The following is a 56,415-nucleotide window of genomic DNA, read 5'->3' as shown; positions in this document are numbered from 1 at the left end:
AGCACATGACCACCCGTCACGCCGTCGCCCAGATGATCGACCACACCCTGCTCAAGCCCGAGGCCACCCGCGAGCAGGTCGCGGCGCTCGTCGCCGACGCCCGCGAGCTCGGGGTCCTCGCCGTGTGCGTCTCCCCGTCCCAGCTGCCGCTCGAGGGCGCCGAGGGCCTCGTCGTGGCCACTGTCTGCGGCTTCCCCTCCGGTGCCCACCACAGCGAGGTCAAGGCGGCCGAGGCAGCCCGCGCCGTCGCCGACGGCGCGGACGAGGTGGACATGGTCATCAACCTCGGCGAGGCCCTCGCGGGGAACTGGGCCGCCGTCGAGGCGGACATCGCCGCGGTCCGCGCGGCCGTGCCGGCCCCGGCCGTCCTCAAGGTCATCATCGAGTCCGCCGCCCTGGACGACGAGCAGATCATCGCCGCCTGCCGGGCCTCCGAGTCGGCCGGCGCGGACTTCGTCAAGACGTCCACCGGCTTCCACCCCACCGGAGGCGCCAGCGTCCACGCCGTCGAGCTCATGGCCCGCACCGTGGACGGCCGCCTCGGGGTCAAGGCGTCCGGCGGCATCCGCGACGCCGCGGCCGCCCAGGCGATGATCGAGGCCGGCGCCACCCGCCTGGGCCTGTCCGGCTCGGCGTCGGTCCTCGACGGCTTCCAGGACTGACCGCGGCGCGGCACGGCACGGCACCCGCGCCGCGCCGCCCTCCCTTCCGCGAGTACGCACATACGGTCACCCCGAGCGCCTCGTAGGCGCCCGCGGTGACCGTATGTGCGTACTCGGCAAGAGGGGGGCGGGGGTGCGGCGCCGGGGAGGGGCGTGGTGCGTCAGCGGCGGCGGACGGCGGCGAGGAGGCCGGTGCCGGAGGGCAGCAGGGCGGTGGTGAGGCGCTCGTCGGCGCGCACCGTCTTGCCCAGCTCGCGCATCGCGACCGTCGGCTCGTCGCGTCGGGCGGGGTCGGCCACGCGGTCGTGCCACAGGGTGTTGGTCACGGCGAGCACGCCGCCCACGCGCAGCATGCGGGTGGCCTGCTCGACGTAGTCGGCGGCCTCGGCCGGGTCGGCGTCGACGAGCACGAGGTCGTAGGCGTTGTCCGCCATGCGCGGCAGCACGTCCATGGCGCGGCCGGAGATGAGGCGCGTGCGTGCCGACCTCACCCCCGCCGCGGTGAAGGCCTCGCGGGCGGCGCGCTGGTGGTCGGTGTCGACGTCGATGGTCGTGAGGACGCCGTCGGGGCTCATCCCGCCGAGCAGCCACAGGCCGCTCACGCCCGTCCCCGTGCCGATCTCGACGACGGCGCGGGCGCCGACGGCGGCGGCCAGCAGCCGCAGCGCCGCACCGGTCCCCGGGCTCACCGCGGTGGCGCCGAGCTCCTCCGCCCGCCGGCGCGCGCCGGCGGCGACCTCGTCCTCGGGCACGAACTCCTCGGTGTAGGCCCAGCTGAGGGCCTTCTCGGCAGCGATGGTGGTGCCTCCTGGGTGCGCACGGACGAGGGTCGACCTCGATCGTAGCGCCGTGGCACCGGTCCCACTCCCAGGTCCTCCCCAGGTTCTCCTCGTACCCTGGCACCCAGACCGCACGGAAGAGGCCGCCGCATGACCACTCAGGACGAGACCACGTGGAGCGTGCCGTCGTGGGAGGAGGTCGTGCGCGACCACTCCGCGCGGGTCTACCGCCTCGCCTACCGGCTCACCGGCAACAGGGCCGACGCCGAGGACCTCACCCAGGAGACCTTCATCCGGGTGTTCCGCTCGCTCCACTCCTACCAGCCCGGCTCCTTCGAGGGCTGGCTGCACCGCATCACCACCAACCTCTTCCTCGACGGCGCTCGCAAGCGCTCACGCGTGCGGCTCACCCACCTCGGGGAGAACGCCGAGCAGGTCCCCGCGTCCCACGAGCAGCACGACCTGCACCGGCGCTACGAGCACGGGCACGTGGACCCGGACATCCAGGAGGCGCTGGACGAGCTGCCTCCCAAGTACCGCGTCGCCGTCGTCCTGTGCGACGTCGAGGGCCTGTCCTACGAGGAGATCGCCGCGACGCTCGGGATCAAGATGGGCACGGTCCGCTCGCGCATCCACCGCGGCCGCGCCATGCTCCGTGACCGGCTCGGCCACCTGCGCCCGGGCACCGTGGACAGCGAGGTGGTCTCGTGAGCCACCTGGGGTCCAGGGTCGCCCCGCTCGTCGACGGTCAGCTGCCCGCCGCCGAGGCCGAGGAGCTGCTCGCCCACGCCGCGGCCTGCGCGCGCTGCCACTGGCTGCTCGGCCAGGAGCGCGCCTCACGGACGATGCTCAGCCAGGCGTGGGACGTCGAGCCGGGCCCCGAGCTCACCGCGCGCCTGCTCGCGCTGCGGCCGGGCCCGGAGGAGCGCGCGCCCCGCGGGCGGCGCGTCCTGCTCGCCGCGGCGGGTGCCGGCGGGCTGGCCGCGGCCTGCGCCGTCGGTCTCGTCGTCGTCGGGAGCCTGTCCGAGCCGCGGACGGACCCGCACGCCATCCTCGACGTCGTGTCGGGCAACGTCGGGGAGCGCCCCGAGGAGCTCGCCGACGCGAGCGGCGAGGTGAGCGGCGACGTCGTCGCGTGGATGTCCGAGCAGGGGTGGAGCGCGCCCGAGTCGCTGCCCAGCGGGATGCGGGTGGTGGACGTCGCCGTGCACGAGACCGAGGACGGTGAGGTGCTCGAGGTGGAGATCGCCGGCGCCATGGCGCACGTGCGGGTCCTCCAGCAGCGCGGGGTGCTGGCGGGCGAGGCCGCGGACCAGCTGCAGACCGAGCTCGTCGGTCAGCGTGACGCCCTCCTCCTGCGCAGCGGCGTGCACGACCTCGCCCTGCAGAGCGAGGGCTGCGTCGTCGTCGTCCTCGCGGCACCCGACGACGCGTCGGTGAGCGACGCCATCCTCGCCGCCCTGCCCGACGGCGAGTACGACACCTCGGTCGGTGCCCGGTTCGTGCGCGGCTGGGACACCGTGACGGGGTGGGCGCTGGGCTGAGGCGGCCCGCGCCCCGATCTGGGAGGAGACTGTGCCCATGAGCGAGCGACCCGACGAGCACGAGCACGGCTACCCGCCCTCGCCCGCGCCCCGGCCGGAGCCGTACAGCGTGGACGAGGTGCCCCCGCGCGCGGACGACGACGGCGCCCCCGTCACGCAGCCGCTCGCCGGTCCGGCGGCCGGCACGTCCGAGCCCGGCGAGCACGCCCGTGACGAGCGGGACGACGCCTGGTGGCGGCCCGGCTCCCCGGCGCAGCAGCCGCCGTCCCCCGACGCGACCGGGCAGGACGGCCAGCGGCTGCCGTGGTCCTCGCCGGAGGGTGCGTGGCCCCTCACCCGCGGGTCCGGCTACCCGCCCGCGTCCGCCCCGGCGGAGCCCGCCGGCCCCTCGGGCTACGCGTCGGCGTCCTCGGAGCCGGCCGGTGCCGCTCCCGCGCAGCCCTACACGTGGCCCGCACCGGGCTCGTGGCAGGGCGGCGCGCCACCGGAGGCTCCCCGTGGTGACCAGCCGCGCGGACGGCGCCGGCGGGGCGTGGGGGCGGGCGTCGTCGTCCTCCTCGTGCTCGTCGCCCTGCTCGCGGGCATCGTCCTCGGGGCGCTCGGCGCGCGCTGGCTGTGGCCGGCGACGTCCTCGGGGTCCGCGCTGCCCGCGTCGGGCAACCCCGTCTCGACCAGCCGCGCGCCGGAGTCCGTCGCCGGCATCGCCGCCGCCGCGCTGGAGAGCACCGTCTTCATCGAGGTGTTCGGCGGGGACACCGCCTCCAGCGGCAGTGGGATGGTGCTGCGCGAGGACGGCTACGTCGTGACCAACAACCACGTCATCGACGCCGCCGCGGACGGTGGCGGCACCGTCGCCGTCACCCTCGCCGACGGCAGCCAGCTGCCCGCCGAGATCGTGGGCCGCACGGCGGACTACGACCTCGCTGTCCTCAAGGTCGACCGGGACGGCCTGACGCCGCTGCCGCTCGCGGACTCCGACGGCGTCGTCGTCGGGGACCCCGTCGTCGCCGTCGGCGCCCCGCTCGGTCTGGAGGGCACGGTGACGAGCGGGATCATCTCGGCGCTCAACCGCCCCGTCCAGGCCGGCAGCTCCGGGGACGGTGCCTCGTTCATCAACGCGATCCAGACCGACGCCGCCATCAACCCGGGCAACTCGGGCGGACCGCTCATCAACACCGCCGGTGAGGTCATCGGCATCAACACGGCCATCGCCCAGGCGGGCGGGCAGCCGACCGGCAGCATCGGACTGGGCTTCTCCATCCCCTCCAACCAGGTGCGCCGCACCGCCGAGCAGATCATCGAGACCGGCCGCGCCACCTACCCCGTCATCGGGGTCGCCCTCGACACCCGCTACCAGGGCGAGGGCGTGCAGGTGCTCGAGGACGACGCCGGCGCCGCGACGCCCGCCGTCACGCCCGGCGGGCCGGGGGAGATGGCGGGCATCGAGCCCGGCGACGTCATCACGCACTTCGACGGACAGCCGGTGACGACGCCCTCCGAGCTCATCGTCGCGGTCCGCTCCCGCGCGCCGGGCGACACGGTGGTTCTCACCGTGCGACGTGACGGCGGGGAGGAGCGCGAGGTCGAGGTCGTGCTGGACGAGGCGGGGAGCGAGTAGCGGTCGGCCTATCCTGGGGGCGTGCCGATCAACGGGTCCGAGCTAGCGGTCATCGCGCTGCTGGCCGTCATCCTCATCGGCCCCGAACGGCTGCCGCAGTACGCGCAGCAGCTCGCGGGGCTGGTGCGGAACCTGCGCCGGCTCACCACGGACACCACCGAGCGCGTCCGCGCCGAGCTGGGCCCGGAGTTCGAGGACCTCGACCTGCGCTCGCTCGACCCGCGCCAGTACGACCCGCGGCGCATCGTCCGCGACGCCCTGCGTGAGGACGACGACCGCCCGGCCCGGCCCCCGAGGGCGCCCGGTGGCCGCGCCCCCTTCGACGACGAGGCCACGTAGCGCGCCCCAGCGGGCCGCCAGGGCGAGCGGTCGACGGCGTCAGAGCGGGCTGATGCCCAGGGAGCGCCCGGCCAGGCCGCGGGCCCGCTGGCTCAGCCGCTTGGCCACGGTGCGCAGCACGTCGGCGGCGGGGGAGTCGTCGTCCTGGACGAAGGGTCGCCCGGAGTCACCGCCCTCGCGGAGCTTGATCTCCAGCGGCACCTGGCCCAGCAGCGGGACGTCGTAGCCGAGGCCGGCCGAGAGGTTGTCCGCGACCTGCTGGCCGCCGCCGGAGCCGAAGAGCTCCACGCGCTGGCCGTCGGGCTGCTCGAGCCACGACATGTTCTCGATGACGCCGACGACGTGCTGGTTCGTCTGCCCGGCCAGGGAGCCGGCGCGCTCGGCGACCTCCGCGGCCGCGGACTGGGGCGTGGTGACGACGAGCAGCTCGGCGTTCGGCAGGAGCTGGCCCACGGAGATGGCGATGTCACCGGTGCCGGGCGGCAGGTCGAGGAGGAGGACGTCGAGGTCGCCCCAGAAGACGTCGGCGAGGAACTGCTGCAGCGCGCGGTGGAGCATCGGTCCGCGCCACACGATCGGGCGCCCGGGAGGGGCGAACATGCCGATCGAGATGACCTTCACGTCACCGGCGACCGGCGGCAGGATCATGTCGTCGACCTTGGTGGGGCTGTGCTCCACGCCGAGCATGCGGGGGATGGAGAAGCCGTAGATGTCGGCGTCCACGACGCCCACCTTGAGCCCCTCGGCGGCCATCGCCGCGGCGAGGTTCGCCGTCACGGAGGACTTGCCCACCCCACCCTTGCCGGAGGTGACGGCGTAGACGCGGGTGAGGTTGCCCGGCTCGGAGAAGGGGATGGTCGGCTCGGCGACGCCGCCGCGCAGCTGGGAGCGCAGCGACTTGCGCTGCTCCTCGCTCATCACGCCCATGTCGACGCGGACGTCGGCGACGCCCTGCACCCGCTGGGCGGCGGCGGTGACGTCCTTGGTGATCGTCGACCGCAGGGGGCAGCCGGCGGTGGTGAGGTCGATGCCGACGACGACGTCACCGCCGTCGACCTCCACGGACCGCACCATCCCCAGCTCGGTGATGGGGCGACGGATCTCGGGGTCGAGGACCTTCTCCAGCTCGGTGCGGATCGCTTCGACGGTGGGGGCAGACATACCCCCATCGTAGGTGGCTCCCGTGCCCCGTCCCAGCGCCCCGAGATGCCTGTGACCGCAAGCACGACGAGGCCCGCACCGTGGTCGGTGCGGGCCTCGCCGGGCAGCGCGGGTCTAGGAGGTGCGGCGCACCCCCAGGGTGTCGCGGCCGTCACCGTTCCAGTCGCCGACGAAGACCTCGTCGGCGGCCCGGCCGTAGGACTGGACGCGGTCCGCGTCGCCGCCGCTGATCGCGTTCTTCACGTGGTAGACGTTCCCGCGGCGCACCGCGAAGGTGTCCTTGCCGTCGGCGTCCCAGTCGCCGGCGAGGACGACGTCGGTGGCCCGTCCGTAGGTGAGGACCTGCTGCGCGGGTCCGGCGGTGAGGCTGTTGCGGACGTGGTACTCCTTGCCGCGGCGCACCGCGAGGGTGTCCTTGCCGTCCCCGTCCCAGTCGCCCACGACGACCTCGTCACCGGCCCGGCCGTACCGGACGACGACGTCGGCCGCCCCGCCCGTCACCGAGTTCTTCAGGTGGTACTCGTTGCCGCGGCGCACCGCGAGGGTGTCCACGCCGTCCCCGTCCCAGTCGCCGACGAGGACGACGTCGCCGGCGCGGCCGTAGCTGAACACGCGTGCCGCGTCACCGCCGCGCTGGGCGTCGGAGACGTGGAGCTCGCGGCCCCGGCGCAGCGTGATGGTGTCGTTGCTGTCCCCGTCCCAGTCACCGACGAGGACCTCGTCGGTGGCCCGGCCGTAGCGGAAGGCGTAGGTGGCCCAGGGGCCCCAGCCGTCGTTGAGGAAGAAGCCGGTCGTCAGGGCGGGGGTGCCGGGCTCGGTGGGTTCGGTGGGCTCGCCGGGCTCCTCCGGGGCCGTGGCGCAGACGTCACCCTGCGGGCCCGGGTCCGGTGCCATGTCGTGGACGATGCCGTCGCGGTCGACGACGGCGTCGTCCTCACGGACGCTGAGTTGCCCGAAGGTGTCGGCGCTCGAGGCGCCGACGACGGCTGCCGCGGTCACGGTGACGCTGGTCGTGGGGACGGTGGCGGTGCGTCGGTCGCCCTCGAGGGGCACGTCGAAGACGACACAGGTCTGGCCGGCCGGGATGACGACCGGCGCGGCCAGCCGCTGGGCGCCGGTCTCCCCGCCGTTCGCCTCGACGTACGTCCGTACCGCCGTCGCCGACGGGGCGCTGAGCCGCAGCGCGACGGCGGCCGTGCCCGGGCCCGTGCCCTCGTTGACGGTGGCGTCGGCGACGGTGAGGCTCGGGATGTCACCGGTGCCGGGGCTGCCGACCGCGGGGGACGAGAAGGTGAGGTCGGACAGGTACGCGGCGCCCGAGTCGCCGACGCCGGCCAGGCGGACCTGGCGGACGTCGGTGAGCTCGACCCCCTCGAAGGTGCTCAGCGGGATCTCGACCGCCCGCAGGTAGACCTTGCGCAGCGGGCTGGCCTCACCGGGCAGCGGGCTGAGCGCCTCGCTCACCTCGGAGACGAGGGCACTGGCCGAGCGGCCGGCGCCGTCGACGAGGGTGACGGTGAGGTCCTGCGCGCCGGCGAGCGTCGGGGCCGCCCGGAAGGTGAGGTTGCTGAGGTCGGTGACGTCGCGGGCGCCTGCCGGGACGTCGGCCCGCAGGCCCGCGCCCGCCGTGGACCACTCGAGGATCGCCATCTGGCCGGCCGGGGCCGACGGCGCGAAGCGCATCGGCGTCCAGTGCGGCGCCTGGGAGCTGGTCACGTCCGCGATGTCGGCGCACGGGCTGACCTGCTGCGGGTAGGGGCGCTCGCTGAGCGAGGCGCAGTAGGTGAGACGGGCCCCACCGGCGGCGCGGACGCGAGGGCTGTCGGCCGTGAGCGGGGCGACGTCCACACGGGAGGAGCCGGGCTGCTGGGCGACGGTGAAGACCTCGGCGTCGCCGATCGAGGCCGGCAGGGCGCCGGAGCCGTCGAAGAGGGGCAGCAGCTCCTCCTCCCCGCCCATGGTGAGGCGGAACCAGCCGGAGATGTAGGCGTCACCGAGCGCGTACTGCTCGGCGGCGGGCAGGCGGGGCTCCGCGGACGCGCCGCAGACGGTGTTGGTCTGCGAGCGGTCCTGGAACGCCCAGTCGTCGGAGACGGAGTAGGGGTACAGGCCCGGGGTCCAGACGGTGTTGAAGAAGTTGTGGTTGGCGCCCATGACGAGGGCGGTGGCCCGCAGCACGTCGTCGTCGACGGCGTACCGGGAGTCCTCGAAGAAGTGCTGCCCCTGGAGGTTGACGACGTCACCGTCGCAGTACGGGAGCACGGTGTAGGTCGGGACACCCGGCAGGCTGAGGCGGCCGAAGTCGACCGGTGCCAGCGGCAGCACGGACTCGATGCCGTAGGGCTCGGTGCGCTCGGCGTTCATGAGGGCGGCACGGACGACGCCGTCACCGCCGCGCGAGTGGCCCATGAGTCCCACGCGGTCGAGGTCGAGGCGGCCGCGGAGCACCGGGTCGAGCTCGGGCGCCGTGCCGGCGTTGGCCTCGGCGAGGAGGTCGAGGTGGGACAGCACCAGGCCGCCACGGGCCGTGGCGCCGTAGTCGATGGCGAGCTGGTTGTCGTTGGAGTTGATCGCGTTGGCCGAGACCGAGACGACGACGTAGCCGAGCGAGGCGAGGGTCTCGGCGGGGGCGTCGTAGCCGAGGTAGCTGGGGATCTCCACCTGGTCGGGCCCGCACGGGTAGCGGTTCGGGTTGGGCGTGCCCTGGGAGCAGGAACCGTGGCGCCCGTGCTGGAAGACGACGACGGGGCGCTCGCCCTGCGCCTCGACCGGGTAGTAGACGGCGGCTCGCATCTCGCCCTTGATCCCGCCGATCTCGACGAGGTCGACGGCCTGGGTGCCCAGGTCGTAGTCGGCGCGCCCGACGGTGTAGTCGCCGTCCTGCGCGGGGTCGACGTCGAGCACCTCGCGGTCGCCCGGCTCGGGGTCCACGGCCTGCGGACCGGTGGTCCGGCTGCCCGAGGAGCGCAGCGCCTGGTCCTCCTCCCCCCACGAGAGGGTGATCTCCTCGGCGTCCAGCACCGCGTCGTCGGTCGTGACGGCGCTGAGGGACAGCCCGTCGAGCGACTCGCGGGCCAGGCCGAGTGGCTCACCGTCGGCCACGAGCTGGGGGACGGCCGCCCGGACGGGCAGCGGCTCGTCGAGCTCGAGGGTGACGACGTAGCCGCCGGGCGCCTGCTCGACGCTCCAGCCTTCGCCGTCGACGACGACCGGGGAGTCGGGGGCGGCCTGCCCGGCCGAGGCCGAGGTGAGGACGAGAGCGGTGGCGAGCAGGGCGGCGGCGCAGCCGCGCCCTGCTCGGGAAGGTCCGTGCATCAGGGGTTCCTCCTGGTTCGGGGGGACAACCCTTGGGACGCTATTGACCTGCCTGTTACGCCGACGTTTCCCGCGTTTCCGCCGCGTGACGACCTCAGCGGGCGGTGTCGCGCTCCTCGTCCTCGTCGCGGAGCTCCTCGAGCACGCTGCGCAGCTCGGAGCGCACGAAGTCGCGGGTGGCGACGTCGCCGAGCGCCAGCCGCAGGGCGGCGAGCTCCCGGGCGAGGTACTCGGTGTCGGCGAGGTTGCGCTCGGCCCGCTGCCGGTCCTGCTCGGCGGTCACCCGGTCACGGTCGTCCTGCCGGTTCTGGGCCAGCAGGATGAGCGGCGCCGCGTACGAGGCCTGGAGGGAGAGCATGAGGGTGAGCGCCGTGAAGCCGAGCGCCGCGGAGTCGAAGCGCAGCGGCTCTGGACCCCACGTGTTCCACGCCAGCCACACGATGACGAAGGCCGAGAGGTAGACGAGGAAGCGCGGCGTGCCGGTGAAGCGGGCGATGGCCTCGGCGGTGCTGCCGACGGCGTCGGAGTCGACCCGGGGCCGGCGCAGCCAGCGTCGGCGGGTGGGCAGTGGCGTGTCGAGCCGCTCAGCCATGGGCACTCCTCGTCATCGCGGTGTCGGTCGCCTCGGTGTCGGCGTCGCGCCAGTCGTCGGGCAGCAGGTGGTCCAGGACGTCGTCGACGCTGATCGCGCCCAGCAGGCGGCGCTCCTCGTCGACGACGGGCAGCGCGGTGAGGTTGTAGGTCGCCAGCAGGCGGGTGATCTTGCCGATGTCCGCGTGCGGTCCGACGGTCTCGATGTCGGAGTCGAGCATCGAGCCGAGCTGGGCGCTGGGCGGCTCGCGCAAGGCACGCTGGATGTGGACGACGCCGAGCAGCCGCCCCGACGGCGTCTCCAGCGGTGGGCGCACGACGAAGACCATCGTGGCCAGCGCCGGGGTCACGTCCGGGCGTCGGGCGCTGGCGAGGGCGGCGGCGACGGTCGCCTCCGGGGGCAGGATGATCGGCTCGGTCGTCATGAGGCCACCGGCGGCGCGCTCCTCGTAGGCGATGAGGCGGCGCACGTCCTCGGCCTCCTCCGGCTCCATGAGGTCGAGGAGGGAGCGGGCGACGTCGGGCGGGAGCTCGTTGACGAGGTCGGCGGCGTCGTCGGGCTGCATGACGTCCAGGACGTCGGCGGCGCGGTTGGCGTCCAGCCCCGAGACGATGGCCACGCGGTCGTCCTCGCTCAGCTCCTCCAGGACGTCGGCGAGGCGGTCGTCGGACAGCTCGGCGGCGACCTCGATCTGCCGGTTCGGCGGGAGGTCGTGCAGGACGTCGGCGACGTCGGCGGGCTTGAGGTCCTCCATCGTGGACAGCAGCGTCGTGGCGGGCTGGGGGCCTGCGTCGCCGGAGATGTCGACGACGTCGTCGACGTCCACGATGAGCTGCTCCCCGCGGCGGCGTCGCAGCCCGCGGCTCGCCCCGCTGCGTTCGACGAAGAGCTGGGTGACGAGCCAGTCGCGGTTGCGCTGCTGCTCGATCGCGACGTCGGTGACGACGGCGGTCCCGCTGCCGTCGGCCATCGTCACCCGCCGGTCGACGAGCTGGCCGACGACGAGCGTCTCGCTGGCCCGCTGGGAGAAGCGGCGGATGTTGAGCAGTCCGGTCGTGATGACGGCCCCGGTGCTGATGCTCACGACCCGGCTCAGCGGGAGGAACACCCGGCGCTTGCCGGGCACCTCGACGACGAGGCCCACCGCCCGGGGCAGCGAGCTGGTGCGGATGAGCACGACGACGTCGTGCACCTTGCCGACCGGGTCGCCGAGCGGGTCGAAGACGGAGGTCCCCGCCAGCCTGCCGACGAAGACCCGGGTGGGCGCGCTCCTGCTCACGGGTGTACTCACAGTCGCCAGCCTAGGAGTATCGGCGTCCGTCCGCCCCGCCCGCCCTCCCCGCAACGTCGCACGTGGGTCGTGCGACGGCCCGCGGGCGTGGGGCGTCGCACGACCCACCAGTGGCGACGATGTGGGGGAGGCCTCGGTGCGATGGGCGGCGGCTTGTAGCGGAGCGGCGGCACAGGGGAGACAATCGGCCTATGGCCTTCTCCAGCAGCAGGGGTGGCGTGCCCCCGACGCCGACCCTCCCCACCGGCGTCCAGATCGCCTCCTTCGACACGTACCTCGAGGCGCAGCGTGCCGTCGACCTCCTCTCCGACAAGGAGTTCGAGGTGCAGCACACGACGATCGTCGGGACGGACCTGCGCATGGTGGAGCGCATCACCGGACGGCTCTCCTACCCCCGCGTCGCGCTCGCGGGTGCGATGTCGGGAGCATGGTTCGGTCTGTTCGTCGGCCTTCTCTTCGGGCTGCTGTCCGAGGGCAACACGCTGGTGATGCTGCTGCCCGCGCTCGTCATCGGCGCGGCCTTCGGCATCCTCTTCGCCCTCGTCTCCTACGCCTTCACCGGCGGCAAGCGCGACTTCACCTCCTCCAGCCAGGTCGTCGCCAGCCGCTACGCGCTGCTGTGCGAGCAGAGCCGGGTGGGCGAGGCGATGCGCCTCCTGGGTGAGGCCGGCATCCGCACCCGCGTGGGCGCCGACCCGGTCCAGCAGCAGCCGGTGCCGCCGGCGCCCGCCCCGGGCCCCTACGGCGCCCAGGGGACCCCGCAGCCCGGTCCGGCCGGGGCGCCGCCCGCCGAGGCGCCGCCCCAGCCGCCGGCGCGCAGCTTCACGCCGCTCGAGGACGCGCACGGCAACCCGCGCTACGGGCAGCGGCGGCCCGCGGCGCCGGCGGACGGCGAGGAGCCGCGTTCGTGAGGGTCCCCCCGATCCTCCTGTCCACCTCCTCCTGCTACCCCAGCAGCACGGAGTCCTGCTTCGCCGACGCGGCACGGCTGGGCTACGACGGCGTGGAGGTCATGGTCTGGAAGTGGCCCGAGACCCGTGACGCGCGCCGGCTCGGCGAGCTGGCCGAGACCTACGGCGTGCCCGTCCTGTCGATCCACTCGCCCACGCTGCTGCTCACCCAGCGCGTGTGGGGCACCGACCCCTGGGGCAAGATCGACCGCTCCGTCGAGCTCGCCGAGGCCGTCGGCGCGGAGGCCGTCGTCGTCCACCCGCCCTTCCGCTGGCAGCGCGACTACGCGGCCGGTTTCGTCGAGGGCATCGCCCGGCGCCAGGCCGCGACCGAGGTCAAGCTCGCCGTCGAGAACATGTTCCCGTGGAAGGCGCGGGCCAAGGACGGCTCGCGGACCAAGGAGCGGCACGCCTACCTGCCGCACTGGGACCCCGTCGACCTGGGCTACGAGCACGTCACCCTCGACCTGTCCCACGCGGGCGTGGCGGGGCAGGACTCCCTCGAGGTGGCGCGACGGCTCGGGGGCCGCCTGGCGCACCTCCACCTCACCGACTCCACCGGGTCCAACCGGGACGAGCACCTGGCACCCGGCCGGGGCAGCCAGCCCTGCGAGGAGGTGCTGCGGGCGCTGCCGGAGCTCGGCTTCACCGGCTCCGTCGCCGTCGAGGTCACCACGCGCAAGATGAGGCCGGCCGAACGGGAGGCGGCGCTCGCGGAGTCCCTCGCCTTCGCGCGGGAGCACCTGCCCAGCCTCACCTGACACCTCCGGGTGCGGCCGAGCAGGCCCCGACCTACCGTCGAGGCCCCGACACGGACCGACACCGGAGGTGTGCAATGGCCGAGGACCTCGTCTCCGACCAGCTGTGGGAGGACTTCCACACCGTGGTCAACATGACCTCGCGCGAGCTCCAGGAGTGGCTCGCCACCGCCGACTCCGGCGACGGCGTCGACGCCCTGCCCGACCAGGCCGGCAGCGACCGCTCCCGTCAGGTGCTCGGCGTCCTCGCCAAGCGGCGCACGGACCTCACCCCCGACGACGTCACGCTCATGGAGGGCGTCGTCGCCGAGATCACCGAGCTGCGCGGCGACGACGCCGAGACGAGGGCCGGCGACGCCGCGTGGCGCCACCGGCTCATGTCCCTGGGCCACGACCCGCTCAAGCCGGCCGGGTAGTCAGCCCTGCCCGGCCCGGACGTCCGGGCCGGGCAGGGCCTGCGTCAGCGGGAGCGGTCGGCGGGCCCTGCCGCGGCGCGACCGGTGTCCCGCACGCCGCGGGTGACGAAGTACAGCACGACGCCGAGGACGACCATCCCGGCGCCGAGCAGCCACACCTGCAGGGACTGCTGGCTCAGCAGCACCGCGCACGTGATGAGCGCGAGGACCGGCAGCGCCCGGGGCGTGCGGAAGTGGTCGTGGTCGACGGTGTCCTTGCGCAGGACGAGCACCGCGAGGTTGGTGCTGACGAAGACGACGAGCAGGAGGAGCACGACCGTCTCGGCGAGCATCGCCAGGTCCCCGACGATGGTGAGAGCGGCGGCGACCACCGTCGTCACGACGATCGCCAGCCACGGCGTGCGACGGTTGGGCAGCACCTTGGTGAGCACCGAGGGCAGCAGCCCCTCGTCGGCCATGCCGTAGACGAGCCGGCTCGACATGATCATCGTCAGCAGCGCCCCGTTGGCGACGGCGACGAGGGCGATGGCCGAGAACGCCCAGTCGGGGAAGCCGAGGCCCGTGGCGGCGACGACGTCGAGCAGCGGGCTGGAGGAGCCGGACAGGTCCTCCGGCGGCATGATGAGCGCCGAGCCGATGCCGATGAGGGCGTAGACGACGCCCGCGACGCCGAGGGCGCCGAACAGGGCCCGGGGGTAGACGCGGCTGACGTCCTGCACCTCCTCGGCGACGTTGGCCGAGACCTCGAAGCCGACGAAGGAGTAGAAGGCGAGGAGCGCACCGGCGAGGATGGCGGTGGCCGCCCCGGTGCCGGGTGGCAGCTCGGTCAGGCGGCCGGCGTCACCCTGCCCGCCGCCCACCGCGACCGCGACCGCGACGATGACGAGGACGAGGCCGGACACCTCGATGACCGTCATGGCGACGTTCGAGCGCACCGACTCCTTGATGCCCCGCGCGTTGAGCAGGGCGAGGAGGACGAGGAACACCGGTGCGGCGAGCCGGGTGGGGACGTCGACGAAGGTGGCGAGGTAGTCACCGGCGAACGCGATGGACAGTCCCGCGGCGCTCGTCACGCCCGCGGCCAGCATGGAGAAGCCGACGACGAAGGAGACGATCGGCCGCTTGAACGCGCGCTGGGCGAAGATCGCCGCGCCGCCGGCCTTGGGGTACTTCGTGACGAGCTCGGCGTAGCTGGCGGCGGTGAGGAGCGCCATGAACAGGGCCACCATGAGCGGTGCCCACATCATGCCGCCGGACTCGGCCGCCAGCTCCCCCACGAGCGCGTAGATCCCCGCGCCGAGGACGTCACCGAGGATGAAGAGGAAGAGGAGCCAGGGGGTGATGCGGCGCGCGAGACGGGTGGTGTCCGCGGGAGGGGAGTCGACGGTCATCGCCACAGGATCGAGCCGGTGGGAGCACTCGGCAAGCGGGGCGTGTGCTCGGCGTGCGCGGCCCGGGGGCCGGTGGAATGGTGAGAAGCATGAGCGAGAACACACCCACCCCGTCCGAGCAGCCCTACGACCCGGCCAAGGACCCCGACGCCGACCCCGAGCAGCTGAAGCGCGAGGAGTCCTTCGACCAGCCCTCGCAGGCGGAGGGCGACGACCCGGCCCGTCCCACGTCCTCGAGCTGAGCGGAGGCACCTGTGCGCGCACTCACCTGGCAGGGCCGGGAGAAGGTCAGCGTCGAGGACGTCCCCGACCCGCGGATCCAGCTCCCGACCGACGCCGTCATCAGGATCACCTCGAGCGCGATCTGCGGGTCGGACCTGCACCTGTACAGCGTGCTCGGCCCCTTCCTCGAGTCCGGTGACGTCCTCGGCCACGAGCCGATGGGCGTCGTCGAGGAGGTCGGCAGCGAGGTCACCTCTCTCAGGCCCGGTGACCGCGTCGTCGTCCCGTTCGTCATCGCCTGCGGATCGTGCTGGATGTGCGGGCAGGGCCTGCACTCGCAGTGCGAGACCACGCAGGTGCGCGAGCACGGCAAGGGCGCCTCCCTGTTCGGCTACACCAAGCTGTACGGGCAGGTGCCGGGCGGGCAGGCCGAGTACCTGCGCGTGCCGTTCGCGGACGTGGGCCCCGTCGTCGTGCCCGACGACGGCGAGCCGGACGAGCGCTACCTCTACCTCTCCGACGTCGTCCCCACGGCCTGGCAGGCCGTCGAGTACGCCCAGGTGCCGCCCGGCGGGACCGTCGTCGTCCTCGGGCTGGGCCCGATCGGGCAGCTGAGCGCCCGCATCGCCCGCCACCGCGGCGCCGAGCAGGTCATCGGGGTCGACCTCGTGCCCGAGCGGCTGGAGATGGCCCGCCGCCACGGCGTCACCACCATGGACCTGCGCGGCGTGGACGACGTCGCGGCCGCCGTCCGGGAGCTCACCAATGGGCGCGGCGCGGACTCCGTCATCGACGCCGTCGGCATGGAGGCGCACGGCTCGCCCGTCGCCAAGGGTGTGCAGGCCGGTGCCGGGATGCTGCCCGACGCGCTCGCCCGGCCGCTGTTCACCAAGGCCGGCATCGACCGCCTGGCCGCGCTGCACGCCGCGATCGACATCGTCCGCCGCGGCGGCACGATCTCCCTGTCCGGCGTCTACGGCGGCGCCCAGGACCCGATGCCGATGCTCGACCTCTTCGACAAGCAGGTGAACCTGCGGATGGGGCAGGCCAACGTGCACCGCTGGATCGACGACGTGCTGCCGCTGGTGAGCGACTCGGCCGACCCGCTGGGTGTGCTCGACCTGCGCACGCACCGGCTGTCCCTGGAGGACGCGGCCCACGGTTACGACATCTTCCAGCGCAAGGACGACGGCGCCATCAAGGTGGTCCTCGACCCCGCGATGCCGTCGGCGCGGACGGGTGCGCGATGAGAGTCGCGGTCGTCGGCGCGAGCGGCAACACCGGCACGGCGCTCCTCCACGCCCTGCGCGGGGAGGAGCGCGTGTCTGAGGTCGTCGGCATTGCGCGGCGGCGCCCGGACGCCGACGCCGAGCCCTACGACGTCGCGCGGTGGGAGCAGGTCGACATCGCCGCGCCGGTCGCGCTGGCCGACGGCGAGGACTTCGTCGTCGAGGAGCTGGCCCAGGCGCTGGACGGCGTCGACACCGTCGTCCACCTCGCCTGGCTCATCCAGCCCAACCACGAGCGGGACCTGCTCCGGCGCGCCAACGTCGACGGCACCCGCCGCGTCGTCGAGGCGTGCCTCCGGGCGGGGGTGGGGCACCTCGTCGTCGCGTCGTCGGTGGGCTCGTACTCGCCCGTGGACGACGACGAGCGGCGTGACGAGTCGTGGCCCGCCCACGGCAGCGCGTCGACCTCCCACTACGCCGTCGACAAGGCCGCCCAGGAGCGCATCCTCGACGACGCCGAGGCCGCCGGGCTGTCCGTCGCCCGGGTGCGGCCCGCGCTCGTCTTCGACGCGGACGCCGGCGCGGAGATCATGCGCCTCTTCCTCGGGGCGCTCGTGCCGCCGGCGCTGCTGCGCCCCGGCGCGCTGCCCTTCCTCCCGCTGCCGGCCGGGCTGCGCCTGCAGGTGGTCCACGGGGACGACCTCGCCGACGCCTACCGCCGGATCATCGTCCAGGGCGCCACCGGTGCCTTCAACGTCGCGACCGAACCGGTCCTCACCGGCACGGACCTGGCCGAGGTCCTCGACCACGGGAGGGTCGTCGAGGTGCCGCCCGCGGCGCTGCGCCCCGTCGTCTCCCTCGCCTGGCAGACGCGTGCGCTGGCCGCCGACGCCGGGTGGCTCGACATGGCGATGAACGTCCCGCTCATGGACACCACCCGGGCCCGCACCGAGCTCGGCTGGGAACCGAGCAGGGAGGCGCGGGAGACGCTGCGCGAGCTCCTCGTCGGCATGGTCGAGGGGCAGGGCACGCCCAGTCCCCAGATGCGGCCGCGGGAGAGCTGGCCCCAGGACCAGCTCCCGCCCGGCTCGGTCCCCACCGACGGACTCGTGGCCGAGGCGGAGGAGGACTCCGCCGCGCACCGGGTGCCCGCGCACCTGCAGCGCGACATCCTCGGGCTCTACCTGTCGGACCACCTCACCGGGGCCACCGCGGGCCTGGAGCGCTCGGAGCGGATGGCCGCCGACTACGCGGACACCGAGCTCGGCGAGGACCTCGCCCGGGTGGCGCTGGAGATCCGCGAGGAGCGCGAGCTGCTCGTCAACCTCATGGACTCCCTCGCGCTGCGGCGCCGACCGCACCGGCAGGCGGCCGCGTGGGCCGCCGAGCGCGTGGGCCGGCTCAAGGTCAACGAACGGCTGAGCGGCTCACCGATGACGCCCGTCCTGGAGTCCGAGCTCATGCGCAGCGCCGTCATGGGCAAGCTCGGGCTGTGGCAGACGCTCACCGAGCTCTCACCCGACCTGGGCCTGCCCGCCCCGATGTTCGAGGCCCTCGCCCAGCAGGCGAGGGACCAGGCCGAGACCTACGAGCGCTTCCACCAGCACATCGTCGGCGACGTCTTCCGCGACGGCGAGGTCGACTAGCTCCCACCCGCGCCCACCCCCAAGCTCCGCCCTCGCCCGCGCCCGCCCCCGCCCCCCCTCAAGCGCGCCGACAGCTGAGTTGTTACCCGGCTCGGCCGGTAACAACTCAGCGCTCGGCGCTGGGTGTGGGGCGTGCGGGTGGGGCGTGGGCGTGGGGGCGGGGCGTGGGGGCGGGGGCTACCGCTCGAGGAGGGAGGCCATCCAGGCCTCGACGTCGTCGGCGCGGCGGGGGAGGGCGGCGCTGAGGTTCTCCACGCTGCCGTCCTCGCGGACCAGGACGTCGTCCTCGATGCGCACGCCGATGCCGCGCAGCTCCGCCGGGACGGTGAGGTCGTCGGCGCGGAAGTACAGGCCCGGCTCGATCGTGAAGACCATGCCCGGCTCGAGCTCGGCGTCGAGGTACATCTCCCGGCGCGCCTGGGCGCAGTCGTGGACGTCGATGCCGAGGTGGTGGCTCGTGCCGTGGACCATCCAGCGCCGGTGGAACTGGCCCTCCTCGGCGAGGGACTCCTGCGCGCTGCCCGGCAGCACGCCCCACTCGGCCAGGCGGTGGGCGAGGATCTCCATCGCCGCGGCGTGGAGGTCACGGAAGCGCACGCCGGGCTCGGCGGCCCGGGCGAAGGCGGCGTCGGCGGCCTCGAGCACCGCCTCGTAGACGCGGCGCTGCGGCTCGGTGAAGACGCCGTCCACCGGGATCGTGCGGGTGACGTCGGCCGTGTACAGCGACTCGACCTCCACCCCGGCGTCGATGAGGACGAGGTCCCCCGGCCGCACGGCGCCGTCGTTGCGGATCCAGTGCAGCGTGTTGGCGTGGTTCCCGGCGGCGGCGATCGTGTCGTACCCGGTGGCGTTGCCGTCCTCGCGGGCGCGGGCACCGAAGACGCCCTCGATGACGCGCTCGCCGCGGTGGTGGGCCAGGACCCGGGGCAGGGCGCGCACGACGTCGGCGAAGCCCTCGGCGGTGGCCGCGACGGCCTTGCGCATCTCCTCGACCTCGAAGGGGTCCTTGCGCAGCCGCAGCTCGGACAGCGCCTCGGCGAGGACGGCGTCGGCCGCCTCCGTCTCCGGCTGGCCGGTGCGGGCGGTCTCGACCCGCGCCTGGACGGCGGCGTCGACGCCGCGCACGACGCGCAGCTGGACGCCGCCCGCGCCGGCGTCCTTGGCCAGCTCGTCGGCGAGGGAGTCGATGTGCGCGGTGCGCAGCCCGGTGAGCGCGGCGACCTCCTCGAGGCTGGGCCGCTGCCCCACCCACAGCTCCCCGTAGCGGGAGTCGGCGAAGAACTCCTCGGTGTCCTTGCCCGCCCGGGGACGGAAGTACAGGACGGCCTCGTGGGGGGCGGCGTCGTCGTCGGTGGGGTGCAGGACGAGGACGGCGTCGGGCTCCTGGTCGGTGCCCAGCCCGGTGAGGTGGGCGAAGGCCGAGTGCGGCCGGAAGCGGTAGTCGGTGTCGTTGGAGCGGGTGACGAGCGTGCCCGCCGGCAGGACGAGGCGCTCGCCGGGGAAGCGGGCACCGAGGCGCTCGCGCCGGGCGGCCGCGAAGGGGGCCGCGGGGCTCTGCTCGGGCAGGGCCGGCGGCTGCTCGGCCCAGCCCGAGGCGATGAAGGCTCGGAAGGCGGGCGACGAGGGGCGCTGGGAACGGTTCGACCCGCGCTCGCTCAACGGCTGGTTCTCCTGACGGTCCGTGTCGCTCATGTGCCCATCGTCGCACGCACGGGGCGCCCGCTGCCGGGTGCCCAGGCCGTACCCTGGGGCTCGTGCTCGCCCGCCCCGCCGTCGACCTCCACACGCACTCGAGCCTCTCCGACGGCACCGAGCGGCCGGCCGTGCTCATGGCGGCCGCGGCCGCCGCCGGCCTGGACGTCGTCGCCCTCACCGACCACGACACGTGGGACGGGTGGGAGGAGGCCGCCGCCGCCGTCGGGCGCACGGGGGTGGCGCTCGTGCGCGGCGCGGAGATCTCCACCTCGGCCGGCGGGATCAGCGTCCACCTCCTGTCCTACCTCCACGACCCCGCGGCCCGCGGCCTCGGCACCGCCGTCGCGCGCGCGCGTGACTCCCGCCTGGGCCGCGCCCGGCGGATGGTCGAGCGCCTGGCCCTGGACTTCGAGCTCACCTGGGAGGAGGTCGAGGCCCTCCTGGAGCCGGGCGGGACGGTGGGTCGCCCCCACATCGCCGACGCGCTCGTCGCCCGCGGCTACGTCACCGACCGGTCCGCGGCCTTCACCGAGATCCTCCACGCCTCGGGCCCGTACTACGTGCGCTACGACGCGCCCGACGCCGCCGCGGCGGTCGAGCTCGTGCGCCGGGCCGGTGGGGTGCCCGTCATGGCTCACCCGCGCGCCGGGGCCCGCGGCCGCGTCGTCGAGGACGTAGTCATCGAGGAGATGGCCGCCGCCGGCCTCGCGGGGCTCGAGGTGGACCACCGCGACCACGACGACGGCGCCCGCGCCCAGCTCCTCGACCTCGCCTCCTCGCTCGGCCTGTTCGTCACCGGCTCCAGCGACTACCACGGCACCGGCAAGCCCAACCGGCTCGGCGAGCACCTCACCGACCCCGCCGTCCTGGAGCAGATCGAGAGCGAGGGCTACCTGCCGGTGGTCCGGCCGTGAGCGGGGTGCTCGACGTCGGGCTGCTCGCCACGACCTTCTTCACCCTGTTCGTCATCATGGACCCGCCGGGGACCGTGCCGATCTTCCTCGCGCTCACCTCGACGAGCACCGCCAAGGAGCGCAAGCGCGCGGCCCGGCAGGCGACGATCGTCGCCCTCGGGGTCATCACCGTGTTCACGGTGCTCGGGCCCTACATCCTCGACTTCCTCGGGATCTCCGTGCCCGCGCTCCAGCTGTCCGGTGGTCTGCTGCTCCTGCTCGTCGCGATGGAGCTGCTCACCGGCAAGGCCGAGGAGCCGCAGCCCGCGGGCGGTGGCAAGGTCAACGTCGCGCTCGTCCCGCTCGGCACGCCGCTGCTGGCCGGTCCGGGCGCGATCGTCGCCGCGATGCTCGCGGTGGAGGACGCCGAGGGCCCCGCGGGGTGGCTGGCGATCGGCCTGGCGATCATCGGCGTCCACCTGTGCCTGTGGCTGGCGATGCGCTTCTCGCTCGTCATCCACCGCGTCCTCGGCGACGGCGGCACGACCCTCGTCACCCGCCTCGCGGGCCTGCTCCTCGCGGCGATCGCCGTGCAGCTCATGGCCGACGCCGTCTTCTCCTTCATCGACGCCCACGCCTGAGCAGGCTCACGGCACCACCTCGACGGGCACGACGACGACGGGGTTGTCGAACGTCGAGGTGCGCACGCTGAGCTCCAGCTCCCACCCCCCGGGCAGCGGGAGGTCGACGGGGAGCTCGTAGCGGCCCGTGCCGGTGCGCGTGAGCGCCGGCGTCAGAGGCCCGAGGTCCTGCTCCGGGAGCGAGAGCCGCACCTGCGGGTCGGCCGCGGGCTCGAGGGGCTCGCCGTCCGCGTCGTTGAGCTCGATCTCCACGACGTTGGCGCCCACCCGCGCCGGTGCCACGCGGACGTCGGCCATGCCGTCCCCGAGCGCCACGTGCTCGGCGACGGGCCGCGCCGCGGCGGGGGCGGTGTGCCCGTCGGTGGGGCTCTGGGACACGAGCACACCGGTGAGCGTGACGGCGAGGAGGATGAGCCACGCCTCGGTCCCCACGGTGCGGCGCAGGCGGGCGCGGGCGCCGTCGTCGTCCCCGACGTGCGGGACGAGCCGGTAGCGGTTCCACGCCGCGACGAGGACGACGACGCCGACGACGGCGACCTTCGCGAGCAGGGTGAGCCCGTACCCGGTGCTCGTGAGCGCCGCGAGGTCGGGCAGGATGCGCCAGGCGAGCACGGTGCCGGTGGCGGCGAGGGCGAGGACCACCCACAGGGCAGCGGTGGAGAAGCGGCCCACGGTCCGTGCGGCGGCGCTCGCGGGTGCGGAGCTGCGGAGCGTGATGACCAGCCCGAGGACGCCGCCGAACCAGACGGCCCCGGCGGACACGTGGACCGCGTCGCTGCCGAGGACGAGCCAGGCGGGGCCGAAGGAGCGGCTGTGGCCGGCGAGCGGCAGCGACAGCAGGGCGAGGAGGGCACCGGCGCACGTCACGGCCCGCCCGGCCGGCGTGGCGCCGGCGCCCAGGGCGAGGACGAGCCCGACGAGAGCGACGACCGTCGCCGTGCCCACCGGGGTGCCGGTGAGCGTGTCCCACAGGGTGCCGGGGTCCACGAGGCCGGGGAGTCCCGACCCGGTCCGCCACGCACCGTCGGCGGCGAGGTAGACGAGGAGACCGCCGAGCGCGGCGGCCGCGAAGACGGTGGCGAGTCGCAGGACGGGCGCGTGGACGATGCCCGCACCCCGGTCGAGGAGGACGGTGCGGAAGAGGACCAGGCCGCTCGTGCCGAGGATCCCGAGGTACACGAAGACCTGCGCGCCCTGGTGGAGGAGGTCCACGAGCGGGTCGCCCGTGGGTGCTGCGACCTCCGCGACCGCGGTGGAGGGCCGGCCCACCGCGAAGGTGAAGGCACCGCCGACGGGGTGGCCGTCGGCGGAGACCACCGACCAGTCGACGACGTAGCTGCCCTCCGGCAGGTCCGCCGGCACGGTGATCTCGACCGTGTCGTCGACCGGGCGCGCCTCGGCGGCGATCGGCTCGCCGGCCGCGTCGAGCAGGCGGACGCTCCCGTCGTCCGCCTGGACGGGCTCGTTGAAGGTGAGGGTGACGACGTCGGGCGGTGCCGTGAGGACGTCGCCGTCGGCGGGGTCCGTGCCGAGCAGCATCGCGTGCCCGGTGGCCGGGGCTGCTGACGCGAGCGTCAGCAGCACCCCGGCCACCGTGGCGACGAGGCCCAGCACGGTCCGCCGCAGGAGCTGGACCGTCATGGGGTCGTCAGCTCGTGCGACGCGTGCGGGCCAGGGCCAGCCCACCGAGGGCGAGGCCGGCGGCCCCGAGCGCGAGCGCGACCCACGGGACGACCGCCGGCGGGCCTGCCGTGGCGCCGTCGTCGCCCGTTGCGGGAGCGCCGGCCACCGGCTCGCCCTCCGCGGTCCCCGCCTCGGGCTCCGCGTCCGCCGTGACGGACGCGTCGTCCGCGGCGGCGGTGAGCGTGACGACCGACGCCGGGTACTCGAGCTCGTCCGGGTCCTGCCCGTCGGCGGCGAGCTGCACCCAGGGCGCCTCACCCTCCTCGCAGGTCTGGACGACCGGGAAGGCGAGCGTCTCGCCCGGGGTGTCGGGCAGCCGGACCGACAGCTCCATGGCGTCGCGGTGGTCGGCGGGCAGGGGGGACTCGGCCGTGTAGACGACCTGGGCGACGCGCTCGGTGAACCGGCCGCCGTGGCCGTCGTCGACGGGCGGGTCGAGGGTCTCCAGGACCGTCGAGATCTCCCAGCCCGGGTTGACGGTGGGGGTGACGGCCGGGATCGACTCGGGGATCGCGATCGCGACCGCGGTGGTCGCCGAGTCGCCGCAGCCGTGGGGGACGGAGACGGTGAGGACGGCGTAGGAGCCCGCCTCGGTGGTGTCGGGGGTGACGGTGACGTGCGCGGAGGCGCCGGTGGCGCCGAGCAGGACGAGTGCGGCAGCGGCGACCGTGGTCGCGGCAGCGGAACGCTTCATGGGTGTGCCTCTTCGGTTCGACAGGGACCCGGACGTGCGGACGCACGCCCGGGAGGTCGCCGGTGGCGGCGACCTGGGCTCAGCTGTGGACCGGGAGGGGTGGGGCGCGTCCGGAGGCGGCGCCGGTGGCGGGTGCCGTCGGGGGCACCGGGCGCGAGGCGGCGACGGCGGTGCGGGCAAGGACGGGGAACGCGCGTGGTGGCAGCGGGTGGCGGACGACGCGGGAGAGGCCGGCGCGCAGCAGCGCCTGGCCGTACCGCAGGACGAGGGCGGTGAGGACCGTGGCGAGCGCGTGCGTCGCGACCATCGGCAGCGGGGGGCCGTGGCCGTGGCCGTGGTGCGCGGTGGTGTGGAAGGTGAGGTGGAGGACCACCTGGGCGACGGCGAGCAGGGCGACCAGCCGGGCGGGCCACAGCGGACGGCGGGTGAGCGGGAGGGCGGCCACCGCGGTCGCGGCCGTCAGCCACCCCACCGTCGACGCGACGGGCGCGGCGCCCCCGGCCAGCAGGTGGAAGCCGAGGGAGAGCAGCACGACGACCGGGGCGGACGACGCTGCCCGACCCGCGTGTGCTGCCCCCGTCGACCGCATCCGGGCACGTTAGCGAAACCGCGTGACTAAAGCCACACACCGTCCACCGGAAGGGGGTGGGGGAACGACGACGCCCCCGCCCGGATCTCCGGACGGGGGCGCGGCCTTGCGGTGTGCTCAGCCCTCGCTGGCGCCGCTGGGCTTGCGGGTGCGACGCCGGCGGCGACGCGCCTGTCCCTCGCGCGGCGCCTCGGCGCCCTGGCCGCCGCTGCTCCGCGGGGCGTCGCTCCGTCCGCCCTCGGTGCGTCCGCGGCTCCGGCCGCCGCTGCCCTGGCCGCCGCTGTGCGGGGCGCGGGTGCCACGGCCGGCGGACTTGCCGGTCTCCCCGAGGTCCTCGAGCGCCTCGGCGTCCAGCCCGGCGCGGGTGCGGGCGCTGCGCGGCAGCCGCCCGGTGACCCCGGTGGGGATGCCCAGGTCCGAGTAGAGGTGCGGGGAGGTGTGGTAGGTCTCCGGCGGCTCCTCGAGCCCCAGGCCGAGGGTCTTGTTGATGAGCCCCCAGCGGGGCATGTCGTCCCAGTCGACGAACGTGACGGCGGTGCCGGACAGGCCCGCGCGCCCGGTGCGACCGATGCGGTGCAGGTAGGTCTTCTCGTCCTCGGGGCACTGGTAGTTGACGACGTGCGTGACGGCGTCGACGTCGATGCCGCGGGCGGCGACGTCGGTGGCGACGAGGACGTCGACCTTGCCGGCGCGGAAGGCGCGCAGTGCCTGCTCGCGGGCGCCCTGGCCGAGGTCGCCGTGGATGGCGGCGGAGGCGAAGCCGCGCTCGGCGAGCTCGTCGGCGACCTTCGCGGCGGTGCGCTTGGTGCGGGTGAAGACGATGGTGAGGCCGCGGCCCTCGGCCTGGAGGATGCGCGAGAGCATCTCGACCTTGTTGAGGGCGTGGGCGCGGTAGACGATCTGCCGCGTCGACTTGACCGTGTGGCCGTCGTCGTTGGGGTCCTGCGCACGGATGTGCGTGGGCCGGGTCATGTACCGGCGGGCCAGGGCGACGACGGCGCCGGGCATGGTCGCGGAGAAGAGCATGGTGTGGCGGGTGGCCGGGGTGCCGGCGAGGAGCGTCTCGACGTCGGGCAGGAAGCCGAGGTCGAGCATCTCGTCGGCCTCGTCGAGCACGACGGTGCGCACGCGGGAGAGGTCGAGGAGGCGCTGCTTGTACAGGTCGATCATCCGGCCCGGTGTGCCGACGACGACCTCGACGCCCCGCTGGAGGGCCTCGATCTGCGGCTCGTAGGCACGCCCGCCGTAGACCTGCGCGACGCGCAGGGTCGGGCGGCGGCGGGAGGCGACGACGAGGTCCCCGGCGACCTGGACGGCCAGCTCGCGGGTGGGGACGATGACGAGCGCCTGCGGCTTGCCCGGGTCGGGCAGGGTGTCCCAGCCGTCCTCGCCGGGCGCGACGACGTTCTGCAGCGCCGGGATGCCGAAGCCGAGGGTCTTGCCGGTGCCGGTCTTGGCCTGGCCGATGATGTCGTGGCGGCTGAGCGCGACGGGCAGGGTGAGCGCCTGGATGGGGAAGGGGTGGAGGATGCCGTCGTCCGCGAGGGCGTCGACGATGGCCTGGTCGACGCCGAAGTCGGCGAAGGTGCGCTCCGGTGCGAGGGCCTCGTTGCTCGCGTCGGTGATGTCGGCGTCGATCGTGTCGATGCCGGCGTCCCCGAGGGCGGCGGTGTCGACAGCGGTGGAGACGTCGATGCGGCCGTCGTCGGCCGAGGGCGTGATCACGCCCGAGGAGGTGTCAGTCACGAGTGGTACCTATCCGGTTGTGGCGGGGCGGCGAGTTCGCCGGCAGCACCGCCTGGTCGTGGCAGCCGATCGTGGGCATTCGCGCCGCGTGTCGCGGCAGGGCTCTGATACGTGACGACCGGTCAACCGTATGAACCCTGCCAGTGTAGCGCCCGGGGCCCGGCAGGCACCCGATGGTGGGCGGTCGCACAGGCGGGGCCGGGGAGAGGGCGGAACTAGGCTGGGCCCATGCCGAGCCCAGAGCCGTCCGTGCCCGCCCTCGACCGCCCGGAGCAGGTGGTGACGGTGCTCGGGCTCGTGGCCGCGAGCCGGGTCACCGCCTTCGACTGGCTGGCGGCCGACGCCCTGCACGCGCCGCGCACGCAGGCGCGGGTGGCGGTCACGCGTCTCGCGTCAGGCCAGCTCGGGGCCTACGACACGCTCGCCCGCAGCGCCGAGGAGCACGGCGGCGTCCTCACCGACGCCGCCGCGCCCTACCTCGAGCTGCTCGACGGGATCGGGCAGCGCACCCGGTCCGACGACTGGTGGGAGCGGGTCGTGCGCACCGTCGTCGCCGGGGGCATGGTGCGGGACCTGGCCCGCGTGGTGGGCGAACGCCTCCCCGAGCCCGTCCGCGACGTCGTCGCCGGTGCGCTCGCGGGGCAGGGCCTCACCGGCCTCGTCGCGGCCGAGGTGGCTCAGGCGACCGCCGGCGACCAGGCCCTCTCGGCCCGTCTGGCGCTGTGGGGACGCCGCGTGGCGGGGGAGGCGCTGGGTGCCGTGCAGCCGGTGCTCGACGTCGTCGAGCTGGCGGGAGCGGTGGACCTCAGCGCCCTCGCCGCCCCCGCCGTGGGGACCGTCTCGGCCGACCACGCCCGCCGCATGCAGCGGCTGGGCCTGGCGGCGTAGGTCAGACGCCGAAGCCGACGCGGCGGGGGGTCTCCGAGCCGAAGCGCACGTAGCCGAGCGCGCCACCGGGGACGAACACCTGGGCGCCGTTCTCGTCGGTGAGCTCGAGCGTGGTGCCCGCGTCCAGCGCCGCCTTGACGGCGCCCCGCAGCTCCTCCGCGGGCAGCGGGGAATCGATCGTGATCTCGCGGGCGACGTCACGCACGCCGATGGTGATCTCCAAGGTGACTCCTTGCTGAGGCGGCCGGGGCCGCGGGGAACGGGCTGTCTCCCCATCGTAGGCATGCCGGACCGGGCGGGCCGACCGGGTTCGCCGACGGCGTGACCCCCGATGTCGGTGGCCCGTGGTTCCATCGATGCGTGACACAGACGGCGGTCCGGCTCAGCGTCCCGGCGGCGTGCGCCACGGTGGACCTCGACGCCGACCAGCTCCGCGTGGTCATGCGGCCGGTCGGCGCCGGGAACCTGCTCGTCGTCGGCGCACCCGGTAGCGGGAAGACGACGACGGCGGTGGAGACCTTCCTCGCCCGCGCCGGGTCCTCCGCCGCGCTGGGCAGCCACCCGCTGAGCAGCCCCGCCCTGTTCCTCGCCCCGTCGCGGCGGGCCGCGGACCGCGTCCGTGACGCAGTCGGTACCCGGCTCCTCGGTGAGGGGGGCAGCACCCGCGGCCTGGTCCGCTCGGTCGCCTCCTTCGCCTACGCCGTCGTCCACGCGCGCGCCACGGCGCTGCGCCAGCCGCCGCCCACCCTCGTCACCGGGCCGCAGCAGGACGCCACCCTCGCCGAGCTGCTCGCCGGCCACGCCGACGGCCTGGGCCGCGACCCCCGCTGGCCCGCCGGCATCGGGCCGGAGACCCGCGCCCAGCCGGCCTTCCGCAACCAGCTGCGTGACCTCCTCACCCGCGCCGTCGAGCTCGGCCTGAGCCCGGAGGAGCTCGCGGACCTGGGCCGCCGCGCGGGCCGGCCGGAGTGGGAGTCGGCCGCCGTCGTCCTCGCGGAGTACACGGACGTCACGGTGCTGGGCGAGACCCCGGCGGACCGCGGCGCCCGGTACGACGTCGCGGCCGTCGTGGACGTCGCCACCCACGCCCTGCGCACCTGGCGCGAGGACCTGCCCGACCTCGCCCCGCCCCGCTGGGGGACCGTCGTCGTCGACGACTACCAGGACGCCACGCTCGCCACCGCCCGCCTCCTCCACGCCCTCGCCGACGACGGCGCCGAGCTCGTCCTGCTCGGCGACCCGGACGCCGGTGTCCAGGGCTTCCGTGGCGGCACCCCGGCACTCGTCGGGCGGGCCGTCACGCGCGAGGCGATCGGTGGCTTCGACGCCGAGCGCGAGGTCCTCGGCACCGTGTGGCGCGGCACGCCCTCCCTGCGTGAGGTCACCCGGCGGGTGACGAGCGAGATCTCCGTCGTCGGCGGCGCGCGGCACCGCAGCGCGCCGCACGCCGAGGTGAGCGAGCCGGAGCCGCGGCCGGGGGAGGCGCCCCACGGCGTCGAGACCGCCGTCCTGCGCAGTCCCAGCCAGCAGGCCGCGCACGTCGCCCGGCGGCTGCGCGAGGAGCACCTGCACCACGGCACCCCGTGGTCGCGGATGGTCGTCGTCGTGCGCTCCACCGGACAGGTCGCCGGGCTGCGCCGCCAGCTGCGCGAGGCAGGCGTTCCCGTCGCCCAGGAGGGCGCGCGCCAGGCGCTGCGCGAGGAGCCCGCGGTGCGCCCGCTGCTCACCGCGCTGCGCGCGGTCACCGGCACGCTGGACGCCGAGGCCGCGGTCGCCCTCCTGTGCTCCCCGCTCGGGGGGATGGACTCGGTGTCCCTGCGCGGCCTGCGGCGCTCCCTGCGGGGCGCGGTCGCGGCCGAGCTGCCCGAGGGCAGCGCCCCGGTCGCCGTGCGGGCCGCCACCGACGACCTCCTCCTCGAGGTCCTCGCCGAGCCGGTGCGCGCCGCGAACCTGCCCGGTCCGCACCGCAGCGGCCCGGTGCGCGTGAGCCGGGTGCTCGCGGCCGGGCGGGCGGCCCACGAGCGCGGCGGCGGTGCCACCGAGGTGCTGTGGGCGCTGTGGGACGCCGCCGGGCTCGCCGAGCCGTGGCGCCGGCGCGCCCTGGCCGGGGGTGCCGCCGGGGAGCGTGCGGACGCCGACCTCGACGCCCTCATGGCGCTCTTCCGCGCCGCCGAGCAGTTCGACGAGCGGCACGCCGGGGCGGGGCCGGCCGGCTTCGTCGCCGAGGTGCTCGCCCAGGACATCGCCGCCGACACCCTCGCCGCCCAGGGCCAGCGCCGTGAGACCGTCGCGATCCTCACCCCGGCCGGCACGGGCGGCGGGCAGTGGGAGGTCGTCGTCCTCGCCGGGCTCCAGGAGGACGTGTGGCCCGACCTGCGCCTGCGGGACACGCTGCTCGGGGCGGGCGAGCTCGCCGACATCGCCTCCGGCCGGCGCGAGCCCGGCACGCCCGTGGCCCGCAGCCAGGCGCGCCGCGACGTCCTCGACGACGAGCTGCGCATGCTCGCCGTCGCCGTCTCACGCGCCACCCGCCGGCTCGTCGCCACCGCCGTCCTCGACCTCGACGACCGCCCCTCCTCCTTCCTCGAGCTCCTCGGCGCCGACTCCGCCGGGGAGGCCGCCGGCCCGGTCCCGCCCGCGCTGGACCTGCGCGGCCTCGTCGCCGAGCTGCGCGCCGCCCTCGACTCCGAGCTCCTCGCCGAGGCACACGGGCAAGGACAGCCCGACCGGCGCGAGGCGGCGGCCGCACTCCTCGCCCACCTCGCCGCGCACGAGGTACCCGGCGCGGACCCCGAGGAGTGGCACGGCCTGGCCGCGGCGAGCAGCACCGCACCGCTCCACGGGCCGGACCAGCAGGTGCCCGTCACCCCGTCCACCGTCGAGACCGCCGACCGCTGCCCGCTGCGTTGGGCCCTGCAGACCGCCGGCGGCCGGCGGGAGGACTCCCTGGACCAGTCGCTGGGCAACCTCGTCCACGACATCGCCGCCGAGCACCCCCACGGCAGCCTCGCGGAGCTGCGGACGGCGCTCGAGGCCCGCTGGTCCTCCCTCGGGCTGGGCGAGGGCTGGGTGGGTCAGCGCTCGCGGGCCGAGGCCGAGCTGATGATCGAGCGACTCGCGCACTACATGGCCGGGGTCCCCGGCGAGGTGGACGTCGAGACCGCCTTCACCGCGGACGTCGGGCGCGCCCGGCTCGTGGGGCGTATCGACCGCGTCGAGCGGCTCGGCCCCGCCGACGGCGACGGCGAGGTGGTCCGCGTCGTCGACCTCAAGACGTCGAAGAACCCGGTGAGCGAGGAGGAGGCGCGCACGAACGCGCAGCTGGCCACCTACCAGGTGGCCGTCGAGGCGGGCGGGCTCGCGGGCGCCGCGGAGTCGGCCGGGGCGCGGCTCGTCTACCTCGGCACCGGCAAGGCGGGCGCCACCGAGCGGCGCCAGGTCCCGCCGGGCGAGGCCGAGGACCCTGCCTGGGCGCACACGCTCGTCGCCCGGGTCGCCGACACCATGGCCGGGTCGCGCTTCGAGGCGCGCGTCAACCCCGGCTGCAGCCACTGCCCGGTGCGGCGCAGCTGCCCGCTCCAGAGCGAGGGACGACAGGTGACCCAGTGACCGAGACCCTCACCCCCGTCCGGCACAGCCCCGCGGACATCGCCCGCGCGCTGGGCCAGCACGTGCCCACCGAGGAGCAGCAGGCCGTCATCGAGGCCCCGCTCGCGCCGCAGCTCGTCGTCGCCGGTGCCGGGTCGGGCAAGACCGAGACGATGTCCGCCCGCGTCGTCTACCTCGTCGCGAACGGGCAGGTGCGCGCGGACGAGGTGCTCGGCCTCACCTTCACCCGCAAGGCCGCCGCCGAGCTCTCCGACCGCGTCCGCCTGCGCCTGCGCCAGCTCCGGCGCGCCGGCCTGCTCGCGGTGGAGGACGCCCGGATGGACGTCGACCGTCCCACCATCGCCACGTACAACTCCTTCGCCGCGGACATCGCCAAGGAGCACGCGCTGCGCATCGGCATGGACCCCGACGCCCGGCTCGTCACCGAGGCCGGGGCCTGGCAGCTCGCCGACGGCGTCGTCCAGGGCTGGCACGCCGCCCTCGACGTCGACGCCACGCCCGGCTCGGTCACCGAGGCGGTGCTCTCCCTGTCCGGGGCGCTGGCCGAGCACCTCCTGTCCACCGACGACGCCCGCGAGCAGCTCGAGCAGCTCACCGGCTCGCTCACCGACGCCACACCGGCGGGCCGCGCGAAGGAGCCGTACGCGGACACCCGCAAGGCCGTCGTCTCGCTGCGGGAGCGGCTCGCGCTCCTCGACCTCGTCGACGCCTACGCCCGGGCCAAGCGGGAGCACGGCGTCATGGACTTCGCCGACCAGGTCGCGATGGCCGCGCGCATCGCCCAGGCCGTGCCCGCCGTCGGGCAGGCGCTGCGCGAGCAGTACCCGCTCGTCCTGCTCGACGAGTACCAGGACACCTCGGTGGCCCAGCTCCAGCTGCTCTCCTCGGTCTTCGGCGACGGCCACGCCGTCACCGCTGTCGGCGACCCCAACCAGGCGATCTACGGCTGGCGAGGGGCCGCGGCCGCGGCGCTCGCCGACTTCCCCGCCCAGTTCCCCAGCCTGGGCCGCGCGGGGCAGGAGCACACCCCCACCCGCTACCTGCGCACCTCGTGGCGCAACGACGCCCGCATCCTCGCCGTCGCCAACCGGGTGTCCGGGCCGCTGCGGCTGCCCGAGGACGGGGCGCCGGCTCCGGTCGAGGTCCCCGAGCTCGTCGCCCGGCCCGGCGCGGGGGAGGGCCGGGTGCTCGGCGGCTACGCCGAGTCGACCTCGGAGGAGGTCGCCGGCATCGCGGACTTCTTCGTCGAGCGGTGGGCGCCGGAGCAGACGGCCGCCGTCCTGTGCCGCACCCGCTCGCAGTTCACCGGCGTCGTCGAGGCGCTGCGTGCTCGGGGCGTGCCGGTCGAGGTCCTCGGCCTCGGCGGGCTGCTCGCCGCCCCGGAGGTCGTCGACGTCCGCGCGGCGCTCGAGGCCGCCCACGACGCCTCGCGGGGGGACTCCGCCATGCGGCTCCTCACCGGTGCGGGGCTCGGCGCCGCCGACCTCCACGTCCTCGGCGCCTGGGCCCGCTCCCTCGCCGCGGCCACCGGCGCGAAGGGCGAGGCGAGCGTCGTCGAGGCCGTCGACCAGCCGCCCGCCGCCGGGTGGCACGCGCCGTCGGGCGCCGTCCTGACCGCCGACGGCCTGCGCCGGGTCCGGCGCCTGGGCGACCTGCTGCGCCAGGTCCGCTCACTCAGCTACCTCTCCCTGCCCGAGGTGGTCGCCCACACCATCACGCTCATGGGCCTGGACATCGAGGTCGCCGCGCGCGCCGGCCGCGTGCCCGCGCACGCCCGCGGCAACCTCGACGCCTTCGTCGACGTCGCCGCCTCCTTCGCGGCCGACACCGGGGCCGGCCTGGGCACCTTCCTCGGCTGGCTCGACGCCGCCGAGGAGCGCGAGCGCGGCCTCGAGCCGGTCGACGCGGACCCCGAGCCGGGCGCCGTCCAGGTGCTCACCGTGCACGCCGCCAAGGGCCTGGAGTGGGACGTCGTCGCCGTGCCCGGCATGGTCGAGTCCCAGTTCCCCAGCTACAAGGGCCGCCCGTCGGCCGACGGTGCGGTGAGCTCCGCCGGCTGGCTCACCGACCGCACCTCGCTGCCCTACCCGCTGCGCGGTGACGCCGAGAGCCTGCCCGCCCTCGACATCCCGCCGGCTCCCACCCACGCCGACGTCCGTGACGCCCTCGCCCAGCTCCGGCGCGACGGCGGCCGGCACGCCGTCGGTGAGGAGCGACGCCTCGCGTACGTCGCCGTCACCCGGGCGCGGCACACCCTGCTGCTCACCGGCTCCTGGTTCCGCACCGGCAAGACGCCCCTGCCGCCCTCGCGCTTCCTCACCGAGCCGCGCGACGCGGGGCTCGTCGAGGAGGCACCGCCCGGATGGACGGCACAGCCCGCCGAGGACGCCGTCAACCCCAGCCTCGAGCGCGTCGTGGCCGCCACCTGGCCGCTCGACCCGCTCGGCGAGCGGCGCGGGCGGCTCGAGGCGGCCGCCGTCGCCGTCCGCACCGCCACCGGCCTGCCGCCGGAGCCCGCGGGCGACGTCGCCCGGTGGGCGCGTGACGCCGCCCTGCTCCTGCGCGAGCGGGAGGAGGCCCGCGCCGCCGGGCTGGAGGTGTCCCTCGGCACCCACCTGTCGGCCTCCGGGGTCGTCGGGCTCGCCGAGGACCCCCACGCCTTCGCCCTCGAGCGGCGCCGGCCCATGCCGAGCGCGCCGAGCGAGCACGCGAGCGTCGGCAACCTCTTCCACGCCTGGGTCGAGGAGTACTACGGGGCGCCCAGCCTGCTCGACGTCGAGGGGGCCGACGCCCTGTTCGGCACCGAGGAGCCCGCGGAGCGGCCGGCCGGCGCCGCCCCGGATCTCGAGGAGCTCAAGCGGACCTTCACCACCTCGGCGTGGGCCACGCGCCGGCCCGTCGCGGTGGAGGTCGACCTCGAGACCGCGGTGGCCGGCACCGTGGTGCGCTGCCGGATCGACGCCGTCTTCGACGACGAGCAGGGCCTGCAGGTCGTCGACTGGAAGACCGGCGCGCCGCCCCGGGACGCGCACACCCTGGCCTCCCGCGAGCTGCAGCTCGCCCTCTACCGCCTGGCGTGGTCGCGGCACACCGGCCGGCCGGTGGAGGAGATCGGGGCCGCGTTCTACTACGTCGGCGCCGACCGCACCCTGGAGGCCGGGCGCCTGCCGGAGGAGGAGATCGAACGGCGTCTCGGCGCCGCCCTCGCCGCGCTCACCGGCGACCGGTCCACCGGCGTGCGCGCGGACGCTCGCTGACCGAAGGTGGGGCGATGGACGCCCCCTCGAGGTCGTGCTTCCCGACGTCCCGCACGAGCAGGCCCAGGAGCTGGCCGACCAAGCGCACCAGGTCTGCCTCTACTCCCGCGCCACCCGGAGCAACATCGACGTCACCGTGACCGTCTCGGACGACTGAGTCAGGAGTCACACCGCCGGGGCGGACCCGGGCAGGGGCGAGCCCCGACGGTGGTGCACCATTGATCGGTGACCAACCTCGCCCCGCGGTCCCCGCGGCCCAGCGCGAAGTTCATCCTCCTCGTCGGCGTCATGGCCGCCCTGCCCGCGGTCACCACCGACATGTACCTGCCGTCGCTGCCCGTGGTGGCGACCGAGCTCGACACGACGCCCGCACTCGTCCAGGGCACCATCACCGGCGTGCTCATCGGCGGTGCCGCGGGCCAGCTCCTCGCCGGCCCGCTGTCCGACCGCTACGGCCGGCGCCGGCCGGTGATGATCGGGGTCCTGCTCCACGTCATCGCCTCGGTGCTGTGCATCTTCGCGGCCGGCATCGTCCCGCTGCTCGTCCTGCGCATCATCCAGGGCATCGGGAACGCCGCCGCGATGACGACGGCGATGGCCGTGATCCGTGACCGCTACAGCGGGGCCACCGCCTCGGCGATCCTCTCCCGGCTCATGCTCGTCATCGGCGTCGCTCCCCTGCTCGCCCCGACGGCGGGCAGCCTGGTCGCCGACCTCGCCGGGTGGCGCGCGGTCTTCGGCGTGCTCGCCGCGCTGGGCCTGGCACTGATGGGCTTCATGTGGCGCTTCCTGCCCGAGTCGCTGCCCCCCGAGCGGCGTCTCAGCGAGGGGCTGGGTGGGGCGCTGCGCAGCTACCGGTTGCTGCTGCGCGACCGGGAGTTCGTCGCGCTCGCGATCCTGCCGGGTCTCGGCCTGGGCGCGCTGATGAGCTACGTCGCCGGCTCGCCCTTCGTCTTCCAGGTGGAGTACGGGCTCGGGGAGACACAGTTCGCGCTCCTCTTCGCGGTCAACGGCATCGGCCTCGTCCTCGGCGCGCAGGTGAACGCCGCCATCGTCCGGCGCTTCGACCCGCTCCACATCATGCGGGTCGCCGTGCCGGTCGCCACGGTGCTCGCCGTCGCGCTCTACGTCATCGCCTCGCGGGACATCGGGGGCCTCGTGGGGATCGTCGTCCCGCTGTGGCTCCTCCTCAGCGTGAACTCCGTGGTGCCGCCCAACGCGAGCGCGCTCGCTCTCAGCCGCCACGGCGAGCGCGCGGGCTCTGCCGCCGCGCTCATCGGCGCCTCGCAGGCCGGGATCGCCGGCGTCGTGAGCCCGCTCGTCGGTGTCCTCGGCGAGGACGCCGTCGCCATGGCTACGGTGATCATCGCGGTCATGGTGCTGGCCCTCCTCGTGCTGGCCCTCGGGACCCCTGCCTACCGACGGAAGGAACGGCGATGAGTGACCTGCCCCCGGAGCTGCGTGACGACGGCGAGCGCCACCGACCCGTGCAGCCGCTGTGGTGGCGCGTGACGACCGCCGTCATCGCGGTCGTCCTCATCGCCATGGTCGTCATCGCCTACACCTTCTGAGCAGCGGGAGCCGCTCAGGGGTGGAGGGTCGTCGCCGCCGAGCGGACCGCCGCGGTGACCCGGTCGATCCGCTCGGAGCGCAGGCGCCAGCGCTGCCAGTGCAGCGGGACGTCGATCCGGTCGCGCCCCGGGAGGCGGACGAGGCGTCCGCGCCCGACGTCGTCCCCCAGCTGCTCCTCCGGCACGGCACCCCAGCCGAGACCGGCACGGACGGCGGCGAGGAAGCCCTCGGAGGACGGGACCACGTGGGTCGGTGGTGACGCCGTGACGCCGCGGGCGGTGAGCACCCGCTGCTGCAGGTCGTCCTTGGCGTTGAACCGCACGACGGGCATGCCCGCCCAGTCGACGGTGCGTCCGCGCGTCCACCGCTCGGCCAGCTCCGGTGCGGCCACGGGGACGTAGCGCATCGTGCCGAGGGGCTCGACCGAGCAGCCCTGCACCGCGACGGGCTCGGAGGTCACCGCACCGAGGACGGCCCCGGTGCGCAGGAGGGTGGCGGAGTGGCCCTGGTCCTCGACGTGGAGCCGCAGGCTGACGTCGGGCCACGAGGCGCACTCCGCGAGCACCCGCACGAACCAGGTGGCGAGCGAGTCCGCGTTGACCGCCACGGGCAGGGGCGCCGTGCCCGTGCCGCCGGCGGCGGACAGCTCGGCGCGCAGCTCGCGTTCCAGGAGCTGCTGCTGGCGGGCCGTGCGGAGCACCGCGGCGCCGGCCTCCGTGACACGGCTCGGGGTGGTGCGCAGGAGGAGGACCTGCCCGACCTGGCTCTCGAGCGCGCGGATGCGCTGGCTGACCGCGGACGGTGTGACCGACAGGTGGTGGGCGGCGGCCTCGAAGCTGCCCTCGTCGACGATCGCGACGAGCGCCGCCAGCTGCTCCGGACGCAGGGTCATGAAGCAACGCTAATGCCGCTGCACAAACTTTCGCTTGGCTTCAGCCGTCCGCGATCCTAGCCTCGTCGGCGTGGCACCCCTCCTCGCCGGCCTGCTCACGGGCCTGTCCCTCATCGTCGCGATCGGCGCGCAGAACGCCTTCGTCCTCAGGCAGGGCCTGACCCGCCACCACGTCGGCGTCGTCGTGGCGATCTGCGCGCTGTCCGACGCCCTGCTCATCGTCGTCGGCGTCAGCGGGGTGGGCGCCCTCGTCCAGGAGCACCCCGTCGTGCTCACGGTGGCGCGGTGGGCCGGTGCGGCGTACCTCGCCGCCTACGGGCTGCGCTCCCTGTGGAGCGCCCGGCGGGCGCAGGTGCTGGACCCGCTCGAGAGCCGGGGGAGGGGACGGGGCCGCGTCGTCACCACGACGCTCGCCCTGACCTTCCTCAACCCGCACGTCTACCTCGACACGGTCCTCATGCTCGGCTCGATCGCCAACCAGTACGCGGACGGGCGCTGGTGGTTCGCCACCGGCGCCGTCGTCGGCAGCGTCGTGTGGTTCTCCGCCCTCGGCCTGGGCGCGCGGGCGGCCGCCCCCCTGCTCGGCCGGCCCGGCACCTGGCGGGTGCTGGACGTCGTCATCGGCGTGGTCATGCTCCTGCTCGCCGTCCGCCTGGTGCTCGGCTGAGGCGGCCCGCGGACTCGTCGCCGGCCGTGATCGCGTAGCCTGGGTGATCGTGGCCATCGACTTCCCGACCGAGATCCAGCACCTGCGCTCCACCTACCGCTCCATCAGCGCGGTGACGGACCCGGACGCCCTGCGCGCGCAGATCGCCGAGCTCTCCGAGAAGGCCGGCGCCCCCGACCTGTGGGACGACCAGGAGGCCGCCCAGGCGGTGACCAGCCAGCTCTCCCACGCCCAGGCCGAGCTCAGCCGCGTGGAGCGCATGGGCCAGCGCATCGAGGACCTCGAGGCCCTCGTCGAGCTGGGCCAGGAGGAGGACGGCGCGGACGCCGACGCCTTCCTCCACGACGCGGAGGCCGAGCTCGTGGCCATCCGCAAGGACCTCGAGGACCTGGAGATCCGCACGCTGCTGTCCGGGGAGTACGACCAGCGCGAGGCCGTCGTGACGATCCGCTCGGGTGCCGGTGGCGTCGACGCCGCCGACTTCGCCGAGATGCTCATGCGCATGTACCTGCGCTGGGCCGAGCGGCACGGCTACCCGACGAAGGTGCTCGACACCTCCTACGCCGAGGAGGCCGGGCTCAAGAGCGTGACCTTCGAGGTCAAGGCGCCCTACGCCTTCGGCAACCTCTCCGTGGAGGCCGGGACCCACCGCCTCGTGCGGATCTCCCCCTTCGACAACCAGGGCCGGCGCCAGACGTCCTTCGCCGCCGTCGAGGTCATCCCGCTCATCGAGCAGACCGACCACGTCGAGATCCCCGACTCGGAGATCAAGGTCGACGTGTTCCGCTCCTCCGGTCCCGGCGGGCAGTCCGTCAACACGACCGACTCCGCGGTGCGCATGACCCACATCCCCACCGGGATCGTCGTCTCGATGCAGAACGAGAAGTCCCAGATCCAGAACCGGGCCGCCGCCCTGCGCGTCCTGCAGTCCCGCCTGCTCCTCGTGCGCCAGCAGGAGGAGAACGCGGCGAAGAAGGCCCTCGCCGGGGACGTCAAGGCCAGCTGGGGGGACCAGATGCGCTCCTACGTCCTCCAGCCGTACCAGATGGTCAAGGACCTGCGCACCGAGCACGAGCAGGGCAACCCGTCGGCCGTGTTCGACGGCGAGATCGACGACTTCATCGAGGCCGGCATCCGCTGGCGCAAGCAGCACGAGGGCGACGCCGCCTGAGTCCACCCGCCTCGTGGGACTCAGCCCATGGAGGCGAGCTCGCTGCGCGCGGTGAACACGCCGTCGTGGACCTCGACGACGGCGTCCACACCGCCCAGCTGAGATCGGTCGTGCGTGACGAGCACCGTCGCGGTGCCGCGTTCGCGGGTGAGGGCGGTGAGGAGGTGGAGGACTGCCGCGCCGCGCTCGTGGTCCAGTGCGCTCGTCGGTTCGTCCACCAGCAGCACCGCGGGCTCGTTCATGAGCGCCCGGGCGATGTTCACCCGCTGCCGCTGCCCCCCGGACAGCTGGTGCGGTCGGTGGTCGGCGCGGTCGGCCAGACCGACGGCGTCGAGGAGGTCCAGCCCGCGGGCACGTGCCGGTGCCGCGGGCGTCCCGGCGAGGTGGGCGACCACCTGCAGCTGCTCGACCGCCGTCAGGGACGGCAGCAGGTTCGGCTGCTGGAAGATGGTCCCGACGCTGGCCCTGCGCAGGTCGGTCAGCTCGCCGCGGCTCAGCCCCGTGGTGTCGGTACCGGCGATGACGACGCGCCCCGAGTCGGGGGTGATGAGCGTGGCGGCGACTGCCAGCAGGCTCGACTTGCCCGAGCCGGAAGGGCCGACCAGCGCAGTCACGGTGCCGGCCGGGACGGTCATGGTGACGTCGTCGAGCGCGGTCAGCCGCGACGTGCCGTCGGGATAGGTCAGGGTGATGTGCGACAGGTCGAGGGTCATCGGGTGCTCTCAAGTGCGGTCAGGGGGTCGACGGAGGTGATCCGGCGCACGGCGAGGCCGGCGCCCAGGACACCGAGGACGATGAGGACGAGTGCGGGCAGCAGCGTCGTCGACGCGCTGAGGACGAAGGGCACGGCGCCGCCGATCGCCAGGCCGAGCCCGGCGACGATCGCCATCCCGAGGGCGGTACCCAGGGCGAGCAGCACCACGGCCTGGCCCAGGGCGTCACGCAGCAGGTAGCCCGTCGAGGCGCCGAGCGCCTTGAGAACCGCGACGTCCCCGGAGCGCTGGATGGTCCACACCGTGAAGAACGCGCCGATCACCAGCGCGGAGATGGCGAACAGGAACCCGCGCATGAGCTGGAGCGAGCCGTTCTCCGAGGTGTAGGAACCGACCGCGCTGAGCGCGTCGGCGCGGCTGACCGTCTCCGTGCCGAGCTCGGCGTCGGCGGCAGCGAGGCCGGCCGTGTCGGTGGTGCTCAGGGCGACCACGGTGGCCACCGGCGTGCCATCGTGGCCGGGCTGCTGGACGTCGTCGAGCGCCGCCCACACGACGGGGGTGTGGCTGAAGGAGTCGTCCCCGGCCACGGCGGACACTGTGAGATCGGTGCCGGCGAGCGTGATCGTGTCCCCTTCGCCGGCACGCAGGTTCCCGGCGGCGGTGGACGACAGGACGACGGTGCCGGCCGTGACCTCGGCGGGGGCCAGGCCGGAGCCTGGCAGCACGCCGAAGCTCGAGACGCTCGCGGTGGCGTTCCCGGACTGCGCTCTCGTGGTCATGACGGCGAGTGGCTCGGCACGGCTGACGCCCGGCCGCGCTGCCCAGGCCTGCCAGGTGGGCTCCGCGACGTCGGAGGCCGTGAAGGTGACTCCCTCGCCGTCGGCCGGGGCGGCGAAGGCCAGGTGGTCGGCGGGCAGGTCGGTGATCGCCGAGGTGCTTTGTCGTGCCAACCCGGCGGTCAGTCCGGAGACCAGCCCGACGAGCACGGTGATGAGCACGACGACCGCCCCCATGAGAACGAACCTCCCCTTGGCGAATCGCAGGTCTCTCCAGGCCAGGAACACGATCAGGCCTCCTCACGTCTCGGTGCCGGGGTGGTTCCCCGCCGCTGGTCCCAGCCTCCGGACTACGGGCCCTGCGGGGCATCGGGCGCTCGGCTGCGTTCCGGTGGCCGGCCGATCGATACGCCGTTAGACCTTTCGGCCGATGCCGCCGCACGTCGCCGCGCCTACGCTGGGCGTCCTGTGAACCCCGACGCGCTGACCCCCGTGCTGCGGGTGCTGCGCCTGTGCCTGCACCTGCTGGTGCTCGCGATGCTCGGGCTCGCGGTGCTGCGTGCGGTCACCCGGCAGTCGGAGGTGCCGAGCGTCGGTGCCGTGGTCGCGTCGGCGAGCGTCATGGCCGCTGTCTACGGCTCCGGCTCGCTCGTGCCACGGGTGCGTCGTTCGCCGCGGGCGGCCGCGCTGTGGCTCGCCGCCGTCGCGGTCTGCTGGCTGGTCCTCCTGACCTTCTCCGCCGACGCCGTGTGGCTCGCCTTCCCGCTCTTCTTCCTCCAGCTCCACCTCCTGCCCCTGCGACCTGGCCTGCTGGCCGTCGCGGCGACGACTGCCGCGGCCGTCGCCGGCTTCGGCTGGCACCAGCACACGTTCACCGCGCCGATGGTCGTGGGCCCGGCTCTGGGAGCGGCGGTGGCGGTGGCGACCGTGCTCGGCTACCAGGCGCTGTACCGAGAGAGTGACGCCCGTCGTCGGCTCATCCTCGAGCTCACCGAGACCCGGGCCGAGCTGGCCGCTGCCGAGCGCGCCGCCGGGATGCTCACCGAGCGGGAGCGCCTCGCCCGGGAGATCCACGACACGCTCGCTCAGGGCCTGTCGAGCATCCAGCTGCTCCTGCGCGCCGCGGAACGGGCGCTGCCGGACCGGCCGGACGTCGCGGCCGGCCACGTCCTCCGCGCCCGGGAGGCAGCCGTGGACAACCTCGCCGAGGCACGTCGCTTCGTGCGTGACGAGACGCCGCCGGGGCTCGACGCCGGTGCACTGCCGGCCGCGCTGGAGCGGCTCGCTGCCGCCACCACCGACGCGGGCGTGCCCACTGCCGTCGTCGTCTCCGCGGCGCCGGACGAGCTGCCGACGAGCCACGAGGTGGCCCTGCTGCGGGTCGCGCAGTCGGCGCTGGCGAACGTCGTCCAGCACGCCTCGGCCACCCGCGCGCGCGTCGTGCTCGGCGTCGTCGGCGACGAGGTCCGCCTGGAGGTTGCCGACGACGGCGTGGGTTTCGACGCGCAGGACGTCCATCCTGCCGGGGACGGTGGCTTCGGCCTCACCACGATGCGCGCCCGGGCGGAGGTGCTCCACGGCACCCTGACGGTCGAGTCGGCGCCCGGGCGAGGAACCGTGGTCGCGGTCCGGCTGCCGCGCGCCGGTGGGGCGGTGACGCCGTGAGCGCGTCGCGCATCCGGCTGCTGCTCGCCGACGACCACCCGGTGGTCCGTGCGGGGCTGCGGGCCGTGCTCGAGACCGAACCGGACCTCGTCGTCGTCGCGGAGGCCGCCACGGCGGAGGAGGCCGTCGAGCTGTGCGGGACGACCGCCGTCGACGTCGTCCTCATGGACCTCCAGTTCGGCGGGGGCATGCACGGCTCGGGGGCGACTGCCGCCATCACCGCACGTCCCGGGGGTCCGCGCGTGCTCATCCTCACCACCTACGAGACGGACGTCGACATCCTCGCGGCGGTGGAGGCGGGTGCGACCGGTTACCTCCTCAAGGACGCCCCGCCGGAGGAGCTCACCGCCGCGGTGCGGGCCGCAGCCGGAGGCAGGTCCGCCCTGGCTCCGGCCATCGCCGCCCGCTTGATGGACCGGGTGCGTGGGCGGGGTGAGGCGCTCAGTCCCCGGGAGGTCGAGATCCTCCAGCTGGTCGCGCGCGGCCTGAGCAACCAACAGGTCGGGTCCGAGCTCTACCTCAGCCCGGCGACCGTGAAGTCACACCTGGCGCACATCTACACCAAGCTCGGCGTCGGGTCCCGGACCGCTGCCGTCTCGACCGCCACGGAGCAGGGGTACATCCGCCGGTAGCGTGACCCGGCGCACGGCCGCGGCCCGGGCGCCGCCGTCGGCGTGTCGCCGGGGAACCGGGGCAGCCGCGTGCCTACTCTCGAGAAGGCCAGAGTTCCGCCTTCCCCCACTTCCGAGACTGGCCCCAGAGCATGATTCGATTCGAGAACGTCTCCAAGGTGTACGCCAGGGGCGCGCGACCCGCGCTGGACCAGGTGACCCTGGAGATCGAGCGCGGCGAGTTTGTCTTCCTCGTCGGCCAGTCCGGCTCCGGCAAGTCGACCTTCCTGCGGCTCGTCCTGCGCGAGGAGCGCGCCACGTCCGGGCAGGTCTTCGCCCTGGGCCGGGACCTGTCCACGGTCTCGCAGTGGCGCGTCCCGCAGCTGCGCCGGCAGATCGGCATGGTCTTCCAGGACTTCCGGCTGCTGCCGAACATGACCGTCTTCGACAACGTCGCCATCGCGCTGCAGGTCATCGGCAAGCCGCGCCACCACGTCCTCACCACCGTCCCCGAGGTCCTGGAGACCGTGGGGCTGGAGGGCAAGGAGAAGCGCATGCCCCACGAGCTGTCCGGCGGTGAGCAGCAGCGTGTGGCCATCGCCCGCGCCTTCGTCAACCGGCCCGCGATCCTGCTGGCCGACGAGCCCACCGGCAACCTCGACCCGACGACGTCCATCGGCATCATGCGGCTGCTCGACCGGATCAACCGGATCGGCACGACCGTGGTCATGGCCACCCACGACGACGAGATCGTCGACCAGATGCGCAAGCGCGTCATCGAGCTCGAGGACGGCCGCACGGTGCGCGACCAGTCGCGCGGCGTCTACGGGGCGGCGAGGTAGGGGCCCACATGCGACTACGGTTCGTTCTCTCCCAGCTCGCCTCCGGGCTACGACGCAACGTGTCGATGACGGTCTCCGTCGTCCTCGTCACCTTCATCTCCCTCGTCTTCGTCGGCGCCGCCGCGCTGCTGCAGATGCAGATCGGCAACATGAAGGACGACTGGTACGACCGCGTCGAGGTCTCCGTCTTCATGTGCCCGCAGGACTCCGCGGTGCCCACCTGCGCCACCGGTGAGGTGAGCGAGGAGCAGCTCGCCGACATCGAGGAGCTCCTCGCGTCCGAGGCGCTCGCCCCGTACGTCGACGAGGTCTTCTTCGAGACCAAGGAGGAGGCCTACGCGGCCTTCCAGGAGCAGATGCCCGACACGGTGTGGACCCAGTCCCTCACCCCCGAGCAGATGCAGGTCTCCTTCCGGATCAAGCTCGTCGACCCCGAGCAGTACCAGGTGGTCGCCGACGAGCTCACCGGCCGGCCCGGCGTCGAGGACGTCGTCGACCAGCGCGCGCTCCTCGAGCCGCTCTTCCTCATCCTCGACCGCGCCACGCTCCTCGCGGTCGCCCTCGCCGGCGTCATGATCGTCACCGCGGTCCTCCTCATCACGACGACGATCCGGCTGTCGGCGATGAGCCGACGGCGCGAGACGTCGATCATGCGGCTCGTGGGCGCCTCCAACCTCTTCATCCAGCTGCCCTTCATGCTCGAGGGCGCGCTCGCCGCGCTCGCCGGTGCGGCGCTCGCCGTCGGCGGGCTCTGGCTGGCCGCGCGCTACCTTGTCGAGGGGTGGCTGGCCACGGAGTTCCAGTGGGTGCAGTTCGTCGACACCGGCGACGTCCTCCTCATCGCGCCGCTCCTGGTCGCCGCCGCCATCCTGCTCGCCGGCATCAGCTCGCTGGTGTCCCTGAGCCGCTACACGAGGGTCTGACATGACGAGCTCCCGTAGTCCCCGCCGCTCCGTCCGCGCGCTGCTGTCGGCGGCCCTCGCCGTCGCGCTGCTCGCCGGCGGCACGTCCGCCGTCGCCGACTACGACGACGAGATCCGCGAGTACGACCGCCAGCTGCGTCAGCAGCGGGAGGAGCGCGAGGAGCTCGCCCGCGAGCGCGAGGCCCTCGAGTCCCGGCTCGAGGGCACCAACGCCGACCTCGCCACCGCCTACCTCGCGCTCGAGGACGCCAACGCGCGGCTCCCGCTCGCGGAGGCCGCGCTGGCGGAGGCCGAGGACGCCCTCGCGGCCGCCGAGCGGGAGGAGCAGGCGGTGTCCGACCGCCTCACCCTCGCGGAGAGCGAGCTCGGCGACCTCGGGGAGCAGCTGGCCGAGGGCGACGCGCAGATCGAGTCGACGCGATCCTCGATCGGCGAGCTCGCCCGCAGCACCTACCGCGGCGGGGCCTCCCTCAGCGGGCTGTCGGTCGTCCTCAACGCGGACTCGAGCGAGGAGTTCATCCGCCAGACGGCGATCGTCGACACCGCGGTGCGCACCCAGACGAAGGTCATCACCGACCTCGAGACCATCACCGCCGTCAACCGCAACCGCGAGCTGCGCCAGCAGGCCGTGCGCGACCGGATCGACCAGCTGCACGAGCAGGCCGAGCAGGCCGTGGCGGCCGCCGACGAGGCGCGGGCCGCGGCCGACGCGCACCGCCGGGAGATCGTCGAGATCCAGGCGCAGCAGACCGCGCTGGCCGCCGAGCTCGAGGAGCTGCGCGGCCGGCTCAACGAGGACCTCGCCCAGAAGGAGGCCGACGACGACCGGCTCGCGGGCATCATCGCCGGCATCGAGGCCGACCGTGCGGGCACGGTCGCCGAGCGGGAGGCCGAGCGGCGCGAGCAGGAGCGCCGGGAGCGTGAGCGGCGCGAGCGCGAGCGCGCCGCCGCCCGGAGCAACAGCGGCTCCAGCGGTGGGGGTCAGTCCTCGTCCGGTGGCGGGGGCGGCGGCTCCTCGAGCGGCGGCAGCAGCTCGGGCTCGATGGTCCCGCCCGTGCCGAACCCGCTGTACGTCACCTCGCCCTACGGCATGCGCATGCACCCGCTGGCCGGGTACGAGTGGTTCCACGCCGGCGTCGACATCCGCTCCTCGTGCGGCAACCCGCAGGTCGCGGCCGCGAGCGGGACGGTCAAGGCGACGATCCCCGCGCCGGGCAACGCCTCGCACGGCAACCAGGTCATCATCGACCACGGGACGATGAACGGCAGCGGCTACATCACCGTGACCAACCACCTCAGCCGTTTCAACGTGCGCGTCGGGCAGTGGGTCGACCAGGGCGACGTCATCGGCTACACCGGCATGACCGGCAACGTCACCGGCTGCCACGTCCACTTCGAGGTGTGGAAGAACGGCTCGACGATCAACCCGATGAACCTCCCCGGCTGGCTCCGCAGCAACTGACCCAGGGCCCCCCTCTCCCCCTCTCCCCCCCCCCGGCGAGTACGCACATACGGTCACCGCGCGCCCCGGATCGGGCGGCGCTGGTGACCGTATGTGCGTACTCGCCGGCGTATGTGGGGGGCGGGGTCAGCTCGGGTGGGGGAGGCCCAGCCAGTCGTGCCATCCGTTGTGGAGCACCAGCCAGGCGAGGAGGCCGTAGCCGGCCTGGCCCGGGTGCACGCCGTCGCCCGCGGCGACGTCGGCCAGCCACTGGTCGTGGGTGCGCAGCGGCGCGAAGGTCTCCACGTACCGCACCTGGCGGCGGGTGGAGACGTCGGCGTAGGCGTCCGAGAGGGCACCGAGCGCGTCACCGTCGACACCGGGACGGGGCGGGGGCCCGACGACGAAGACCTCGACCTGCTGGGAGCGCGCGCTGTCGAGGACGTTGGCGAGGTTCAGGCGGCTGCGGGCCAGGGACAGGCCCGCGGTGAGGTCGGCGGAGCCGAGGGCGACGACGAGCCGGTTGTCGCTGCCGGGGGCGAAACGCCGCTGGCACTCGCTCTCCCAGCGGCCCGAGAGGGCGGTGGACGTCTCGTCGGGCACCGCGAGCGAGGTGACGAAGAGCGGGTCCTCGCTGGCCGTGCGGGCGACCACGCGCCCCACCCACCCGAGCCCGCGCGCGTCGCCCATCCCCGCGGACAGCTCGTCCCCGACGACGCAGATCCGTACGTCCCTCTCGCTCACCCTGGTCCCCTTCTCGTCAGTGCCCCGAACCTACCGCGGGCCGGCCCCCGAGGGGGCCGGCCCGCGTCGTGCCGCTCCGGTCAGCCGAAGGCCGACTCGAGCAGCGCGGCCTGCTGCTCCTTGTGGACCCGTCCCGCGCCCGTGGCCGGCGAGGCGGCCGCCGGGCGGGAGACGAGGCGCAGCTCGCGTCCGCCGAGGGCCTCGCTGGAGAGGTGGTCGGACAGGAAGGTCCACGAGCCCTGGTTGGCCGGCTCGTCCTGCACCCACGCGACCTCGGCGTCCGGGTAGCGCTCGAGCTCGGCGCGCACGGCCTCCTGGTCGAGCGGGTAGAGCTGCTCGAGCCGGACGATCGCCGTCGACGTCGCGCCGGTCTTCTCCCGGTGCGCGGCGAGGTCGTAGTAGACGCGCCCCGAGCACAGGAGCACCCGGGTGACGTCGCCCTCGGTGCCGTTCTGGTCGCCGATCACGGTCCGGAAGGTCCCGCTCGTGAAGTCCTCCAGCGGGGAGGCCGCCGCACGCAGGCGCAGCAGCTGCTTCGGGGTGAAGACGATGAGGGGCACCCGCGGCCGGTTGTAGGCCTGGCGGCGGAGCATGTGGAAGTGGTTCGCCGGCGTGCTCGGCTGGGCCACGATCATGTTGTCCTCCGCGCACAGCTGGAGGAAGCGCTCGATGCGGCCGGAGGAGTGGTCCGGGCCCTGGCCCTCGTAGCCGTGCGGCAGGAGCAGGACGAGCGAGGACCGCTGGCCCCACTTCTGCTCGGAGGAGGAGATGAACTCGTCGACGACGATCTGCGCGCCGTTGACGAAGTCACCGAACTGCGCCTCCCACAGGACGAGGGCGTCGGGCCGCTCCACCGAGTAGCCGTACTCGAAGGCCATCGCGGCGTACTCCGACAGCGAGGAGTCGTACACCCAGAACTTCGCCTGGTCCCCCGTGAGGTACATCAGGGGGGTCCACTCCGACCCGCTCTTGGCGTCGTGGAGGACGGCGTGGCGCTGGACGAAGGTGCCGCGGCGCGAGTCCTGCCCGGCGAGGCGCACCGGCGTGCCCTCCATGAGGAGGGAGCCGAAGGCGAGGATCTCCCCGAAGCCCCAGTCGATGTCACCCTCGCGGGACATCACCTCGCGTCGCTCGAGGAGCTTGGCGAGCTTGGGGTGGACGGAGAAGCCCTCCGGCGGGCGCACGTGCGCCGTGCCGATGCGGCCGAGCACGGGCTCGGGCACGGCGGTCTGCCAGCCGACCATCGTGCCGGCGTCGACCTGCTGCGACTCGGGCAGCTCGAGCCCGGCGACCTGCTCGTCCTCGCGGACCGGCGGGCGCCAACCCACCTCGCGGGTCTCGGTGAAGGCCTTCTCGAGCTCGGCCTGGAAGTCGTGCAGCGCCTGCTCCGCCTGCTCCGGGGTGATGTCCCCGCGGCCGACGAGCGCCTCGGTGAAGAGCTTGCGGGTGCTGCGCTTGTTCTCGATGAGGGAGTACATCACCGGCTGGGTCATCGACGGGTCGTCACCCTCGTTGTGCCCGCGGCGGCGGTAGCACACGAGGTCGATGATGACGTCCTTGCGGAACTCCTGCCGGTAGGCGTAGGCCAGCTCCGCGACCCGGGCCACGGCCTCGGGGTCGTCCCCGTTGACGTGGAAGATCGGGATCTGCAGACCCTTGGCGACGTCCGTGGGGTAGTGGGTGGAGCGTGAGCTCGCCGGCCCGGTGGTGAAGCCGATCTGGTTGTTCACCAGGATGTGCACGGTGCCGCCGGTGCGGTAGCCGCGCAGCTGGGACAGCTGGAGCGTCTCGGTCACCACGCCCTGGCCGGCGAAGGCCGCGTCGCCGTGGATGAGGATCGGCAGCACGGAGAAGCCCTGCTGGCCGAGGTCGATGCGGTCCTGCTTGGCGCGCGTGACACCCTCGAGGACGCCGTTGACGGCCTCGAGGTGGGAGGGGTTGGCCGCGAGGTACACCCGCGTCTGCTCCCCGGTGTGCGCGGTGAACTCACCGACCGTGCCGAGGTGGTACTTGACGTCGCCGGAGCCCTGGACGGTCCGCGGGTCCTGGTTACCCTCGAACTCGGAGAAGACCTGGGCGTAGGACTTGCCCGCGATGTTGGCGAGCACGTTGAGGCGGCCGCGGTGGGCCATGCCGATCGCGACCTCGTCCAGGCCGTCGCGTGCGGCCCCGGTGAGGATGGTGTCGAGCATCGGGATGAGCGACTCACCGCCCTCGAGGCTGAAGCGCTTCTGCCCGACGTACTTCGTCTGGAGGAAGGTCTCGAAGGCCTCGGCCTGCCCGAGCTTGCGCAGGATCTGCAGCTGCTGCTCGGGGGAGGGCTTCTGGTAGGGCGTCTCGAGGCGGGACTGCATCCAGCGCCGCTCGACGGGGTCCTGCAGGTGCATGTACTCGATGCCGATGGTGCGGCAGTACGTGTCGCGCAGGATGCCGAGGATGTCGCGGAAGGGCAGCCGGGTGGTGCCCGCGAAACCGCCGGTGGGGAAGGTGCGGTCCAGGTCCCACAGCGACAGCCCGTGGTTGGTGATGTCGAGGTCGGGGTGACGGCGCTGGCGGTAGGTCAGCGGGTCGGTGTCGGCCATGAGGTGGCCGCGCGAGCGGTAGGAGTGGATGACCTCGGCGATCCGGGCGGGCTTGCCAAGGTCGGTCTCCGGGTCGACGTGGACGTCGCGCTGCCAGCGGACCGGCTCGTAGGGCACCCGCAGGGAGGCGAAGACGCGGTCGTAGAAGCCGTCCTGGCCGAGCAGCTTCTCCTCCAGGATGCGGAGGAACTCACCGGACGCCGCACCCTGGATGATGCGGTGGTCGTAGGTGGAGGTCAGCGTGAGGATCTTGGAGACGCCGGCGCGGGCGAGGGTCTCCTCCGAGGCGCCCTTGTACTCGGCCGGGTAGTCCAGCGCACCGACGCCCACGATCGTGCCCTGGCCGACCATGAGCCGCGGCATCGAGTGGACGGTACCGATCGTGCCGGGGTTGGTCAGCGTGATCGTCGTGCCGGCGAAGTCGTCGACGGCGAGCTTGTTGTTCCGCGCCTTGCGGACGAGGTCCTCGTAGGCGACCCGGAACTGGGCGAAGTCCATCGTCTCCGCCGCCTTGATGGAGGGGACGAGGAGCTGGCGGGTGCCGTCCGGCTTGGGCAGGTCGATGGCCAGGCCGAAGTTCACGTGCGCGGGCTGCGTCATCGCCGGCTTGCCCTCGACCTCCGTGAAGGAGGCGTTCATCTCCGGCAGCTTGCCCAGCGCCTCGACGACGGCGTAGCCGATGAGGTGGGTGAAGGAGATCTTGCCGCCCCGCCCGCGGGCGAGGTGGTTGTTGATGACGATGCGGTTGTCCACGAGGAGCTTGGCCGGGACGGCGCGCACGCTCGTCGCGGTGGGCACCTCGAGGCTCGCGTCCATGTTCTTCACCACGCGTGCGGCCGGACCGCGCAGCTTGACCGTGCCGTCCGTGGGCGCGTCGACGCGCTGGCGGGAGGCGGGCGTGGAGGTGTAGCCGGCGACGGCGGGCTGGGCGGACGCCTCCGGGGCGGGCTCCTGGGTCACGGTCTCGGCGATCTTGCGGGCCTGCGGGGCGGGTGCGGGGTTGCCGGCGGTCGTGTCCGTGCCGGGCACGGACGTGGGCTGGGCCTCGTCCGCGCTGCTCGTCGAGCGGGTCGAGCGGCTCGGGGCGGGGTCCGCGGCGGGAGCGTCCTGGCTGTCGCTGGTGCCGGCGGAGGGCGGCTGCTGCGGGGCCGAGGGCTGCTGGCTGCTCGAGGGCTGCGGGGTGGCCCGGTCCTCGGTGGTGCCGTTGCCGGGCTGGTAGTCCTTGAAGAAGTCCCACCACGCCGGGTCGACGAGCTCGGGGTCCTTCTTGTACTGCTCGAACAGCTCCTCGATGAGCCATTCATTGGTGCCGAACGCGGCGGCAGCGGGGTCAGGGTGCTCCTGAGTGGACACTTCGGGGATCGCCCTCTTCCGAGACGTGTGTGGATGGAGGAGAAAGTGCCTCTCAAGCCTAGGCGATGCGGACGGACCGGGCGGTGCGGGGAGGGGGGATCGGCCGATATCGGCGGTCCTGCCAGCGCGCCCGGGACCTCAGTCCCAACCGGCGGTCAAGGCTGTGTCAGGCAGGGCCCTGCATCGTCCCCGCGGACCGTGGCAGGCGGGGGCCGCGGGTGGGCAGCCGCAGCCGGACGGTGGCGCCCTCGCCGGCCTGGGAGTCGGCGACCTCGATCGTGCCGCCGTGGATCGCCACCGCCCAGCGGGAGATCGCCAGCCCCAGCCCGGTCCCGCCGGTGCTGGCCCGCCCGGTGAGCGCCGGGCTGTTGCCCCGCTGGAAGCGCTCGAAGACACGCTCCCGGTCGGCCGGCGGGATTCCGGCACCGGAGTCGACGACGTCGATGACGACCTCCCCGCGCAGCGCCGCCGCGGACGCCCGCACCGACACGAGCGTGCCCGACGGCGTGTGCCGGACGGCGTTGTCGAGCAGGTTGGCCAGCACCTGGGAGATGCGGACCGGGTCCACCCGTAGCCGCAGCTCGGCCGGCTCCACGGTCACCTCCCAGCGCACGTCCCGCCCCGCGGCGCTCGCGGCCGCGGCCGCCTCGGCGACGGCCTCGTCGACGAGCGTGCGCACCGCGACGTCCTCGAGCTCGAGCCCGACGACGCCCGCCTCCACCCGCGACAGGTCCAGGAGGTAACCCACGAGCCGGCCCAGCCGCTGCGTCTGGCGCAGTGCCCCGTCGAGCGCCTCGGGGGAGGCGGGCACGACGCCGTCGGCGAGGTTCTCCAGCTGGGCCTGCAGCGCCGCCACGGGCGTGCGCAGCTCGTGGGAGACGTTGGCGACGATCTCCCGGTGCGCGGTGTCGACGGACGCGAGGTCCTCGGCCATCTGGTTGAAGGCCCGGGCGAGCTCGCCGACCTCGTCGTTGCTCGTCGCCGTCACCCGGCGCGAGTAGTCGCCGCGCGCCATCGCGCGGGCCGCGGCCGTCATCTCCCGCAGCGGGGAGGTCATGCCGTGGGCGAGGACCTGGGTGACGACGAGCGCGGAGACGATCGCCAGCGGGAAGGTGCGGGTGGGGCCCAGCTCGTGGCGCAGCCCGAGCCAGGTGAGGAACGCGGCGGCGGTGACGGTGACGGCGACGAGCACGCCCAGCTTGATCTTCAGGGAGCCGAAGCGGTCGAGCGGGCGGGACATCCGCAGGCCCGTGCGCGCGTGCCGGGCGCCCGGGCCGCTCACCGTCCCTCCGCGGCGTCCTCGGTCGGTTCCAGCGCGTAGCCGACACCGTGGACGGTGCGCACGAGGTCGGCGCCGAGCTTGCGGCGCAGCGCCTTGACGTGGGAGTCGACGGTGCGGGTGCCTGACGCGTCGGCCCAGTCCCAGACCTCGGCGAGGAGCTTCTCGCGGGAGAAGACGGTGCGGGGGCTCGCGGCGAGGCACACGAGCAGGTCGAACTCGGTGGGGGTGAGGTGGGCCTCGGTGCCGCCGCGGCGCACCCGGCGCTGGTTGCGGTCGATCTCGAGGTCGCCGAGGGTGAGCGGGGCCTCCCCGGGCTCACCGCCGTCCTCCAGGGCCGTGCGGCGCGCCCGCTCGGCGCGGCGCAGCAGTGCCTTGAGGCGGGCGAGCAGCTCGCGCATGGAGAAGGGCTTGGTCATGTAGTCGTCGGCCCCCACCCCGAGCCCGACGAGGATGTCGGTCTCGTCGTCGCGCGCGGTGAGCATGAGGACCGGCACCTCGCGCTCGGCCTGGATCCGGCGGCACACCTCGAGCCCGTCCAGGCCCGGCAGCATGACGTCGAGGACGACGGCGTCGGGCAGGAAGGTCCGTGCCGCCGCCACGCCGCCGGGACCGTCCCCGGCGATCTCGACGCGCCAGCCCTCGGCGGCGAGCCGGTGCGCGATCTGCGCCGCGATGTCCGGCTCGTCCTCGACGACGAGCACCCGGGTGGCATCGGAGGTGGGGGGACCGGTGTGGGCCATGAGTGCACTCTGGCACACCGGCACCCGGCAGCACCCCCGTGTGCACCTGCTGCCGGTATCGTGACCGCACTATGGCGCAGCGACAGACCAGCCCGCTGGAGGTCCCCGGCACCGCCGCGGGACCGGACGCGGACCCCCCGAGTCCCGAGGCGGACGCCGAGCCCCGACATCCCGGGGGTGAGGCGGACGCCGAGCCCCTGAGTCCCGGCGGCCTCCTCCCCACCTCCTCCGGCCCCGGGGCGTGCCGGTGCTGACCGAGTGGCTGCTCGTCCTGCTCGGTGTGGCCCTCACCGCCGGCACCGCCGTCTTCGTCGCGGCCGAGTTCTCCCTCGTCGCGATGGACCCCGCCACCGTCGACCGACGTGTGGCCGCCGGGGACAGGCGCGCCCTGGGCGTGCAGCGGGCCCTGCAGCACCTGTCGACCGAGCTGTCCGGCGCGCAGGTGGGCATCACGCTCACCACCGTCCTGCTCGGCTACACCGCGCAGTCGGCCCTCGTGACGCTGCTGAGCGGCCCGCTCGGCTCCGCCGGCCTGGCCACCGCGGCGGCCGGCGCGACCGCCGTCGTCGTCTCCCTCGTCCTCGTCAACGGCTTCTCCATGCTCTTCGGCGAGCTCGTCCCCAAGAACCTCGCCCTCGCCGACCCCTTCGCGACGGCGGGGTTCGTCGCGCCGCTGCAACGTGCCTTCACCAGAGTGCTGCGTCCGGTCATCTCCCTCCTCAACGGCAACGCGAACACGATCCTGCGCCGCTTCGGGGTGGAGCCGGTCGAGGAGCTCGCCGGCGGCCGCTCCGCCAGCGAGCTCACCGCGCTCGTGCGCCGCTCCGCGGAGCAGGGGACGCTCGACATCGGCACCGCCACGCTCCTCACCCGCTCCATCGGGATCGGGGCGCTGACCGCCGTCGACGTCATGACCGACCGCGTGCGGATGACGGCGCTGCCGCGCACGGCGACCGCGGCCGACGTCGTGTCCGCCGCCCGCCGCACCGGCCACTCCCGCTTCCCCGTCCTCGGTGACGACGACGACGACGTCGTCGGCCTGGTCAACCTGCGCCGCGCCATCGCCGTGCCTCACGACCGTCGCGCCGACGTGCCGGTGACGGCGGGCAGCCTCATGATCCCCGCGCCGCGCGTGCCCGAGACCCTGGGCCTGGCGGCGCTGCTCGTCTCCCTGCGCGACGACGGGATGCAGATGGCCGTCGTCGTCGACGAGTACGGCGGCACCTCGGGCATCGTCACGCTCGAGGACGTCGTCGAGGAGATCGTCGGCGAGGTGTCCGACGAGCACGACCGTCGCCGTACCGGCGCCCACGAGACGGCGGACGGCAGCTGGGTGGTGCCCGGGGTCATGCGTCCCGACGAGCTCGCGCACCTCGCCCACCTCGTCGTCCCCGACGACGGCCCCTACGAGACGCTCGGCGGCCTCGTCATGGCCCGGCTCGGGCGGATCGCCGAGGTCGGTGACGAGGTCGAGCTGCCGGGCGTCGTCCTGCGCGTCGAGCTCATGGACGGCCGGCGCATCGAGCGGCTGCGCGCCCGTGGGACGGAGGTGGACGCATGAGCTCGGGAACCGCCCTCCTCGTGGGCCTCGTCCTCCTCGTGGCCAACGCCTTCTTCGTCGGCGCCGAGTTCGCGATCATGTCCGCGCGGCGCAGCCGCGTCGAGCCGCTGGCCGCGACCTCCCGCCGCGCGCGCACGGTGCTGTGGGCCATGGAGCACGCGACGCTCATGATGGCCTGCGCCCAGCTCGGCATCACCGTCTGCTCCACGGGGATCGGCGCGGTGGCCGAGCCGGCCGTCGCCCGCCTCGTCGAGGGGCCGCTCGTCGAGCTCGGCCTGCCCGCCGCGTCCGCGCACGTCGTCGGCTTCGCCGTCGCGCTCGCGCTCGTCATCTACCTCCACGTCGTCGTCGGCGAGATGGTGCCGAAGAACCTCGCGGTCACCAGCCCCGAGAGGGCGGCCATGTGGTTCGGGCCGCCGCTCGTCCTCCTGTCGCGGGGGCTCTCCCCGTTCATCCGCGGGCTCAACGCGCTGGCGAACCTCGTCCTGCGGCTGTTCGGCGTGGAGCCGAAGAACGAGGTCGCCTCGGCCTTCACTGCCGAGGAGGTCGCCGCGATCATCGAGCGCTCGCAGCGGGAGGGCGTGCTCCAGGACGAGCTGGGCCTGCTGTCCGGGGCCCTGGAGTTCTCCGAGAAGAACGCCGCCGAGGTCATGGTCGCCGATGAGAACCTCGTCACCCTGGAGGCCGGGACCACCCCCGAGGCCTTCGAGGCGGCGGTCGCGCGAACGGGTTTCTCCCGCTTCCCGGTGCGTAACCTCGAGGGGGTCGTGCACGGGTACCTCCACATCAAGGACGTCCTCTACGCCGACGGCGCGCTGCGTGCCCAGCCGGTCCCGCGCTGGCGGGTGCGCGCGCTGCCCCGAGTGGCGCCAACGGACGAGATCGAGGACGTCCTGGCGGTCATGCAGCGCACCGGGACCCACCTCGCCGAGGTCGGGCTGCCGGGCGGTCCGGCGGTCGGTGTCGTCTTTCTCGAGGACATCCTCGAGGAGCTCGTCGGCGAGGTGTCTGACTCGATGCAGCGCCACAGCGCCGCCTCCTGAACCACTCGTGCACAGGGTGCGACGCGTTTGTGGACTCGGCGCGGCCGGTGTCGTTACTGTTTCGTGACACGCCGGGACCGCCCGGCGCCCTCCATTCCACCGAAAGGTCTCCTATGCCCGCGCGCGCCTCGATGCCCTCCACGGCACCGGTGACGCGACGGCAGCTTCGGGAGGCGGAGCGCCGGGCCGAGCAGCTCGCGGTCCGAGAGGCGGCCGTCCGCGCGGCGTCCGTGCCCACCGACTCGCTCGTCGCCACGGTCCCGCTCGACGGCACGGTCGGACGCGTGGGAGAGGCCCAGCACACGGCCACCGCCCCGCTCGGCAGCGCACCCGCCCGCACGCAGTACCGCAGCCGCGCCGAGCTGCGCGCCGCCGAGCAGGCCGCCGCGCGCCATCCGGTCCGCATGCACGCCCCGCGCTGGATGCCCCGCGCCGCAGTCCTCGGTGCGCTGGGCGCCGCGACGATCGTCGCCCCGCTCGCCGGTTTCGTCGGCGCGGACGAGGGCGTGGCCGAGGAGCTGCCCTCGGTGGCCACCGTCCCGGCCGGCGAGACCGTCCTCGACGCCCTCGACGCCGCTGCCCGCCAGCTCGACTCCGACGCCGCCGGCAGCACCGCCGCGATCCTCGCCGACTCGAGCGCCTCCGCGCGCGCCCTCGTCCAGAGCTCGCGCAGCGTCGACCGTGACGCCGCGGTCTGCAGCTCGCTCGCCGGCAGCGCCGCCAACGGCGCCGGAGCCGCGCTCGGGGCCGAGCGCATGGCGATGCCTCTCGCCGTCGGCACCTACACGCAGAGCTCCCTGTACGGGAACCGCGTCCACCCGATCCAGGGGACCTGGTCCAAGCACGAGGGCCTGGACTTCGCCGCACCGCTCGGCACGCCCATCCACGCGGTCGCCGACGGCGTCGTCGTCCACGCGGGTGAGGGGCTGGACGGGCGCTCGAGCATGCTCGTCATCCTCGAGCACGAGATCGACGGCCAGACCTTCTTCAGCTGGTACGTCCACATGTACGAGGACGGCGTCTTCGTCACCGAGGGTCAGCAGGTCCGCGGCGGCGAGGTCATCGGCGAGGTGGGCAACAACGGGAACTCCACGGGCCCCCACCTCCACCTCGAGATCCACCTCGACGAGTCCGGGACGACGACGGACCCCGGCGCCTTCCTCGCCGACCGCGACGCCGTCATGATCGCCGCCGACTGCTGACGGCCCTGCCCGTCCGGTCTGCCCGATGAGCGGATAGACCGCGGCCTGTGACCTCGGTTACGCTGGGCCAGCCGCGTGCCCGCGCGGCCGTGAGCTCAAGGGGACGTGGATGTCACTGACTGCAGGGGAGGTGTCGGCGCCCACCGTCGACGTCCCTGCGCCCAGCCCTCGTGCCGGCGGGCTCGCACGGCTCCGGCGGGCAGGACTCGTCGGCTGCGCCGCCCTTCTCGTGGGGACCACCGCCCTGGCGACCGCCGGCACGGCGCCCCCGAGCCCGGTCAAGGTCCCGGGCGGCGCGTTCGTCACGGCGGACCTCTCGCTCGAGGCGGAGCCCGTGGAGGCCCTCAAGCCCCTGGCGCCGGGGGAGGACTTCGGGCTCGGTGGTGGTGTCACGCTCGTTGCCGAGTCGGTGGCCACGCTCAAGGCGCACACCGATCCCTTCCGCGACTCCCCGCTGTGCGCCAGCTACCCGGTGGCGCCGGGCACCTACCGGATGACCTCGCCCTACGGCTACCGCATCCACCCGATCGTCGGCTCGTACACGATGCACATGGGTGTGGACTTCGCTGCGCCCCTCGGCACGCCGATCCACGCCGTCACCGACGGCACGGTCGTCTACACCGGGGCCGGACGCCTGGGCCGGTCCAGCGAGCTCGTCATCATCGAGCACACGGTCGAGGACACGACCTTCTACAGCTGGTACGTCCACATGTACCCCGACGGCGTCTTCGTCGAGCCGGGGCAGCACGTGAGCGCCGGTGAGGTCATCGCCGAGGTGGGCAGCAACGGCAACTCCACCGGCCCGCACCTCCACTTCGAGATCCACACCTCCGACGCCGGCCTCGGGCTGACGAAGACGCCGGTCACCCGGACGTCCACCGCCATGGTGCTCAGCGCCGCCCCGAGCCCGAGCAAGGACCCCGCCGACGACAAGACGCCGGGTGAGGACGAGACGCCGGGTGAGGACGAGACGCCGGGTGAGGACGAGACGCCGGGTGAGGACGAGACGCCGGGTGAGGACGAGACG

49 protein-coding genes are annotated in these 56,415 nt (G+C 74.3%); 30 read left to right on the top strand and 19 right to left on the bottom strand.

Going from position 1 to position 56,415, the window contains the following annotated elements; all coding sequences use genetic code 11:
• Positions 1-5: 5 nt before the first annotated feature.
• Positions 6-662, top strand: coding sequence for a deoxyribose-phosphate aldolase (gene deoC / locus DSZ44_RS06575; RefSeq protein ID WP_110851811.1), 657 nt, complete (start codon positions 6-8; stop codon positions 660-662).
• 161 nt (positions 663-823) lie between these two features.
• On the opposite strand, the gene DSZ44_RS06570 is transcribed toward deoC, so the two are convergent.
• Complete coding sequence (locus DSZ44_RS06570; protein WP_110851933.1) at positions 824-1,459, bottom strand: O-methyltransferase; 636 nt, start codon at positions 1,457-1,459, stop codon at positions 824-826.
• Between the two features lie 132 nt (positions 1,460-1,591).
• Here DSZ44_RS06570 and sigE point away from each other — a divergent pair, with 132 nt between their 5' ends.
• Genes sigE through DSZ44_RS06550 form a run of 4 tightly spaced genes read left to right on the top strand, consistent with a single transcriptional unit; the run spans position 1,592 to position 4,942 of the window.
• Positions 1,592-2,152, top strand: coding sequence for an RNA polymerase sigma factor SigE (gene sigE / locus DSZ44_RS06565; protein ID WP_110851810.1), 561 nt, complete (start codon positions 1,592-1,594; stop codon positions 2,150-2,152).
• Positions 2,149-2,985 carry a zf-HC2 domain-containing protein gene (locus DSZ44_RS06560; RefSeq protein WP_110851809.1) on the top strand — a complete coding sequence of 279 codons (837 nt, stop codon included), beginning with the start codon at positions 2,149-2,151 and terminating at the stop codon, positions 2,983-2,985. The genes sigE and DSZ44_RS06560 overlap by 4 nt, the downstream gene beginning before the upstream one ends.
• Positions 2,986-3,022: 37 nt before the next feature.
• Positions 3,023-4,603: a S1C family serine protease gene (locus DSZ44_RS06555; RefSeq protein WP_110851808.1), complete on the top strand. Its 1,581-nt coding sequence runs from the start codon at positions 3,023-3,025 to the stop codon at positions 4,601-4,603.
• Between the two features lie 21 nt (positions 4,604-4,624).
• Positions 4,625-4,942, top strand: a complete 318-nt coding sequence (locus DSZ44_RS06550) for a twin-arginine translocase TatA/TatE family subunit (RefSeq protein ID WP_110851807.1) — start codon at positions 4,625-4,627, stop codon at positions 4,940-4,942.
• A gap of 39 nt (positions 4,943-4,981) precedes the next feature.
• Here DSZ44_RS06550 and DSZ44_RS06545 read toward each other — a convergent pair whose 3' ends face one another.
• From DSZ44_RS06545 to DSZ44_RS06530, 4 genes are all read right to left on the bottom strand, one after another.
• Positions 4,982-6,103 (bottom strand): Mrp/NBP35 family ATP-binding protein, encoded by a 1,122-nt coding sequence (locus DSZ44_RS06545; protein ID WP_110851806.1) that lies wholly within the window; start codon positions 6,101-6,103, stop codon positions 4,982-4,984.
• Between the two features lie 114 nt (positions 6,104-6,217).
• Complete coding sequence (locus DSZ44_RS06540; RefSeq protein WP_110851805.1) at positions 6,218-9,418, bottom strand: alpha/beta hydrolase; 3,201 nt, start codon at positions 9,416-9,418, stop codon at positions 6,218-6,220.
• 94 nt (positions 9,419-9,512) lie between these two features.
• Positions 9,513-10,010 carry a DUF1003 domain-containing protein gene (locus DSZ44_RS06535; protein WP_110851804.1) on the bottom strand — a complete coding sequence of 166 codons (498 nt, stop codon included), beginning with the start codon at positions 10,008-10,010 and terminating at the stop codon, positions 9,513-9,515.
• Positions 10,003-11,301, bottom strand: coding sequence for a magnesium transporter MgtE N-terminal domain-containing protein (locus DSZ44_RS06530; protein ID WP_220035111.1), 1,299 nt, complete (start codon positions 11,299-11,301; stop codon positions 10,003-10,005). Before DSZ44_RS06530 ends, DSZ44_RS06535 begins: the two co-directional genes overlap by 8 nt.
• Before the next feature lie 191 nt (positions 11,302-11,492).
• Between DSZ44_RS06530 and DSZ44_RS06525 the strand changes: the two genes are divergently transcribed.
• The 3 genes from DSZ44_RS06525 (at position 11,493) to DSZ44_RS06515 (ending at position 13,425) form a co-directional block, all read left to right on the top strand.
• Positions 11,493-12,212, top strand: a complete 720-nt coding sequence (locus DSZ44_RS06525; protein ID WP_110851802.1) for a YflT domain-containing protein — start codon at positions 11,493-11,495, stop codon at positions 12,210-12,212.
• The gene (locus DSZ44_RS06520) at positions 12,209-13,012 is read left to right on the top strand and encodes a sugar phosphate isomerase/epimerase family protein (protein WP_110851801.1); all 804 of its coding nucleotides are present in this window, start codon (positions 12,209-12,211) and stop codon (positions 13,010-13,012) included. Before DSZ44_RS06525 ends, DSZ44_RS06520 begins: the two co-directional genes overlap by 4 nt.
• Before the next feature lie 74 nt (positions 13,013-13,086).
• The gene (locus DSZ44_RS06515; protein WP_110851800.1) at positions 13,087-13,425 is read left to right on the top strand and encodes a DUF3140 domain-containing protein; all 339 of its coding nucleotides are present in this window, start codon (positions 13,087-13,089) and stop codon (positions 13,423-13,425) included.
• A 44-nt stretch (positions 13,426-13,469) separates the two neighbouring features.
• Here DSZ44_RS06515 and DSZ44_RS06510 read toward each other — a convergent pair whose 3' ends face one another.
• The gene (locus DSZ44_RS06510) at positions 13,470-14,816 is read right to left on the bottom strand and encodes an APC family permease (RefSeq protein WP_110851799.1); all 1,347 of its coding nucleotides are present in this window, start codon (positions 14,814-14,816) and stop codon (positions 13,470-13,472) included.
• An 89-nt stretch (positions 14,817-14,905) separates the two neighbouring features.
• Here DSZ44_RS06510 and DSZ44_RS18225 point away from each other — a divergent pair, with 89 nt between their 5' ends.
• The 3 genes from DSZ44_RS18225 to DSZ44_RS06500 are packed head-to-tail and all read left to right on the top strand — an operon-like array spanning position 14,906 to position 17,913.
• Complete coding sequence (locus DSZ44_RS18225; RefSeq protein WP_181424552.1) at positions 14,906-15,058, top strand: hypothetical protein; 153 nt, start codon at positions 14,906-14,908, stop codon at positions 15,056-15,058.
• A 12-nt stretch (positions 15,059-15,070) separates the two neighbouring features.
• A complete protein-coding gene (locus tag DSZ44_RS06505; protein ID WP_110851798.1) occupies positions 15,071-16,288 on the top strand; it encodes a zinc-dependent alcohol dehydrogenase in 1,218 nt (405 codons plus the stop codon).
• Positions 16,285-17,913, top strand: coding sequence for an NAD-dependent epimerase/dehydratase family protein (locus DSZ44_RS06500; RefSeq protein ID WP_110851797.1), 1,629 nt, complete (start codon positions 16,285-16,287; stop codon positions 17,911-17,913). Before DSZ44_RS06505 ends, DSZ44_RS06500 begins: the two co-directional genes overlap by 4 nt.
• 177 nt (positions 17,914-18,090) lie before the next feature.
• Here the strand turns inward: DSZ44_RS06500 and DSZ44_RS06495 are convergent, their stop codons facing one another.
• Positions 18,091-19,605 (bottom strand): aminopeptidase P family protein, encoded by a 1,515-nt coding sequence (locus DSZ44_RS06495; RefSeq protein ID WP_110851796.1) that lies wholly within the window; start codon positions 19,603-19,605, stop codon positions 18,091-18,093.
• Between the two features lie 53 nt (positions 19,606-19,658).
• Between DSZ44_RS06495 and DSZ44_RS06490 the strand changes: the two genes are divergently transcribed.
• Positions 19,659-20,522, top strand: coding sequence for a PHP domain-containing protein (locus DSZ44_RS06490; protein ID WP_502530280.1), 864 nt, complete (start codon positions 19,659-19,661; stop codon positions 20,520-20,522).
• Entirely contained in the window at positions 20,519-21,142 is a 624-nt protein-coding gene (locus tag DSZ44_RS06485) for a MarC family protein (protein WP_110851794.1), read from the top strand. The genes DSZ44_RS06490 and DSZ44_RS06485 overlap by 4 nt, the downstream gene beginning before the upstream one ends.
• Before the next feature lie 6 nt (positions 21,143-21,148).
• Here DSZ44_RS06485 and DSZ44_RS06480 read toward each other — a convergent pair whose 3' ends face one another.
• The 4 genes from DSZ44_RS06480 to DSZ44_RS06465 all read right to left on the bottom strand — a co-directional run bounded on the left by DSZ44_RS06480 (position 21,149) and on the right by DSZ44_RS06465 (position 25,854).
• Positions 21,149-22,783 carry a copper resistance CopC/CopD family protein gene (locus tag DSZ44_RS06480; protein ID WP_110851793.1) on the bottom strand — a complete coding sequence of 545 codons (1,635 nt, stop codon included), beginning with the start codon at positions 22,781-22,783 and terminating at the stop codon, positions 21,149-21,151.
• Positions 22,784-22,790: 7 nt separating this feature from the next.
• On the bottom strand, positions 22,791-23,519 hold the full coding sequence (locus DSZ44_RS06475; protein WP_110851792.1) for a YcnI family copper-binding membrane protein: 729 nt from the start codon (positions 23,517-23,519) through the stop codon (positions 22,791-22,793).
• Between the two features lie 79 nt (positions 23,520-23,598).
• Positions 23,599-24,108: a hypothetical protein gene (locus tag DSZ44_RS06470; protein WP_110851791.1), complete on the bottom strand. Its 510-nt coding sequence runs from the start codon at positions 24,106-24,108 to the stop codon at positions 23,599-23,601.
• A 117-nt stretch (positions 24,109-24,225) separates the two neighbouring features.
• Positions 24,226-25,854 carry a DEAD/DEAH box helicase gene (locus tag DSZ44_RS06465; RefSeq protein ID WP_110851790.1) on the bottom strand — a complete coding sequence of 543 codons (1,629 nt, stop codon included), beginning with the start codon at positions 25,852-25,854 and terminating at the stop codon, positions 24,226-24,228.
• A gap of 228 nt (positions 25,855-26,082) precedes the next feature.
• Here DSZ44_RS06465 and DSZ44_RS06460 point away from each other — a divergent pair, with 228 nt between their 5' ends.
• A complete protein-coding gene (locus tag DSZ44_RS06460) occupies positions 26,083-26,742 on the top strand; it encodes a ferritin-like fold-containing protein (protein ID WP_110851789.1) in 660 nt (219 codons plus the stop codon).
• A 1-nt stretch (position 26,743) separates the two neighbouring features.
• Here DSZ44_RS06460 and DSZ44_RS06455 read toward each other — a convergent pair whose 3' ends face one another.
• On the bottom strand, positions 26,744-26,965 hold the full coding sequence (locus tag DSZ44_RS06455) for a DUF3107 domain-containing protein (protein WP_110851788.1): 222 nt from the start codon (positions 26,963-26,965) through the stop codon (positions 26,744-26,746).
• Between the two features lie 137 nt (positions 26,966-27,102).
• Between DSZ44_RS06455 and DSZ44_RS06450 the strand changes: the two genes are divergently transcribed.
• The 5 genes from DSZ44_RS06450 to DSZ44_RS18735 all read left to right on the top strand — a co-directional run bounded on the left by DSZ44_RS06450 (position 27,103) and on the right by DSZ44_RS18735 (position 35,179).
• The gene (locus DSZ44_RS06450; protein ID WP_258369274.1) at positions 27,103-30,351 is read left to right on the top strand and encodes an ATP-dependent DNA helicase; all 3,249 of its coding nucleotides are present in this window, start codon (positions 27,103-27,105) and stop codon (positions 30,349-30,351) included.
• The gene (locus tag DSZ44_RS06445; RefSeq protein ID WP_110851787.1) at positions 30,348-33,608 is read left to right on the top strand and encodes an ATP-dependent helicase; all 3,261 of its coding nucleotides are present in this window, start codon (positions 30,348-30,350) and stop codon (positions 33,606-33,608) included. Before DSZ44_RS06450 ends, DSZ44_RS06445 begins: the two co-directional genes overlap by 4 nt.
• Positions 33,609-33,642: 34 nt before the next feature.
• A complete protein-coding gene (locus DSZ44_RS18530) occupies positions 33,643-33,765 on the top strand; it encodes an OsmC family protein (protein WP_373681235.1) in 123 nt (40 codons plus the stop codon).
• A gap of 68 nt (positions 33,766-33,833) precedes the next feature.
• Entirely contained in the window at positions 33,834-35,048 is a 1,215-nt protein-coding gene (locus DSZ44_RS06440; RefSeq protein ID WP_258369273.1) for a multidrug effflux MFS transporter, read from the top strand.
• Positions 35,045-35,179, top strand: coding sequence for a hypothetical protein (locus tag DSZ44_RS18735; RefSeq protein WP_258369271.1), 135 nt, complete (start codon positions 35,045-35,047; stop codon positions 35,177-35,179). Before DSZ44_RS06440 ends, DSZ44_RS18735 begins: the two co-directional genes overlap by 4 nt.
• A 14-nt stretch (positions 35,180-35,193) precedes the next feature.
• Here the strand turns inward: DSZ44_RS18735 and DSZ44_RS06435 are convergent, their stop codons facing one another.
• On the bottom strand, positions 35,194-36,072 hold the full coding sequence (locus tag DSZ44_RS06435) for a LysR family transcriptional regulator ArgP (protein WP_110851786.1): 879 nt from the start codon (positions 36,070-36,072) through the stop codon (positions 35,194-35,196).
• Positions 36,073-36,142: 70 nt separating this feature from the next.
• On the opposite strand from DSZ44_RS06435, the gene DSZ44_RS06430 reads away from it, so the two are divergent.
• Both DSZ44_RS06430 and prfB read left to right on the top strand, forming a co-directional pair.
• Positions 36,143-36,739, top strand: a complete 597-nt coding sequence (locus DSZ44_RS06430; RefSeq protein ID WP_110851785.1) for a LysE/ArgO family amino acid transporter — start codon at positions 36,143-36,145, stop codon at positions 36,737-36,739.
• 49 nt (positions 36,740-36,788) lie between these two features.
• Positions 36,789-37,910 (top strand): peptide chain release factor 2, encoded by a 1,122-nt coding sequence (prfB, locus tag DSZ44_RS06425; RefSeq protein WP_110851930.1) that lies wholly within the window; start codon positions 36,789-36,791, stop codon positions 37,908-37,910.
• Between the two features lie 20 nt (positions 37,911-37,930).
• Here prfB and DSZ44_RS06420 read toward each other — a convergent pair whose 3' ends face one another.
• Both DSZ44_RS06420 and DSZ44_RS06415 read right to left on the bottom strand, forming a co-directional pair.
• Positions 37,931-38,623: an ABC transporter ATP-binding protein gene (locus tag DSZ44_RS06420; protein ID WP_110851784.1), complete on the bottom strand. Its 693-nt coding sequence runs from the start codon at positions 38,621-38,623 to the stop codon at positions 37,931-37,933.
• A complete protein-coding gene (locus DSZ44_RS06415; RefSeq protein WP_110851783.1) occupies positions 38,620-39,687 on the bottom strand; it encodes an ABC transporter permease in 1,068 nt (355 codons plus the stop codon). Before DSZ44_RS06415 ends, DSZ44_RS06420 begins: the two co-directional genes overlap by 4 nt.
• Positions 39,688-39,867: 180 nt before the next feature.
• Here DSZ44_RS06415 and DSZ44_RS06410 point away from each other — a divergent pair, with 180 nt between their 5' ends.
• From DSZ44_RS06410 to DSZ44_RS06390, 5 genes are all read left to right on the top strand, one after another.
• Positions 39,868-41,064 (top strand): sensor histidine kinase, encoded by a 1,197-nt coding sequence (locus DSZ44_RS06410; protein WP_258369269.1) that lies wholly within the window; start codon positions 39,868-39,870, stop codon positions 41,062-41,064.
• On the top strand, positions 41,061-41,696 hold the full coding sequence (locus DSZ44_RS06405; protein ID WP_110851782.1) for a response regulator transcription factor: 636 nt from the start codon (positions 41,061-41,063) through the stop codon (positions 41,694-41,696). The genes DSZ44_RS06410 and DSZ44_RS06405 overlap by 4 nt, the downstream gene beginning before the upstream one ends.
• 131 nt (positions 41,697-41,827) lie before the next feature.
• Entirely contained in the window at positions 41,828-42,517 is a 690-nt protein-coding gene (ftsE, locus tag DSZ44_RS06400) for a cell division ATP-binding protein FtsE (protein ID WP_110851781.1), read from the top strand.
• Positions 42,518-42,525: 8 nt separating this feature from the next.
• Positions 42,526-43,440, top strand: coding sequence for a permease-like cell division protein FtsX (gene ftsX / locus DSZ44_RS06395; protein WP_110851780.1), 915 nt, complete (start codon positions 42,526-42,528; stop codon positions 43,438-43,440).
• A gap of 1 nt (position 43,441) precedes the next feature.
• A complete protein-coding gene (locus DSZ44_RS06390; RefSeq protein ID WP_110851779.1) occupies positions 43,442-44,902 on the top strand; it encodes a M23 family metallopeptidase in 1,461 nt (486 codons plus the stop codon).
• Between the two features lie 126 nt (positions 44,903-45,028).
• Here DSZ44_RS06390 and DSZ44_RS06385 read toward each other — a convergent pair whose 3' ends face one another.
• The 4 genes from DSZ44_RS06385 to DSZ44_RS06370 form a co-directional block, all read right to left on the bottom strand.
• Positions 45,029-45,625, bottom strand: a complete 597-nt coding sequence (locus DSZ44_RS06385) for a GDSL-type esterase/lipase family protein (protein WP_110851778.1) — start codon at positions 45,623-45,625, stop codon at positions 45,029-45,031.
• 80 nt (positions 45,626-45,705) lie between these two features.
• A complete protein-coding gene (locus DSZ44_RS06380; protein WP_110851777.1) occupies positions 45,706-49,560 on the bottom strand; it encodes a multifunctional oxoglutarate decarboxylase/oxoglutarate dehydrogenase thiamine pyrophosphate-binding subunit/dihydrolipoyllysine-residue succinyltransferase subunit in 3,855 nt (1,284 codons plus the stop codon).
• Positions 49,561-49,726: 166 nt separating this feature from the next.
• Entirely contained in the window at positions 49,727-50,842 is a 1,116-nt protein-coding gene (locus DSZ44_RS06375; protein ID WP_258369268.1) for a sensor histidine kinase, read from the bottom strand.
• Complete coding sequence (locus DSZ44_RS06370; protein WP_110851776.1) at positions 50,839-51,582, bottom strand: response regulator; 744 nt, start codon at positions 51,580-51,582, stop codon at positions 50,839-50,841. The genes DSZ44_RS06375 and DSZ44_RS06370 overlap by 4 nt, the downstream gene beginning before the upstream one ends.
• A gap of 250 nt (positions 51,583-51,832) precedes the next feature.
• Between DSZ44_RS06370 and DSZ44_RS06365 the strand changes: the two genes are divergently transcribed.
• From DSZ44_RS06365 to DSZ44_RS06350, 4 genes are all read left to right on the top strand, one after another.
• Positions 51,833-53,143: a hemolysin family protein gene (locus tag DSZ44_RS06365; protein WP_181424558.1), complete on the top strand. Its 1,311-nt coding sequence runs from the start codon at positions 51,833-51,835 to the stop codon at positions 53,141-53,143.
• A complete protein-coding gene (locus tag DSZ44_RS06360) occupies positions 53,140-54,186 on the top strand; it encodes a hemolysin family protein (RefSeq protein ID WP_110851774.1) in 1,047 nt (348 codons plus the stop codon). The genes DSZ44_RS06365 and DSZ44_RS06360 overlap by 4 nt, the downstream gene beginning before the upstream one ends.
• 113 nt (positions 54,187-54,299) lie before the next feature.
• Positions 54,300-55,388: a M23 family metallopeptidase gene (locus DSZ44_RS06355; RefSeq protein WP_110851773.1), complete on the top strand. Its 1,089-nt coding sequence runs from the start codon at positions 54,300-54,302 to the stop codon at positions 55,386-55,388.
• Between the two features lie 109 nt (positions 55,389-55,497).
• The coding region (locus DSZ44_RS06350; protein WP_220035109.1) for a M23 family metallopeptidase at positions 55,498-56,415 on the top strand (918 nt) is incomplete at its 3' end.

It is taken from the genome of Georgenia satyanarayanai (assembly GCF_900116375.1).
Taxonomy (GTDB): domain Bacteria; phylum Actinomycetota; class Actinomycetes; order Actinomycetales; family Actinomycetaceae; genus Oceanitalea; species Oceanitalea nanhaiensis.
The sequence above is the reverse complement of the archived record's forward strand: the minus strand, read 5'-3'. Positions and strand labels throughout refer to the sequence as shown.

What these genes read in the sequence shown, in the direction of transcription:
- DSZ44_RS06525 (WP_110851802.1), top strand. Translation starts at nt 11,493, where the DNA reads ATGGCCTTCTCCAGCAGCAGGGGTGGCGTGCCCCCGACGCCGACCCTC.
- DSZ44_RS06545 (WP_110851806.1), bottom strand. Translation starts at nt 6,103, where the DNA reads ATGTCTGCCCCCACCGTCGAAGCGATCCGCACCGAGCTGGAGAAGGTC.
- DSZ44_RS06510 (WP_110851799.1), bottom strand. Translation starts at nt 14,816, where the DNA reads ATGACCGTCGACTCCCCTCCCGCGGACACCACCCGTCTCGCGCGCCGC.
- DSZ44_RS06370 (WP_110851776.1), bottom strand. Translation starts at nt 51,582, where the DNA reads ATGGCCCACACCGGTCCCCCCACCTCCGATGCCACCCGGGTGCTCGTC.
- DSZ44_RS06360 (WP_110851774.1), top strand. Translation starts at nt 53,140, where the DNA reads ATGAGCTCGGGAACCGCCCTCCTCGTGGGCCTCGTCCTCCTCGTGGCC.
- DSZ44_RS18735 (WP_258369271.1), top strand. Translation starts at nt 35,045, where the DNA reads ATGAGTGACCTGCCCCCGGAGCTGCGTGACGACGGCGAGCGCCACCGA.
- DSZ44_RS06475 (WP_110851792.1), bottom strand. Translation starts at nt 23,519, where the DNA reads ATGAAGCGTTCCGCTGCCGCGACCACGGTCGCCGCTGCCGCACTCGTC.
- DSZ44_RS06515 (WP_110851800.1), top strand. Translation starts at nt 13,087, where the DNA reads ATGGCCGAGGACCTCGTCTCCGACCAGCTGTGGGAGGACTTCCACACC.
- DSZ44_RS06460 (WP_110851789.1), top strand. Translation starts at nt 26,083, where the DNA reads ATGCCGAGCCCAGAGCCGTCCGTGCCCGCCCTCGACCGCCCGGAGCAG.
- DSZ44_RS06435 (WP_110851786.1), bottom strand. Translation starts at nt 36,072, where the DNA reads ATGACCCTGCGTCCGGAGCAGCTGGCGGCGCTCGTCGCGATCGTCGAC.
- DSZ44_RS06420 (WP_110851784.1), bottom strand. Translation starts at nt 38,623, where the DNA reads ATGACCCTCGACCTGTCGCACATCACCCTGACCTATCCCGACGGCACG.
- deoC (WP_110851811.1), top strand. Translation starts at nt 6, where the DNA reads ATGACCACCCGTCACGCCGTCGCCCAGATGATCGACCACACCCTGCTC.
- DSZ44_RS06470 (WP_110851791.1), bottom strand. Translation starts at nt 24,108, where the DNA reads ATGCGGTCGACGGGGGCAGCACACGCGGGTCGGGCAGCGTCGTCCGCC.
- DSZ44_RS06390 (WP_110851779.1), top strand. Translation starts at nt 43,442, where the DNA reads ATGACGAGCTCCCGTAGTCCCCGCCGCTCCGTCCGCGCGCTGCTGTCG.
- sigE (WP_110851810.1), top strand. Translation starts at nt 1,592, where the DNA reads ATGACCACTCAGGACGAGACCACGTGGAGCGTGCCGTCGTGGGAGGAG.
- DSZ44_RS06480 (WP_110851793.1), bottom strand. Translation starts at nt 22,783, where the DNA reads ATGACGGTCCAGCTCCTGCGGCGGACCGTGCTGGGCCTCGTCGCCACG.
- DSZ44_RS06500 (WP_110851797.1), top strand. Translation starts at nt 16,285, where the DNA reads ATGAGAGTCGCGGTCGTCGGCGCGAGCGGCAACACCGGCACGGCGCTC.
- ftsX (WP_110851780.1), top strand. Translation starts at nt 42,526, where the DNA reads ATGCGACTACGGTTCGTTCTCTCCCAGCTCGCCTCCGGGCTACGACGC.
- DSZ44_RS06495 (WP_110851796.1), bottom strand. Translation starts at nt 19,605, where the DNA reads ATGAGCGACACGGACCGTCAGGAGAACCAGCCGTTGAGCGAGCGCGGG.
- DSZ44_RS18225 (WP_181424552.1), top strand. Translation starts at nt 14,906, where the DNA reads ATGAGCGAGAACACACCCACCCCGTCCGAGCAGCCCTACGACCCGGCC.
- DSZ44_RS06355 (WP_110851773.1), top strand. Translation starts at nt 54,300, where the DNA reads ATGCCCGCGCGCGCCTCGATGCCCTCCACGGCACCGGTGACGCGACGG.
- DSZ44_RS06540 (WP_110851805.1), bottom strand. Translation starts at nt 9,418, where the DNA reads ATGCACGGACCTTCCCGAGCAGGGCGCGGCTGCGCCGCCGCCCTGCTC.
- DSZ44_RS06555 (WP_110851808.1), top strand. Translation starts at nt 3,023, where the DNA reads ATGAGCGAGCGACCCGACGAGCACGAGCACGGCTACCCGCCCTCGCCC.
- ftsE (WP_110851781.1), top strand. Translation starts at nt 41,828, where the DNA reads ATGATTCGATTCGAGAACGTCTCCAAGGTGTACGCCAGGGGCGCGCGA.
- DSZ44_RS06535 (WP_110851804.1), bottom strand. Translation starts at nt 10,010, where the DNA reads ATGGCTGAGCGGCTCGACACGCCACTGCCCACCCGCCGACGCTGGCTG.